This window comes from Rhizobium sp. SVR5-2C, from assembly GCF_056755115.1.
Genome location: NZ_JBNDHT010000015.1, coordinates 1 through 54437, shown reverse-complemented (window position 1 = coordinate 54437; position 54437 = coordinate 1). Strand labels below are relative to the sequence as shown.

Genomic DNA, 54437 nt, shown 5'->3' with positions numbered 1-54437 from the left:
CACAACGCGGCAATGTTTCTCATCAATACGCAACTCGATCCCGAGGTCTCCCTGAGCTGGCTCGATGAGGAGCACGCCGTGATCGCTTGGAAACAGGAGGAGCCGGGCCGCTTCAGTCTCCTTGATGTCGTCGCCAAGAAAATTCCGCCTCTTGGTGTCATCCTCGGCGGGCTCGGCGTGGCCCCTGCGCAGGTCGACGTCTTCTTTGCGCCGGACAAGCTTGATTGGCACGGCGAGGCCCTCTTCCTCGAAAGCGGCACGGTCTTCATGCTGCGCGGCGCGGAGGACCTGGCACCCGCGGCTGCCGCCATGCTGTCGCCGATGGCGGACTTCTAGACAACGCAGAACCGCCGCGACTTACGGGCTATCGGTCTTCCGATTGGCAAGCGGCGGGAGGCGGCGCTTGACCGGCGAGGCCTTGATCATCGAGGTATTCGTCTCCGCCTTCTCGGCCACCTTGTCCAGAATGCCGTCAAGCTCTCCCATCGAGCGAACGACCAGGCGTGCGATGAAGCAATCGTCGCCCGTTACCTTGTCGCATTCGATGAATTCCGGTGTGTCCTGGATAATCCGTTCGACGACGTGGAGTTGCCCCGGCAGCGGCCGGACCCGGACGATGGCCTGCAGCGGATACCCGAGAGCCGCCGGGTCTATATCGATCGTGAAGCCCTTGATGACGCCGCGCTCCTCAAGCCGGCGCAACCGCTCCGCCGCACTTGGCGACGAGAGATTGGCGGCCTGCGCCAGCTCCTTCAGGGAAATGCGTGCGTTCTCAGCCAGCGCATCGAGGAGCCGCTGATCGATGCCGTCCAAGCGAAACACGTCATTAGCCATTTATACCAATTCGCCTTTTATTTTTAGGGAAAACAGCATTCATACACCTTCCATATTATAGAAACAGGCGCGCATAGGCAATAATCTCCAGCAGATCAGAGGAGATGGTGATGCAGAACGACATAGGCAGAGGCGCCGCGGAGATGACGGCAGCCATGGTGATTTCCGGGACAATCGGCTGGTTTGTCGTCATGTCTGGACAGCCGGTGAGCGGTGTCGTCTTCTGGCGCTGCCTCTTCGGCGCGGCGAGCCTGCTTGTCATCTGCGGCGCCTTGGGGTTCCTGAAACCGTGTATTCTCTCGCCGAAAGCCTTTGGCATAGCCGTCCTCGGCGGGATCGCCATCGTGCTGAACTGGCTGCTGCTTTTCGCCTCCTATTCCCACGCATCCATTTCGATCGCGACGACCGTCTACAACACGCAGCCCTTCATGCTGCTGGCGCTTGGTGCCGCGTTTCTCGGAGAGAGGATCACGGCGGCCAAACTGTTCTGGCTGGCGCTTGCCTTTGCCGGCATGTTGGCGATTGTCGAAGCCAAGCCTGAGGCCGGGGCCGTTTCAGGCAGCTATGGTGTGGGTATTGCGCTGGCGCTCGGAGCGGCCTTCTTCTATGCACTCGCCGCACTCGCCGCAAAGTGGCTGAAGGGCACGCCGCCGCATCTGATCGCACTCATTCAGGTATCGACCGGAGTGCTGATGCTGCTGCCGACCATGAATTTCTCTGACCTGCCCACGGATGGCCAGTCATGGTCGATCCTGATCACAATGGGCATCGTGCATACAGGGCTGATGTATGTGCTGCTCTACGGCGCGATCCAGAAGCTGCCGATCCATCTGACCGGGGCGCTGTCATTCATCTATCCGATCGCCGCAATTCTCGTGGATCGACTGGCATTCGGACACGAATTGCAGCCTCTGCAACTGGTCGGCGCAGCCATCATCCTGGTCGCCGCGGCAGGCATGAACCTTGGTTGGACGCCCGCGCAGCTGTTGCGCGCGCGGGCGGGCTGATGATCTGAGAAACGAGCGAGGCTATTTCGGCTGGCGGGTCGTCTCGAACAGGAACCAGGTCCGGCGCTCGGCCTCGTCGATCCACACTTCCAGCAGGCTCGTGGTGGCGAAATCATTGTGCTCGGAGCAGACATCGTGGGTCTCGCGCAACAGCGATACCAGCTGCCTGTTGTCGTCGCGCAGTTCCGCCAGCATATCCTCCGGCGTGACGTACTCCGCGTCATTGTCATTGATGCGCTGCAGGCGACCGATATGGCCGATGGAACGCAGCGTCGTGCCGCCGATCTTGCGGGCGCGTTCGGCAATCGCATCGGTCGTAGCAAAAATCTGCTCAGCCTGCTCGTCCAGCATCAGGTGATAGTCGCGAAAATGCGGCCCTGACATATGCCAATGGAAATTCTTGGTCTTCATGTAAAGCGCAAAGACATCTGCCAGCAGCGCAGCCAGAGCGCCCGAAATATCCTGAATGGCATTGCTTTTCAGGTCCGTGGGGGTGGCAAGCGGGGCGAGTTTGCGCTTTTCGGCGTCTGTGGGGCTCATAAGGTGTCTCCTTTGGCGAGCGTCAGTGTCAGGCAATGGCAAGTGCCGGAACGGCTTGTGGTCCCGGATTTGGCGGCTCCGGCAGTGCCGGCTTCGATCGGCGATCAACCACCGCCTTGGAACTAGAACCGCGCCAGCCAGCGTCAATAGCGGCAAGCGACCGCAGCATGATGACAAAGTGCCGGGTGTTGAAACCAACGGGTTGCAGGCGTAGAAGGCGATGGAAGCAGGAGCCACATCATGTCGTTCACCGCCCTATTCGCCTATGCAGCGGCGCTCTTCATCGCGGCGGCAATCCCCGGGCCGGGCATCACTGCGATCGTCGCCCGCGCGCTCGGCTCGAATTTTCGCGAGACGTTTTTCATGGGGCTAGGCCTTGTTCTTGGCGACATCACTTACCTGACAGCGGTGATCCTCGGCCTTGCCTTCGTGGCGCAGACCTTCACCGGAATTTTCCTCGTCATCAAATTCGCCGGCGTGCTTTATCTCTGCTATATCGCGTACAAGCTATGGACGGCCGGGCTCCTGCCGCAGAATATTGCCGCGCGCAAATCAAGCAGCATTGGCATGAGCTTCCTGTCCGGCCTGCTGGTGACGCTCGGCAACCCGAAGACGATGCTCTTCTATGTCGCCCTCGTCCCGACGTTGATCGACATAAGTCACATCGGGCTCCGCGAATACAGCATCCTCCTGGCAACCACCTTCATCGTGTTGCTGGTTGTTCTGGTGCCCTATATGCTCCTTGCCTCGCGCGCGCGAATGATGCTCAAGCAACCACGCGCGCTACGGGCGCTGAACAAGACGGCCGCCGGCATTCTGGCCGGCACTGCCGCTTTCATCGCCACCCGCGCGGCCTGAAAAATTCGTTCTGCAAAGCAGCTGTTCCAAACGATATTTTCCCTCCAATCATGCTCCCGTGAAGCAAGGCACTCTGGCCTGCTTCAGACTTTGACCCTATTCTCTTCCCCAACCATCATTAAGGGAGCGTATTCATGCTGAGGAAACCGGGCCGTGGCCGCATCTACTCGTCGATCACCGAGACCATCGGCGATACGCCGATTGTTCGCCTCGACAAGCTCGCCAAGGAAAAGGGCGTCAGGGCAAATCTTCTTGCCAAGCTCGAATTCTTCAACCCGATTGCCTCGGTCAAGGATCGCATCGGCGTCGCCATGATCGAGAGTCTCGAAGCTCAGGGCAAAATTACGCCCGGCCGCTCGACGCTCATCGAACCGACCTCGGGCAATACTGGCATCGCGCTCGCCTTCGCAGCCGCGGCCAAGGGCTATAAGCTCATCCTTACCATGCCGGAGACCATGTCGGTCGAGCGCCGCAAGATGCTGGCGCTGCTCGGCGCCGAACTCGTGCTGACCGAAGGGTCGAAGGGCATGAAGGGCGCAATCGCCAAGGCGGAAGAACTTGCCGCGTCGCTTCCCGACGCCATCATCCCCCAGCAGTTCGAGAATCCGGCAAACCCGGAAATCCACCGCAAGACAACGGCCGAGGAAATCTGGAACGATACCGAAGGCACCGTCGACATTCTCGTTTCCGGCATTGGCACGGGCGGCACAATCACAGGGGCCGGCCAGGTTCTGAAGTCGAAGAAGCCGGAAATCAAGGTGATTGCGGTCGAACCGGAAGAGTCTCCTGTTCTATCCGGCGGCCAGCCAGGCCCGCACAAGATCCAGGGCATCGGCGCCGGCTTTGCCCCTGCGATCCTCGATACCAAGATCTATGACGAGATCGTCACCGTCAACAGCGCCCAGTCCATGGAGATAGCCCGCCTCGTCGCCAAGCTCGAGGGTGTTCCCGTCGGCATTTCCTCTGGTGCGGCGCTGGCGGCTGCCATCGAGATCGGTCGCCGCGAGGAGAATGCGGGCAAGAATATCGTCGTTATCATTCCGTCTTTCGCAGAGCGCTATCTTTCGACGGCGCTATTTGAAGGACTAGGGAACTGAATAGCGAGAGGCTACCGCCTTCGAGGCTGCAGGCAAGCCATGTAACTATTCGCTATTTGCGACTTCCTACTCGCTCATCTCACGCAGCCACCGTCAACCGCTCGCCGGCAATCCGGTAGGAAATGGCTTCCGCAAGATGAATACGCCCGACCATGGGCTTGCCGTCGAGATCGGCAAGTGTCCGCGCCACCTTCAGCACGCGGTGATAGCCGCGTGCTGAAAACCGCATTTTCTCGGCGGCGTCGCGCAGTAGCTGCAGGCCGCCGGCATCCGGTTCGGCATATTTTTCGATCGCTGCCGTCGAACAGCGGGCATTCGTGACAATCCCTGCAAGACCCGCCGCAATGAAGCGATCCTGCTGGATCTCCCGGGCGAGCGCGACGCGGGCTGCCACCGCGGCACTTGTCTCGGCTGCCATCGGGCGAATGAGGTCGGCTGCGGACACCGCAGGAACGTCGATGCGGATATCGATGCGGTCCATCAAGGGTCCGGAAATTCGCGCCTGGTAATCCGACTGGCAACGCGGGCCGCGGGCGCAGCTGTGGCCCGGTTCGCCGGCCATGCCGCAGCGGCAGGGGTTCATAGCCGCGACAAGCTGGATGCTCGCCGGATAGGAAACCCGGTGGTTGGCACGGGCGATGATGCACTCACCCGTTTCCAGCGGCTGGCGCAGTGCATCCAGCGCCTGCGGCGAAAATTCGGGAAACTCGTCCAGGAAGAGGACGCCGTGATGCGCCAGCGACGCTTCGCCGGGCCTCGCACGCAGGCCGCCGCCGACCATCGCCGCCATCGTCGCGGAATGATGCGGCGTGCGGAACGGACGGCGATCCGAGAGCTTGCCGCCGGAAAGCTGGCCGGCAATGGAATGGATCATCGAGACTTCGAGAAGCTCGGCCGCCGAAAGCGGTGGCAGGATGGAGGGTAGCCGCGCTGCCAGCATCGACTTGCCGGAGCCGGGCGGACCGACCATCAGGAGATTATGCCCGCCGGCGGCTGCCACTTCGAGCGCGCGCTTGGCGCTCTCCTGCCCCTTGATGTCGGCAAGGTCCGGCAGGTTGGCCGCATTGGCGCGGATAGATGGCTCCGGTCGCGAAAGCACCTGCGTTCCCCGGAAATGATTGGCGAGCGCGATCAGGCTGCGCGGTGCGAGGATGTCGAGGTCGGCGCCTGCCCATGCGGCTTCCGCGCCACTTTCAGCCGGACATATCAGGCCCTTGCCCATAGCGTTGGCGCCGATCGCCGCCGGGAGCGCGCCGGAAACCGGCGCAATCGTGCCGTCGAGATTGAGTTCGCCAAGCACGACGAACTCGGAAAGCGCATCCGCCGGTATGGCCCCAAGCGCCGCCATCAGGCCGAGCGCGATCGGCAGATCGAAGTGGCTGCCTTCCTTCGGCAGATCGGCAGGCGCGAGATTGACCGTTACTCTCTTTGCCGGCAACGCGAGACCGGAAGCATGGAGTGCCGCCTGCACACGATCGCGGCTTTCCGCCACGGCCTTGTCGGGCAACCCGACGATCTGCATTCCCACTTTACCGGGAGCGACCATCACCTGGACCTCCACAGGTACGCCTTCAATGCCTTGAAATGCAACCGTACTGACGCGCGCGACCATGCCCATCCCCTGCCTGCAACTTTTACGCCCGTTTTGCGACTTGTTGTCGCCACAGATTGCAATCTTACATAGAAGAAAGAATAAAACAAGAACAATAAAAGAACGGACTCACGTACTCGTTGCAGCCGGGTTGCAGCGAGTACGCAGAGCGCGAACGAAAGGGAACAGAAGCCGGAACGGTCAGGCGCGCTTGCGCTCGATGGCATCCCAGAGGAGGCTTGCGATATCGGCACCGCCGAACTTGCGGACCTCCCGGAGTCCCGTCGGAGAGGTGACGTTGATCTCGGTCAGGTAGTCGCCAATGACATCGATCCCGACAAGCAGGAAACCGCGTTCTCTCAATGCCGGGCCAATGCGCCTGCAGATTTCCTTTTCGCGGGCCGTCAGTTCGGTGGCCTCCGCGCGGCCGCCGACATGCATATTGGAGCGGCTGTCGTGCTCGGCCGGCACCCGGTTGATGGCGCCGACCGGCTCGCCGTCGACGAGGATGATGCGCTTGTCGCCCTTGCGGACATCCGGCAGATATTGCTGGGCGATGAAGGGCTCGCGGAAAAGCTGGCCGAACATTTCGAGCAGCGAGGAAAGGTTGCGGTCGTCCCTGGTCGAGTGGAAAACGCCGGCACCGCCATTGCCGTAGAGCGGCTTCAGAATGATGTCGCCCATCTCTTCGCGGAAGCGGCGGATCTCCTCCGCATCCTTGGTGATCAGCGTCTTCGGCATGAGATCGGCAAATTCGGTAACGAAAACCTTCTCCGGCGAATTGCGCACCCAGGCCGGATCGTTGACGACGAGCGTCTTCGGATGGATGCGCTCCAGGAGATGTGTGGAGGTGATGTAGGCCATGTCGAAGGGCGGGTCCTGGCGGAGCAGCACGACGTCCATGGTCGAAAGATCGACACGCTCGGGGGCGCCGAGTTCGAAATGGTCGCCCTTCACGTCGCGCAGCAGCATCGGCTCGACGGAGGCGTAGAGCCTGCCGTCACGGAAGCTCAGCCGCTCGGGCGTATAATGGAAAAGCTTGTAGCCGCGCGTTTGCGCCTCGAGGCTCATGGCGAAGGTGGAATCGCCTGCGATATTGATGCCCGCGACATGGTCCATCTGGACCGCTACGTTCTTGATCTTGGCCATTTCCGTCCCTCATTGAATGCCGGACAGATGTAGGTCTCAAGCAGCGCAAACGCAACGCCAATCAATGACGTCAGGCCACTCACGTCTAGGATTTTTCAGGCCGCGAGGCCCTGCTGTTCGCCGTTTCGCAGGAGGTTGCGAAGACGGTAGAGGATCGCAACCGGCTTCGGGAACGGCTTGCGAAGGAACGCGACCTTCCGCACGTAGTTGTCCACCCGCCAGCTTGCCCATGTGCCGCCTGCGAAGAAGGCGACGTCGCCGGCACGCAGCATCCGTTCGGTTCCATCTTCCGCGGTGACATGCACTTCGCCTTCGAGGATCATCACCGTCTCGTCCCAGCCGAAGAACCAGCGGAATTCGCCGGCGGTGCAGTCCCAGATCGCCGTCACTGATGCGTCGTCATGGCCGCGGGAATGCTCCGCGGTACGCGCCTGCGGGTCGCCGGCTACGACCCAATCCGGGTTGATCGGCGTCGATTTCATCGGCAGGCGGTCGCTGGAATGCGCAACGAAGTTCTTGCCGCGCGCCGGCACAATGACCTGCGGTACGGAACGCGCCGCCATCGCGACCGCGCTTGCGAGCATCAACTTCCAGGCCATGCACAACCCCCTAATTGCTATCCCCGGTCATTGCGGAATAGCAGAGAGTCGTAACGGCTCCGTTCAGGCGACTGTTAAAATCTTAACAATGCGTTTCAAGCGATCGCATGAGCCGCGGCGGCCGGACTATCGGCAGCCGTAGCGCCGCCAGCGATGCGCTTGCCGGTGTCATGCGCGAAGAAATGCAGCTTTTCCGGCGCGATCACGAAGCGCAGTTCCGCTGCCATCGCCGTTTCCGGGGAGACGACCGCCGTCAACGGCTGGTCGCCCAGAAGCCCGTGGACGAGGCGTTGCGAGCCGAGTTCTTCGACATATTCCACCGTCAGCGGCATGGCGTATTCGTCCGGCTTGGCTAGGCGCAGGTCTTCCGCGCGCATCCCGATGGTGACGGGGCCGGAGGTTGGGGCATTGCCCGCGAGATCGATCAGGCTCGGGCCAATCGCCAGCTTGTCGCCATGCAGCTCGCCTTTCAGAAGATTCATGGCGGGAGAGCCGATGAAGCTCGCCACGAAAGTGGACGCGGGCGTGTGATAGACGTCGAGCGGCGCGCCGACCTGCTCGATCCTGCCGCCATTCAGCACCACGAGGCGGTCGGCGAGCGTCATCGCCTCCAGCTGGTCATGGGTGACATAGATCGAGGTCGTGGCGAGACGGCGCTGCAAGCGCTTGATCTCGCCGCGCATCGAAACACGCAGCTTGGCATCGAGGTTCGAGAGCGGCTCGTCGAACAGGAAAACGGCAGGCTTGCGGACGATCGCGCGTCCCATCGCAACACGCTGGCGCTGGCCACCGGAGAGCGCCTTCGGCTTGCGCTCCAGATATTGCGCGATCTGCAGCATGCGCGCGGCTTCCGCGACGCGGGCGTCGATTTCATTCCTTGGCGTCTTGCGGTTCTTCAGGCCGTATTCGAGGTTCTGCCGGACAGACATATGCGGATAGAGCGCGTAGTTCTGGAAGACCATGGCAATGTCGCGTTCAGCCGGCTCGACATTGTTGACGACGCGGTTGCCGATTTTCACCTGCCCTTCAGAAATGCTTTCAAGACCGGCGATCATGCGCAGCAGCGTGGACTTGCCGCAGCCCGAAGGCCCGACAAGCACGATGAACTCACCATCCTTGATATTGATGCCGACATCGGAGACGGCCTTGACCCCACCGTGATAGATCTTGCCGACGCCTTCTACATCGATAGAGGCCATTGTCATTTCTCCGTTTCGACCAGGCCTTTGACGAAAAGGCGCTGCATGACGATGATGATGAGGACCGGCGGCAGGGCAGCCAGGATAACGCCCGCCATGACGAGGTTCCACTGCGTGTTGCCGTCGAGGACTGCGGCCAGGCGCTTGATGCCCATCACCGCGGTGTAATAGCCGGGGTCGGTGGTGATCAGCATTGGCCAGAGATACTGGTTCCAGCCGTAGATGAAGAGAATGATGAAGAGAGCGGCGATATTGGTACGCGACAGCGGCAGCAGGATATCGACGAAGAACTTCATCGGTCCGGAGCCATCGACGCGCGCTGCCTCCATCAGTTCCTCCGGGATCGTCAGAAAGAACTGGCGGAACAGAAAGGTTGCGGTCGCCGATGCGATCAGCGGAATGATCAGACCCGGATAGGAATTCAGCATGCCGAGGTCGGCGACCACCTTGTAGGTCGGCAGGATACGCACTTCGACCGGCAGCATGAGCGTCAGGAAGATGACCCAGAACGCGGCCATGCGGAACGGGAAGCGGAAATAGACGATCGCGAAGGCGGAGAGGATCGAGATTGCGATCTTGCCGACGGCAATCATCACCGCCATCAGCAAGCTGTTTGCCAGCATCAGCGCGAAGGGTGGCGCACCGGCCACCGAGTTGCCGTTGCTGAGCAGCTGGCTGAAATTTGAAACGAGCTGATCGCCGGGAAGGAGCGGCACCAGGCCGGTCATGAAATCCGTCGAGCCGTGGGTCGCGGCGATGAAGGCGAGATAGACGGGGAAGATCACCGTTACCACGCCGACGATCAGCACGAGATGCGTGAGGAAGTTCAGAAAGGGACGGTTCTCGATCATCGCGCGGGCCTCAATACTGTACTTTTTTCTCGACCCAGCGGAACTGGATCACGGTCAGGGCGACGACGATAAGCATCAGCACGACCGATTGAGCGGCGGAAGGACCGAGGTTGAGGCCTACGAAACCATCGGCATAGACCTTGTAGACCAGCGTGTTGGTGGATTGCGAGGGGCCGCCGGAGGTGGTCGAGTCCACAACAGGGAATGTGTCGAACAGCGCATAGGTGATGTTGACGACCGCCAGAAAGAAGGTTGTCGGCGAAAGCAGCGGGAAAACCACCGTCCAGAATCGCTTGAACGGACCGGCGCCATCGATGGCGGCAGCTTCCGTCACCGATTGCGGAACGGACTGCAGGCCGGCGACGAAGAAGAGGAAATTGTAGGAAATCTGCTTCCAGGCCGAGGCGACGACGATGAGGATCATCGCATCATTGCCGTTCAGGCGGTGGTTCCAGTCATAGCCGAGATGGCGAAGGATATAGGGCAGGATGCCGATGCTGGGGTTGAACATGAACCACCAGAGAAGGCCGGCCGCGGCGGGTGCGACGGCGTAGGGCCAAACGAGCAGCGTGGTATAGAGCCTTCCGGTCTTCAGCACGCGGTTCACGCAGACGGCGAAGAGCAGCGAAAGCCCCATCGAAAGCACGGTAACGGACACCGAAAAGATCAGCGTCACCCATAGCGCATTCATGTAATCGGCGCTGCCGAAGAGCTTCGTGTAGTTGGCAAACCAAACAAAGGTCGTCTTCATGCCGAAGGGGTCTTCGCGCAGGAACGACTGGCGGAATGCCTGGAACGCAGGCCAAATGAAGAAAACAAGTGTAATCGCGAGCTGCGGCGCCAGAAGGAAATATGGCAGGACGCGGTTCAAGAAGATTGTGCGCTTTGTCTGCATGGCTCGCCCAACATGGAAAGGCCCTCCCCGGCGTGGGGAGGGCTTGGATTCAACCTCGAAGGCTTAGTTCGAGTTTGCGGCTTCGAATTCGCGCAGGATGGCGTTGCCTTCCTTGACGGCTTCATCGAGCGCCTGCTGACCGGTCTGCTTGCCGGAAAGCACGGTTTCGAGTTGCTGGTCGATGATGTCGCGGATCTGCGTCAGGTTGCCGAAGCGAACGCCCTTCGAGTTGTCGGACGGCGTGCCGCGGGTGATCTGCTTGATACCGACGTCGGAGCCCGGGTTCTTTTCGTAGTAACCCTGCGACTTGCCGAGATCGTAGGCAGCGTTGGTGATCGGCAGGTATCCGGAGAACTGGTGCCAATCAGCCTGTACTTCCGGCTGGCTGAGATAGGTGAAGAACTTGGCGGCACCCTTGTAGACTTCCGGCTTCTGGCCGTTCAATACCCAGAGGGTTGCGCCGCCGATGATCGAGTTCTTCGGATCCTTGGTCACGTCGTCGTAGTAGGGGAGCGTCGAGAAACCGACCTGGAAATTCTTGGCGTTGGCGATGACGCCTGCGCGCGAGCCCGAGGAGCCCATATAGATGGCACATTCCTGCGAATAGAACTTCGGAGCCGAGTCGGGACCGCCGCCCGGGCCGCCGTACTGGAAGTAACCGGCGTCCTGCCACTTCTTCAGGTCGTCCCAGAGACGAGCCTGGTTCGGGCCATTAAAACTAAGTTCAGCCTTGGTGCCGCCGAAGCCGTTCTGCAGCGTGCCGTAAGGCAGGTCATGAATGGCCGAGAAGTTTTCGAGACCGAGCCAGGTGGCAGCATAGGTGATGGTGAAGCCGCACTTGGCAGCGCCGGAATCGACGATCTTCTTCGAGAAGTCAGCCAGTTCGGCATAGGTCTTCGGAGCGACTTCCGGATCAAGGCCGGCCTTCTTGAAGACGTCCTTGTTGTAGTAGAGGATCGGCGTCGAGGAGTTGAACGGGAAGGACAGAATGTTGCCTTCCGGATCGGAGTAGTAGCCGACGACCGGCGCGATGAACTTCGACGGATCCCACGGCTCGCCTTCATCAGCCATCAGCTTGTAGACCGGGTAAACGGCGCCCTTGGCAGCCATCATCGTACCGGTGCCGACTTCGAAGACCTGAACGATAGCCGGCTGTTGACCTGCGCGGAACGCTGCGATCGCGGCCGTCAGGGTTTCCGGATAGGTGCCCTTGAAGACCGGCGTGACGTGGTATTCGGTCTGGCTGTCGTTGAACTTCTGGACGATCTGCTCGAGCTTCTGGCCGAGCTCGCCGCCCATGGCATGCCACCAGGTGACTTCAGTCGCGGCGAACGACGTCGACGAAGACAGTACGACCGCAGCAGCGGCCAGCGCAAACTTCTTGAACATGGATAAACCCTCTCACCAACTATTGGTGAGAGACGCAATAGAGGGCTACTGTGACGCCTCCTTAAAAGTTTCATGACAGGACCGTCACAAAATCCGGCATTTTGCACAGCTATGCAAGCCGATCAGAATGCATCTGGAAAATGCCGCGGCAGACGGCCGGGCAATACCGCTACAATATCATATCGTTGAGAGAGGCGGCTGTAATCCGGCTGGCGCGCGAGCCACAGATCACTGGCGTTCCGGATGCGTTTTTGGGCGGCGTACGAAACCGCATCTACGGCGCGTAATTCGTCGCACCGGGCCTTCACCTCGACGAAGACCGCGAGGTCGCGCTTTCGGGCAATGATATCGATCTCGCCGAGCTTCGTGCGGTAGCGGAACGCTACGATGCGATAGCCCTTCAGCATCAAAACGACCGCCGCGATATATTCCGAGATATGGCCGCGGCGTTCAGCCTTTCTCCGGCTAAGGGTTACATCCCTATCGCTCATCCCTGACCTTCATATCGAGCAGACGCTGGTAAAGTTCCTTGCGTGGCAGGCCGGTAAGCCGGGCAGCTTCAGCGGCCGCCTTGGCCGTCGGCATGGAAGTCGCAAGATTGGCGAGAATTGCCTCAACGTCCGCCTCGTCCGCCTGCTTCTCTTCCGGGGGGCCGATCACGAGCACGATCTCGCCCTTCACGTTGTCGTTTTCGGCGTAGTGCGCGGCAAGTTCCGTGAGCGTGCCTCGGCGGAACTCCTCATAGGTCTTCGTCAACTCACGGCAGACGGATGCGTTGCGGGTGGGCCCAAGCACATCGGCAGCGGCAGCCAGCGTCGCGCCGATGCGGTGCGGCGATTCAAAGAAGAGCAGCGTTGCCGGGGTGGCGGCAAGTTCCGCCAGCCGGTCGCGCCGAGCCTTGTCCTTGACGGGGAGGAACCCTGCAAACAAGAAGGCATCGTTCGGCAGACCCGAGCCGACGAGCGCGGCGAGCGGTGCGGATGCCCCTGGAACGGGAATAACACGATAGCCTGCTTCGATCGCCGCCTGCGCGAGGCGATAGCCGGGATCGGAAACGAGCGGCGTTCCGGCGTCGGAGACCAACGCGACGGACTTGCCAGCCGCAAGCGCAGCCAACAATCGCGGACCTGCCTCATCGGCATTATACTCATGATAGGCAAACGGCCGGTTGCGGATACCGTACCGATCCAGAAGAACGCGGGTCACGCGCGTGTCCTCGCAGGCAAGCACATCGGCACCCGCAAGCGTTTCCAGCGCCCGCAACGTGATATCACCGAGATTGCCGATCGGCGTAGCGACGAGATAAAGCGCCGGCTCCAGCGGGCGGGCCGGAATGGCGACGTTGTGCAAGCGATAGCCGCGGTGCCCACCGCTCTCGCTTGGCGTATCCTCATTATTCAAGTTCAAGGCCCCTTTTGCTCTTTAATCTTTATGCGCGAGGGCTTTGTCGGCGGCAAGTGTCGGGAATTCTGTGAGCATCATCGCGGAAAACCGCAATTGGAGCCCCGCTTGGCCTCGCACCCCTTGCATTCGGCCGCAAAGTTCTGCCATTTTGCCTATCCACTCCTCCGGTCCGGAGCCGAAAAGCATCTTCTGGCGCGCCTTTGTACGCCGGGACAGTAACGGTCGAAAAGCGGTAGCATCCCATGCGTATTACAATTGAGCGGTCAAACCTGTTGAAGTCGCTGAACCACGTTCACCGCGTGGTCGAACGTCGCAACACGATCCCGATCCTGTCCAATATCCTGCTGCGCGCCGATGGTCAGAACCTCGACATGAAGGCGACCGACCTCGACCTCGAAGTGACCGAAGCCACGCCCGCCAATGTCGAGCAGCCTGGCGCGACGACAGTCCCGGCGCATCTTCTTTACGACATCGTCCGCAAGCTACCGGACGGCTCGGAAGTTCTGCTTGCGACATCGACGGATGGCGGCTCGATGGCGGTCCAGTCCGGCCGCTCGAAATTTTCGCTGCAGTGCCTGCCGCAATCCGACTTCCCGGATCTGACCGCCGGCACCTTCACGCATTCGTTCAAGCTGAAGGCATCCGATCTCAAGATGCTGATCGATCGCACGCAGTTTGCGATCTCGACCGAAGAGACGCGCTATTACCTGAACGGTATCTTCTTCCACACGATCGAAAGCGGCGGCGACCTGAAGCTACGCGCGGTCGCCACCGACGGCCATCGCCTCGCGCGCGCCGATGTGAAGGCGCCCTCGGGTTCCGAAGGCATGCCGGGCATCATCATTCCTCGCAAGACGGTCGGCGAACTGCAGAAATTGGTCGACAATCCTGATGCGGTCGTCACCGTGGAAGTCTCGGACGCGAAGATCCGCCTCAGCATCGGCTCGATCGTCATGACCTCGAAGCTCATCGACGGCACTTTCCCGGACTACCAGCGCGTTATCCCGACGGGCAACGACAAGGAGATGCGTGTCGATTGCACGACATTTGCCCAAGCTGTCGATCGCGTCTCGACGATTTCCTCCGAGCGTGGCCGCGCCGTGAAGCTGGCGCTCTCCGACGGCCAGCTGCTGCTTACGGTCAACAATCCGGACTCCGGCAGTGCCACGGAAGAGGTGGCGGTGGACTACGACACCGATTCCATGGAAATCGGCTTCAACGCCAAATATCTGCTCGACATCACGGCCCAGCTTTCCGGCGATCAGGCGATCTTCCAGCTTGCCGATGCAGGCTCGCCAACGCTTATTCGCGACACCGCCGGCGACGATGCGCTCTATGTCTTGATGCCGATGCGCGTGTAATCGCGCGTCGCATTTACCGCGTGAAGTTTGCCGATTGCGACATTTGGTCTTGTTTTCGTATCCGAGGACTGCAAATAGAGAACTGACGATTTGTTTGCGTGATCGTGGAGGACGGCATGGCGTTGCGGCTGAAGGAACGGCTCGGCAAAAAGTTCGATGAGGAAATCCGCTTCTTCAAGGGCATGATGCAGGGGCCGAAAACGGTCGGCTCCATCGTTCCGACGTCCTCGATCACCGCCCGCAAGATGGCAAGCGTCGTCAACGTGAACTCCGGTCTCCCGGTTCTGGAACTCGGTCCCGGCACTGGCGCCATTACCAAGGCCATCCTCGGCCGCGGCGTGAAGCCGGAAAACCTCGTCGCTATCGAGTATTCGACCGATTTCTACGAGCATCTCGTCCGCCTCTATCCGGGCGTGCGCTTCATCAACGGCGATGCGTTCAGCCTGGACAAGACGCTGGGCGCGCTCAAGGATCAGACTTTCGATTCCGTCGTTTCGGCCGTGCCGCTTCTAAACTTCCCGATGCAGGCGCGGATCGCCCTTCTCGAAAGCCTCCTCGACCGTATGCCGGCAGGCAGGCCCGTCGTCCAGATTTCCTATGGTCCCGTCTCGCCGATCATCGCCCGGCCGGAGCGATACCATATCAAGCATTTCGATTTCATCGTCCGCAATATCCCGCCGGCCCAGCTTTGGATCTACCGCCGCAGCTGAGATGCACGGGCTTTACATCACCCATCCGCAAGTGAAGATCGACCCAGGTGTCCAGGTGTCCCAATGGGGTCTGTCGGAGACCGGCGAGGCTCGCGTCCGCACCATCGCTAGGAGCGTGTGGGCGAGGCGACTGCGCCGCATCGTTTCCAGCGACGAGACAAAAGCCATACAGACCGCAGCTATCCTTGCGCAAGCGGCGGGCGTGACGATCGAAATTGTCCCCGGCATGCACGAAAACGACCGCTCGGCGACCGGCTTCCTGCCGCCTGCGGAATTCGAGAAGGCAGCTGACTGGTTCTTCGCGCGCCCGGAAGAGAGTTTTCGAGGCTGGGAAAGGGCGATCGACGCCCAGGCCCGGATCGTCTCTGCCGTCGAGACCATTCTTGACGACCACGATCCCTCGGCACCGATCGCCTTCGTCGGCCATGGCGGTGTCGGAACGCTGCTGAAGTGCCATCTCGAGCGCCGCACGATCTCGCGCGATGGCGATCAGCCGGGCGGCGGCGGTAATCTCTACTGTTTCAGCCTTGCAGAGCGGCGCCTGTCGTGCGACTGGACACCCATCGAAGACTGGCAGGGATGGATGTGATATGAGCGCACGCGAGCGGCTGATCGTCGGGCTGGATGTTCCGACACTTGGCGAGGCGGAAAAGATCGTTTCAACGCTCGGCGACGACATTCTTTTCTACAAGATCGGCTATCAGCTCGTCTTTGCCGGCGGTCTGGAATTCGCGCGCGAACTCGCGCAGAGCGGCAAGAAGGTCTTCCTCGACATGAAGTTGCTCGATATCGACAACACGGTCGCTTCCGGCGTGGAGAACATCGTGAAGATGGGCATGTCGATGCTGACACTGCATGCCTATCCGAAGGCGATGAAAGCTGCCGTCGAGGCGGCAAAGGGCTCCGACCTCTGCCTGCTCGGCGTCACGGTTCTGACGTCCATGGACGAGCAGGACCTGATCGCTGCTGGCTATGAATACGACCCGCACACCTTGGTCCTCCGCCGCGCTGAACAGGCCCATCTAGCCGGCATGGGCGGCGTCGTGTGCTCGGCAGAAGAATCGGCTGCCGTTCGCAAGATCGTCGGCCCCGATATGGCGATCGTCACGCCCGGCATCCGCCCGGCCGGCAGCGAAAAGGGCGACCAGAAGCGCGTCATGACGCCCTCCGATGCGCTGAAGGCCGGCTCGAGCCACCTGGTCGTCGCCCGGCCGATCGTCAAAGCGTCCGATCCGCGCGAGGCGGCGCGCGCAATTCTTGCTGAGATGGACGCCGCGCTCTGACGTGTGTTGCGGCCAGCTATTGATCGAACTCATCATTTGACGGGTACACGCAAGGACGCGGTGTATTGACGCCTCCTGCAATTTGGATGAAGACAAATACAACCGTCAACCGGAGGAAAACCATGGCCAAGGGATACTGGATCGCGCGCGTCGATGTTCGCGACCCCGAGCGTTACAAGGACTATGTCGCGGCAGCAAAACCGGCCTTTGAAAAGTACGGTGCCAATTTCCTCGCCCGCGGCGGCGCAATGACTGAACTTGAAGGCAAGTCGCGCGCGCGAAACGTCGTCATCGAATTCCCTTCCATGCAGCATGCGGTCGATTGCTACAACTCGCTGGAATATCAGATCGCCGCCAAGATCCGCCAGGAAGTCGCCGACGCGGAAATGATTGTCGTCGAAGGAATCTGATCCCCTGCGTATCTTGACTTCGGGCGCATGTGGACCTTTCCGCCGCGCCCGGATTCGGCTAAAAGCTTGCCGATGAACGCATCCCATCCAAGCCTTTCGAGGAGCCTGCCATGACCCTTGCCAACCTGCCGCCGCTCGTGACCGTATTCGGAGGTTCCGGCTTCATTGGCAGGCATGTGGTAGGCGCGCTGGCAAAACGCGGCTATCGCATCCGCGTCGCTGTACGCCGGCCCGATCTTGCAGGTTTTCTGCAGCCGCTCGGAAATGTCGGCCAGATCTCTTTTGTTCAGGCGAACCTGCGTTACCGCAACTCGGTCGATCGCGCCGTCGAGGGTGCCGATTTCGTCATCAACTGCGTCGGCGTCCTTTTCGAAGCCGGCCGCAACACCTTCGACGCAGTGCAGGAATTTGGCGCACGCGCCGTGGCCGAAGCTGCCCGTGCGAGTGGCGCGAAACTCATCCATATCTCGGCGATCGGCGCCGATGCGAATTCCGATTCAAGCTATGCCCGCACCAAGGGTCGCGCAGAGGCGGCAATCCTTTCGACCGTAAGAGAAGCGGTGATTTTCCGCCCGTCGATCGTTTTCGGCCCGGAAGACGGCTTCTTCAACAAGTTCGCCGACATGGCTCGCCTTTCGCCGGTTCTTCCGCTCATCGGTGGCGGCAACACGAGGTTTCAGCCGGTTTATGTCGGGGATGTCGCCGAAGCTGTAGCTCGCGCTGTCGATGGCAAGGCTACCCCCGGGACAATCTATGAACTCGGCGGTCCGGAAGTTCTCACCTTCCGCCAGTGCATGGAGACTATGCTGAAGGTCACCATGCGCAAGAACGCGCTGGTCTCCATCCCGTTCAGCATCGCATCGCTCATGGGCAGCGTTGCGTCGCTCATCCCTCTTATCACCCCACCCATTACGGTCGACCAGGTTCGTCTGCTGAAGCGCGACAATGTCGTTTCGAACGCGGCCGAAACGGAAGGCCGCACGCTGAAAGCCCTCGACGTCACACCGACGCTGCTGGTTTCCGTGCTGCCGTCCTACCTCGTGCAATATCGCCCGCATGGCCAGTACACCGGCTCGGGGAAAGCCGCTTAACCCCCCTCCTCCAGCGTTCGAACGTCGCTTGTGCTTGGCCACGGGCGACGTTTTTCATTTGTACCGGGCGGAAAGCCTGACGCACGTTTCGCGTGTTTTCTTCAATCACGTCATGGTTGACGTTGCATAAAAGACGCATCAAAAATTTAGTGAAATTAACGGCGCATTTAGCGGGAACATTTATTGCTATTTCCTATTCCACTGACTACACACCCCGCGCGTCCTGAGACGGACTCAGCGCCTTTGGCGGCGCGCTATTTTGATTTGAGAGGCTTTATCAAATGGGCAAGTCAATCGCGCTTCTTTTTGCGTGTGCGGCACTGGTTATCCTTGCAGGCTCCTTCATTGCGCCCGGTTCGGTCGCCGCAGTGAAAGGTGGTTGCGCGCCGGCCTACGGCGTTGATCCTTGCTCGACTGCCTCCATCAACCGCTGACGGAAGACCGGCGCGTTAGTGCCGGCGTTGTTCTTGCGAGCAGAAGCGAGCAGTTCGATCAGACCTGCCTGAAGCATCTGGCTTCAAGATGCATGTTCGCCGTTTCCGGTTGTGTGTGAAGCTGATGTGATGACCGTATTCGCGCCGCGGGCTGCGCGAATACGGAAAGCGACGGGTGTCTCAGGCAATCGCCCCGGTCGCGGCCATACCGAGCAGAATGACTCCGAGAATGATGCGGTAGATCGCAAACATCGTAAATCGGTTGCTCCGGATATACGACAGCAGCCACTTCACGGCGACGAAAGCGACGACAGTGGAAACGACGAAGGCGATCCCAAGGCCCGTCCAATCCTCGTTTGCCGCTCCGCCATCCTTCAGCGTCTTCAGCAATTCGTAGGCACTCGCGGCATACATGGTCGGGATACCGACGAGAAAAGCGAATTCGGTAGCCGCGGCGCGGTTGCCCGTGCCCGCCAGCATGGCAACGAAAATCGTGGCGCCTGAGCGTGACGTTCCCGGGAAGACGCCGGCGACCACCTGGGCAATGCCGACCAAGATGGCAACGAGCCAGGTAATCTCCTTGTAAGGCGGCCGACGCGCGGCGGCCCATTCGGCAAATATCATCCAGACACCACCGATAATGAGTGCCCAGGCGATTGGCGTCGCAGTCTCAGGCAGTTCGAAGCCGAGCTTCTTGACGATCAGTCCGAGGATAGCGGTAATGAGAAATGCGACAATCAGCTTGGCAGCGTAGGAGCGGTTCCCTGGATCCCGCCAGCCGACCACGAGGCTCGCGAGACGACGCCAGTAAATGATAGTGACGGCGAGGATAGCACCCGCCTGGATAACGATATTGAACATGTCCGACCGGTGGCCGAGCCATTGCTCCGCAATGATGAGATGGCCAGTGCTCGAGATCGGTAGAAACTCGGTGATCCCCTCTATGACGCCTAGAATTATAGAGCTCATGTAGTCCATATATAGTCTCCGGTTTAAAGGTCGGTCGGACGCGAAGCGGTTACGTCGCTCGAGACGGTTCCCGTCTTCTTTAGTCAGTGGCGTGGCGAAAAAAGGCCGGTGTCCATCGGATGGGCATAAAAACTCATGTTTGCCGGCGGGGAAGGGGTAAGCTTGGTCTCCGAACCTTGATACGCGGTTGAACCGATCACGCGTTCCTATATCTTTTTTAAACTCTGATTGTTAGGAGTTTAATAAGGGAGACAATCGCCAAAACGCCAAAAAGGCAGCTGAACGGATAAATGCCAGTACTCTATCATCACCCCATCTCCACAGCCTCCCGGTTCATCCGGCTGGTACTTGCAGAATACGGTTACCAGGTCGAACTCGTGGAAGAGCAGACCTGGGACAAGCGGCGCGACTTTTTGGCGCTCAATCCGGCGGGTACCTTGCCCGTCTACGTGGACGACAGCATGCGGGCGCTGTGCGGCGCCACGGTCATCTCCGAATATCTCGACGAAACGCATGGTGTGCTGAAGCGCGACCGGCGTCTTCTTGCAGAGGACCCTTTCCAGCGAGCGGAGATCCGCCGCCTCGCCGAGTGGTTCATGCAGAAGATGGAGACGGACGTAACCCGGCCCCTGGCGCGGGAGCGGGTCTATAAGCTGCAGATGAGCGCAGATCAGGGCGGCGGCGCACCGGATTCGAAGATCCTGCGTACGGCGCGGGCGAATATACGCCAGCACATGAAATACCTGACCTGGCTTGCAGGTTCGCGGCAGTGGCTGGCAGGCGATCGCATGAGCTATGCCGATCTCGCCGCGGCCGCTTCGATATCGATCCTCGATTATCTCGGCGAGATCGACTGGACGGAATCGCCGATCGCCAAGGATTGGTACCAGCGGATGAAGTCACGGCCGTCCTTCCGTCCGCTTCTGGCCGAGCGGGTGCGCGGACTGACACCGGTCTCCCACTACGCAGACCTGGATTTCTGACGAGGGCTTCCGATGCCCGAACGGATAGCAGACGACAAGGAGCGCAAGCGCCGCGACAATCTGACCGCCTTCGTTCGCGCGGAGGCGGCAGCGTTCGGCTTCGATCTCTGTCGCATCACCCGGCCGGATTCGATTCCGGAAGCGAAAGAGCGGCTTCGCGAATTCATCGATGCCGGGCGTCACGGTACAATGGAATGGATGGCGGAGACGCAGGAGCGCCGCGCTGACCCGTTGACGCTATGGAGCGATGCAAAGTCCATCGTCGTCTTCGGCCTCAACTACGGCCCCGACGAGGATCCGCGCGATGTTCTGGAAAAGCCGGACAAGGCCGCAATCTCTGTCTATGCGCGCAATCGCGACTACCACGATGTCATCAAAGGGCGGCTCAAGGAAATCGCGACGCGCTTTGCGGCGCGGGCGGGAGCTGACGTGAAAGTCTTTGTCGATACCGCGCCGGTAATGGAGAAACCGCTCGCGGCGGCCGCCGGCCTCGGCTGGCAGGGCAAACATACCAATCTGGTCAGCCGCAGCCACGGCTCCTGGCTCTTCCTCGGCTCGATGTTCACGACAGCCGATCTCAACATAGATGAGCCGGAGCACGACCACTGTGGCTCTTGCCGGGCCTGTCTCGACATCTGTCCGACCGCAGCCTTCCCTGCGCCATACCAAATTGATGCTCGACGCTGCATCTCCTACCTGACGATCGAGCACAAAGGTCCGATCGACCCGGAATTCCGGCCGCTGATCGGCAACCGGATCTATGGCTGCGACGACTGTCTTGCGGTCTGTCCATGGAACAAGTTCGCCGCTTCGGCGTCCGAAATGAAGCTGCAGGCGCGCGACGACTTGAAAGAGCCGTCGATTGACTTTCTACTGACGCTCGACGACGCAGCGTTCCGAAGCTTCTTCAGCGGCTCGCCGATCAAGCGCATCGGTCGGGACCGCTTCATACGCAACGTTCTGATCGCGGCCGGCAATTCCGGCGACCGCGATCTTGTCGACCAATGCCGGCGGCTGGCTGTTGACGCTTCGCCTGCTGTTCGCGGCATGGCAATCTGGGCACTTTCGCGACTGATGGCGCGCGACGCGTTCGCAGCCTTTGCGGCCCAAAGGCCGGACGAGTCGGATGCCGACGTGCTTGCGGAGTGGCAATTGGTGGGGGTGGTATGATGCATGTGATGATCTTCGGCTGCGGTTATTCCGGCACAGCAATCGCCAAGGCCTTTGCAGGAGCAGATGTCCGCATTTCAGGCACGACGAGATCGGCCGACAAGGCTGAGACGCTCCGCAGCCAGGGCGTCGAAGCCTTCGTCTTCGACGGTGAAACGATCGGCAAGGAGTTGCTTCATGCCATGCAGGGCGTGACGCATCTCGTACAATCGATCGCGCCGAGAGAAGCCGGAGACCCGCTGATCAATCTTGCCAGTTGTTGGGTCGACGAAATGATGCCCGGGCTGCAGTGGATCGGCTATCTCTCGACCGTCGGCGTCTATGGCGACCACAAAGGCGGGTGGGTCACCGAGGAGACGGTCTGCGTCCCGGTTTCCGGACGATCGAAGGAACGACTTGAGGCCGAGGATGCGTGGCTGAATTTGGGCAAAGACCTCGGCATACCCGCCGCCGTATTGCGCCTCTCGGGCATTTACGGTCCGGGCCGCAATGCTTTCGTCAATTTGGATCGAGGCACTGCTCGACGTCTGATCAAGAAGGATCAGGTTTTCAATCGCATTCGCGTCGAGGATATCGGCGCGTCGGCGCGCTATCTCGCAGACCGCTCCCTCGGCGGCATTTACAATATCACGGATGACCTCCCTGGCCCGCCGCAGGATGTCATCGTCGAGGCGGCGCGCCTCATGGGCGTCGAACCGCCGCCGGAGCAGCCCTTCGAAACCGCCGAACTGACGCCGATGGCGCGCTCCTTCTATGGCGAGAACAAACGCGTTTCGAACGCAAAGTTGAAGGCCGCAGGCTTTGCTTTTGCCTTCCCGAACTATCCCATGTCGCTCGCGCAGCTGTGGCAAGGCGGCATGTGGCGGGGTTAACCTGAGTGAGTTATTCCGGCCACCCCAAAAGAGTAGAAATTTCCTACTTTCGAATTTTAGCAATCAAAATTTCGCTTCCATTTATGGTTAACGGCCTCTGAATTTGCTGAAATGAGGCAGCAAATGCGGCAAAGCCGAAAATTTATTTTTGTTACTGCGACAACATCCCGCCATGCCCGGGATGGCGAAGAAAATTCGTTCGAATTCTAACTGATTTTCTTATCTTTTTTCTACTTTTCGCATAGCCGGACCATTTTTGGGTTGTTTTCAAATAAATACCAAATGTTACAGACTGTAACAGTCCGTGATTAGGCGAGGCCCTTTTTCGCCACTTTTGCCCGGATTTAAGCCCCCACCGCCTGAAAGGGCGCAAGTTCAACAGTTGAGGGGTTATCCGTTTTGAAGAATATCAGCCGTTCTATTATCACCACCGTAGCTATTGCCGCTTCTTCTTTCATGCTTCCTGCTGAGGGATTTGCTGCAGCTGGCTGTGGCGGTGCTTCGTGGTACGCACTGCATTCCAAAACAGCGTCTGGCGAACGTATGAATCCTGCCACTTTAACTGCCGCACACCGTTCGCTCCGCTTCGGCACCAAGCTTAGAGTTACCAACCGCAACAATGGCCGCAGCGTCATCGTTCGCGTCAATGATCGCGGTCCATTCATTAGAGGCCGTGTCCTCGACCTTTCCCGTGCCGCCGCACAGAACATCGGCATGGTAAGCTCGGGCACCGCCAAGGTGTGCTACGAAGTCGTCGCCAGCGCTGGCTAAAGCGTTATAGCTGGCCAAACCGGGCCAGCGCTTGCTCTTCCCGTCAATCGCGGCTACCACGCGGTTGAGACTTGTGAGCTGTCTGCAGCGTCTGTCACGCTTCCCGCGGATCGTTCACAAGCCGAAGGCAACGGGAGACTTGTGAATGCGTTTGGGTGGCCGCCTCGAAGGGGCGATTTCGGTTCTTGCGGAGATCGATCAACGCAAGCGACCTGTCGCCGATGCGCTGAAGGACTGGGGCCTTGCGCATCGTTTCGCCGGTTCCGGCGATCGCGCCGCAATCGGCAACATCGTCTACGACGCGTTGCGCATGCGCCTTTCGCATGCTTTCCTGATGGATGATGACAGCGCGCTGGCAGCTGCCTACGCCGTCATGTTCCGCCAGTGGGGCCTTACGCCGGAAACGCTTGCCGCAGAACTCGCAGACGACAAGTTCGCACCGCCTGCCCTGCCCGATGCTTCTCTCACCGCCTTCGTTAGCCGCTCTCTTTCTTCGGCACCTTCCCATGTCCAAGGTGATATTCCCGAGTGGGTTCAAACCTCCTTCGAAACTGCCTTTGGCGATAGCTGGCTTGCCGAAGCGCAGGCTCTTGCGGCGCGTCCGACACTCGATTTGCGCGCCAATATCTTGAAGGCCAGCCGCGAAAAGGCGGTCAAGGCGCTCGAAAGAGCCGGCGCGCATGAGACGAAGATCGCACGCTACGGTATCCGGATTCCCGCCGGCGAAGGCGCCTCAAGGTTGCCGAACGTCACAGCCGAGCTTTCGTTCCAAAAAGGCTGGTTCGAAATTCAGGACGAGGGCTCGCAGATCGTTGCGGACCTCGTGTTGCCCAAGGATGGCGAGCAGGTGCTCGATTACTGCGCTGGTGGCGGCGGCAAGACGCTCGCCATGGCGGCGGCGATGCACAATAAGGGTCAGGTGCACGCCTATGACGCCGACCGCAAACGCCTTGCTCCCATCATCGAGCGCCTGAAGCGCGCCGGCACACGCAACGTTCAGGTGCATGACGACGCAAAGGCGCTTTCGAGCCTCCGCGCGCGCTGCGACAAGGTGCTCGTCGATGCGCCCTGCACGGGAACCGGAACCTGGCGCCGCCGTCCGGATACCAAGTGGCGGTTGACGGCAAGGAACCTCGACGAGCGCACCCATCAGCAGCAGGACGCGTTGAAACAGGCGAGCGCCTTCGTACGTCCGGGCGGAGAGCTCGTTTACGTGACCTGCTCGGTGCTGCCGCAGGAGAATGAGGAACAGGTGCGCCGTTTTACGGCGGAGAACCCGGAGTTCTCGATTGTCAGTGCGTTGCCCGCTTGGGACAACCTCTTCGGCAAGGATGCACCGCGGCCGCGCTCACCCGACAACGAGACCATCACCCTGACGCCGGCCTTGACCGACACCGATGGTTTCTTTTTCTGCCGGATGCAGCGGAAGGCCTAGGATCGGGGCTTAGGGTGCCTCGGGCGCACGCAGCGGATATTGATGCCGTGGCGGTATGAAGTGGTGGACCACAGCGATCGTGACCAGCAGAATACCGCCAAAAAATACGATCAGGAAAAGCGTCGGCCCGCCCAGATGCGAGCCGAAGGCCACCAGGGGCACAGCGCCGGCGGGCGGATGGGTAATCCGCAGAAGCAGCATGCCCGCGATCGACAGCCCGACAGCGATAGCCGCTGCCCACCACAGGCCGGGGAACAAGAATACTGCCAAGCCGCCGACCAGCGCCGCCAGCAGATAGCCGCCGATGACGTTGGCAGGCTGCGCGAACGCGCTTTTCGGGTGGCCGAAAAGCAGAACGGCACTGGCGCCGAACGGCGCGATCAGGAGCGGGATACCGGTCGCGACTGTAAGCGCACCCACCGAGAGCATGCCGATGACAGCTCCGACACCGGATTTCAGGTGATGGTGGGCGTGGCCCTTGGGTTCATGACGATGGAGATAATGCCGGAGATGGCGGCGCATGCAGGCGAGATCCAGATCAAGAATTAAGCAATTGCCCGTTAATAGACCAGCTCATTGCCTCTTTCCAAGCAAAGTTCTTTCGAAGCAAAGGCTTTTTCAAAAATTCCATACTTAAAACCGTTCTAAACTAGAGTATTTGACACAAGTTTAGTTTTGCGCGAAGAGGCTTTGGCAATTCAGACGGAGTTCCGTCACAGGAGAGGACCATGAAGCTCAACAAGCATTTTTGCGCCGCACTGGCGCTGGCGGCAGTGCCCCTATCCGCCACCCAGGCTTTTGGCACTGACGCTGCAGCTGTCGTCAAACATTACGCCGAAGTCGCCCATGCCAAGTACGAGGACTCGCTCACGACCGCCAAGGCGCTCGACGCGGCGGTCGACGCTTTTCTGAAAGCACCCAGCGACACGACGCTGCAGGCCGCTAAGGATGCCTGGATCAAGGCGCGCGTCCCCTACCAGCAGACGGAAGTCTATCGCTTCGGCAATCCGATCGTTGATGATTGGGAGGGCAAGGTGAACGCCTGGCCCCTGGACGAAGGATTGATCGACTATGTCGATGCGTCCTACGGCACGGAAAGCGATGAGAACTCGCTCTATGTCGCAAACGTCATCGCCAACAAAACGATCAAGATCGATGGCAAGGACGTCGATGCTTCCAAGCTGACCCCGGAATTCCTTTCGGGCACGCTGCAGGAAGCAGGCGGCGTCGAAGCGAACGTTGCCACCGGCTATCATGCCATCGAATTCCTGCTCTGGAGCCAGGACCTGCATGGCACGGGAGCGGGGGCCGGCGAACGCCCGGCAACCGACTACGACCTCAAGAATTGCACCCACGGCAATTGCGATCGCCGCGCCGACTACCTGAAGTCCGCTTCCACACTGCTCGTTTCCGACCTTCAGGAAATGACCAACAACTGGGCTCCTGATGGCGCTGCTACCAAGCATGTCGAAGAAAACCCGACGGCCGGCCTCACCGCCATCCTGACCGGCATGGGTTCGCTCTCCTATGGCGAGCTCGCCGGCGAGCGCATGAAGCTTGGCCTGTTGCTGCATGATCCGGAAGAAGAGCACGATTGCTTCTCGGACAACACCTACAATTCGCATCTCGACGACGCGATCGGCGTCGCTGCCGCCTACACCGGCGAATATACCCGCGTCGACGGCACGAAACTGACCGGCCCGTCGCTGCACGACCTCGTTGCCGCCAACGACAAGGGGCTCGACACGGAGATGACCGGCAAGCTCAACACGACGCTCGATGCCATGCATGCAATGGCAAAGCGCGGCGAGACCGTCGAGAAATACGATCAGATGATCGCCGAGGGCAACAAGGAAGGCAACGCCACCGTCCAGGCGGCCATCGATGGCCTGATTGACCAGACGAAGTCGATCCAGCGCGTGATTGCTGCACTCAACCTCGGTACGGTGCAGCTTGAAGGTTCCGACAGCCTGGACAATCCTAACGCTGTTTTCCAATAAGCAAAGGCGGGCCGTCCTGAAGCAGGGCGGCCCGAACTCCGAAATGCCGCATAACCCGGCTCGCCGTCTCTATTTCAGCGTGGCGCTTCTAGCGACGCTTGCCGGTCTGCCGGTGGCCCTTGCCGCCGGCTTCGATCTGCCGGCAAGACGCGTCGATCTCTCAGATGCCGATCTGAGACGCGTTGAAACCGTAACGCGCCCGACGAGCGATTTTTCCAAGGCTGAACCCTATGAGGCGATGCAGGCGGGAGCTGCGACCTCGATCAATCCTGTCACACAGGACAGCTTTTCGCGTATTTCGGCCAATATCCCCTTCAAAGAGGAACAGAACTTCAAGCTCGGCAACGCGCTCTTCAAGAAACTGTGGGTTTCCGCCCCTTCTTCGACACAGGCCTCCGATGGCCTCGGTCCGCTCTTCAACGCCCGCTCCTGCATGAGCTGCCATGTCAATGACGGACGCGGCAAGCCTCCCGAAGGCGGCGTCAGCGCGACCTCGATGTTCCTTCGCCTTGCGCGGGCACCGACGACGGCCGAGGAAGAAAGAGCCGTCGCCAATGCCGAGACGGTGAACTTTCCCGACCCTGTCTATGGGCACCAGCTGCAGGACCTTGCCGTTCCCGGCCTTGCCGCCGAAGGCAAGATGGCCATGCGCTACACGGAAAAAGCCGTGACTCTTGCCGGCGGCGAGACGATCTCGCTGCGGGCGCCAAGCTACGAAGTCAAGGACCTTGCCTATGGTCCGCTCGATCCGGCAACGACGATATCACCGCGCGTCGCGCCGCCGATGATCGGCCTCGGCCTCATCGAAGCGATTCCGGCTGCCGACATCCTGGTGCATGCCGATCCCGATGATAAAGATAGCAACGGTATCTCGGGAAGGGCGGCCATCGTTCGGGATCATCGCACCGGCAATATCGCCCTTGGCCGCTTTGGCTGGAAGGCACAGAATGCAACGGTGCGCGACCAGAACGCCGACGCTTTCTCGGGCGACATCGGCATTTCCACTCCCGACCGGCCGGACGCTCACGGCGATTGCACGAAGGCGGAGACGAAGTGCCAGGAAATGCCGTCCGGTGTGCAGAAACGGCTTGGCAACGAGGAGGCTCCCGGGCCGATCCTCGACCTCGTCACTTTCTACTCCGCCAACCTTGCGGTGCCTGCCCGGCGAAAGGCAAGCTCCCCGGTGACGCTCAGAGGCAAGGAGCTTTTCTACCGCTCCGGCTGTATTTCCTGCCACGTGCCCAAGTTCGTCACGCGCCGGGACACGGCCGAAAAAGCCCAGTCTTTCCAGCTCATCTGGCCCTATTCGGATTTCCTGCTGCACAACATGGGCGAGGGCCTTGCCGATGGCCAACAAGTCGGCGTTGCAAGCGGACGTGAATGGCGCACGCCGCCGCTATGGGGTATAGGACTGACCCAGACTGTCAGCGGACACAGCTTTTTTCTTCACGACGGCCGCGCCAGGAATCTCACCGAGGCGATCCTATGGCATGGCGGAGAAGCCGAAAACGCCCGCGATGCATTCTCCTCTCTGCCGAAAGACGATAGAGAGGCTCTGATCAGATTCCTGGAGTCCCTGTAATGCGCCTTTGGCAACCTCTCCTGCTTTCGCTTTTTCTCGCGACATCGGCGACGGCACAGACCGCAGCGCCGCCCGCAGGGCTTGCCGACGAAGCAGTCCAAAGCGTCATGGCACGCGCCGTCGACGAGGTGATCCGTCCCGGCTACCGCAACATGCAGCAATCCGCGGCACGCCTGACGACGGCGATGAAGGACCTCTGCGACAGCGGGACGCAGCAGACCCTGGATAAAGCCAAATCCGCTTTCGACGATACGGTTCGCTATTGGTCGATCATAGAGATCGTGCAAACCGGCCCGGTGATGCAGGACAATCTTTTCGAGCACGTTCTTTTCTTTCCCGACCGCAAGGGCCTCGGCCTCAAGCAGGTGCAGGCGCTGATTGCCAAGGCCGATCCAAAGGATGCAACGGTTGATGCGATCGCCGGAAAGAGCGTTGCCGTGCAGGGCCTGACGGCGCTTGAATATGTGCTTTACGGAAATGGCTCCGACGAGCTTATCGGGCAAAAGAACGGCTTCCGTTGCCAATATGGCGCGGCTGTCGCGGGCAATATCCAGCGTGAGGCAGGAGAAGTCGTCGCGGCCTGGGAAAAGCCGGATGGCGTGCAGGCAAGCTGGAAGCATCCCGGCCCGCAAAGTGAAGACTTCATGGACAACAAAGAGGCGGTGACGGCGCTGCTCGGCATTCTCGTTCACGGCGCGGAGACTGTCCGTGATCAGCGGCTCGAGCAATTCTACAAGGGCAAGGAGACGACGCCGCGTCCGCGCATGGCCATTTACTGGCGCTCGAAAAACACCTGGAAGTCGATGGCGGCAAACCTCGAGGGCCTTCGTACGCTCTGGCAAAAGGCCGGAATGGCCGAGCTTCTGCCAGCAGACAACAAGCCCGTTGCCGATGCCATCGAGGCGGATTTCAAGACGCTGCTGGACACGGTGCCGAAGCTCAATCCTGACATCGAAGTTGCAACCGGCGAGCCCGAAAAGGCCAAGCTCGATGCGCTTCTCGCGACAAGCCGCGAGCTGATCACGGCTATCAGCGACCAGTATGGCGGCGCGATCGGCCTTTCGGCCGGCTTCTCGTTCTCCGACGGAGACTGAGCATGTGGTGGAGCGGCCAGATCGACCGGCGCGCCTTCGTCAAGGCGGCCGGGCTCGGTTTTCTCGCTGCCTTGCAGCCGCGCGGGCTTCTGGCGCTTGGGCGTGCCGATGCTGTCTACGCTTCGGGCATCCGGACAGCGAAGGGCTCTTTTGCGGTCGCCACCGTGACCGAGCGCGGTGAGATCGTCGACCAGGTCGAGCTTCCCGCGCGCGCCCACGGCATGGCATTCAGCCCCGTCACCGGCAAGACGGTCGCATTCGCCCGCCGCCCCGGCACTTTTGCCATGATCTTCGATCCCCGGAACAAGGCCGAGCCGATCGTCATCACCTCGGTCGAAGGCCGCCACTTCTACGGACACGGCACCTTTTCGCCGGACGGCCGGCTGCTCTATGCCAGCGAAAACGATTTCGATGGCAATCGCGGCATGATCGGTGTCTACGATGCGACGAACCGGTTCAGCCGGATCGGCGAGTTCGAAACTTACGGCATCGGCCCCCACGATATGACGGTCTCCGATGACGGGCGCTGGCTCATCGTCGCCAATGGCGGTATCGAGACCCATCCGGATTTCGGCCGTACGAAGCTCAATCTCGGCAATATGCAGCCCTCGCTGACACTGGTCGATGCTGCGACCGGCACGCTGATCGAAAAGCACGTGCTGCCTAAGCAACTGTCAGCACTTTCAACCCGTCATGTCGATATCGATGCCGACGGTCGTGTCTGGTTCGCATGCCAATATGAAGGTCATCGCAACGACCTGCCGCCGCTTGTCGGCCACTTCGCCAAAGGCGAAGAACTGACTTTCGTCGACATGCCGGAAGAAACGACCCGACGGCTTGGCAACTACATCGGCGCGATCGCGGTCAACCGAAACGATGGCCTTGTCGGCGTGACTTCGCCGAAGGGCGCTTTCGTGACGATCGACGCCCGTTCCGGTAGCGTACTGGCCGAGGAAATCATCTCCGACGCTGCGGGCATCGCGCCAGCGCAGCATGGATTTGCGGTTTCCTCCTACGACGGGAACTTCCTTGCGACACATAGCGACGTTGCCTGGGATCAACACATCGCCATGATTGCGCCCTAACGCGCGTGAGCGAGCCGCTGCATCCTTGTCGAATCCGGCACGGCGTGCCACTTTCGCCATCGCAAGGAGGCAGGTGCATGAGCATTAGGGACAGCGGCGATTTTCGCGAGCGCATCCGTCAAAACTTTGCCCGCCAGCGGGCGATGGAAACGATCGGTGCAGAGCTGACGCGGGTCGAGCACGGCGTGGTCGAAATCGAGCTACCCTTCGACGTGAAGCTCACACAGCAGCATGGTATACTCCACGCCGGCATCATTTCAGCGGCGCTGGACAGTGCGTGCGGCTTTGCGGCCTATAGTGTCATCGACCCCGATGCGTCGATCCTGACCATCGAATTCAAGGTCAATCTGATGTCACCTGGGCGCGGCGAGCGCTTTCTGTTTCGCGGCGAGATAACGAAACCCGGCTCCAACATCATCGTGGCCGACGGTCGCGGTTACGCAATCGGCGATGGCCCGGCAAAACTGATCGCATCCATGACCGGGACGATGATGGTCGTCCGCGGCAGAGAGGGAATTACAGGATGAAATTCGAATTGAAGTCGGTCGCCGGCAAGTCCATCCTCTTCGTCATGGCGGCGGAAGCGGAATACGGTCCCTTCCTGCGCTCCCGCTTCGAACCGCTGATGACCGGCGTCGGCCCCGTCGAGGCTGCTGTCGCGATGACGAAGACGCTTAGCCGGCTCGATGCTAGCGACGACCTGCCGCAGCTTGTCGTCTCGTTGGGCTCGGCAGGTTCCGCGACGCTGGAGCAGACGGAAATTTACCAGGTTTCCTCGGTTTCCTACCGCGATATGGATGCGTCGCCGCTCGGCTTCGAGAAGGGCCGTACGCCGTTCCTCGACCTTCCGGCGGTCCTCGATCTGCCGCTTCGCATTCCCGGCATTCCCGAGGCGAGCCTTTCGACAGGCGCCAATGTTGTCTCAGGCCCCGCTTACAAGAATATTGCCGCCGATATGGTCGACATGGAGACCTTCGCGATTCTGCGCGCCTGCCAAGGCTACAAGCTACCGCTGATCGGGCTTCGGGGGATTTCCGACGGCGTCGAGGAGCTGCAGCATATCTCCGGATGGACGGAATATCTGCATGTTATCGACCGCAAGCTCTCCTATGCCGTCGACGGCCTGTTCACGGCTCTGGAGGACGGTGTCTTCTGGTTCTGAAACCCTTTAAAGCAGGGACAATCGGGACAATAAAATCCCGGCTCGGCGGATTTCGTGCATTGCAAGAACGGGTGCTTTTCATTAAAGGCTCGCCATGACCCAGACAGCACATCCCGACAGTGTTCTCATCGTCGATTTCGGCAGCCAGGTAACCCAGCTGATCGCACGCCGCGTGCGCGAAGCGGGCGTCTATTGCGAGATCGTTCCCTTCCAGTCCGCCGAAGAGGGCTTCAAGCGCCTCCAGCCGAAAGCCGTGATCCTGTCCGGCAGCCCGGCTTCGACGGTGGACGAAGGTTCGCCGCGCGCGCCTGATATCATCTTCGACAGCGGCCTGCCGGTTTTCGGCATCTGCTATGGCCAGCAGACGATGTGCATGCAGCTCGGCGGCAAGGTCGAGAGCGGCCATCACCGCGAATTCGGCCGCGCCTTCCTGGAAGTCGATGAAGACAGCAAGCTGTTCGAAGGGCTCTGGTCAAAGGGTTCGCGCCATCAGGTCTGGATGAGCCACGGTGACCGCGTCACGGCGCTGCCGGCCGGCTTCGAAGTCGTGGCGACATCGCCGAACGCTCCTTACGCTTTCATCGCCGACGAGAAGCGCAAGTATTACGGCGTGCAGTTCCACCCTGAGGTCGTGCACACGCCAGATGGTGCCAAGCTGATCGGCAACTTCATTCACAATATCGCCGGCATCAACGGCGACTGGTCGATGTCGGCCTATCGCCAGAAGGCGGTGGACGAGATCCGCAAGCAGGTCGGCGACAAGCGCGTCATCTGTGCTCTTTCCGGCGGCGTCGACAGCTCGGTTGCCGCGCTGCTGATCCACGAGGCCGTCGGTGACCAGCTGACCTGCATCCTCGTCGACCACGGCCTGATGCGGAAGGACGAGGCGGCGAACGTCGTCGCCATGTTCCGCGAACACTACAATTTGCACCTCCTGCACGTCGATGCGTCCGACAAGTTCATCGGCGAGCTTGAAGGCGTCAGCGATCCAGAAACCAAACGAAAGATTATCGGCCGCCTCTTCATCGAGACCTTCGAGGAAGAGGCCAAGAAGCTCGGCGGCGCCGACTTCCTCGGCCAAGGCACGCTCTATCCTGACGTGATCGAGTCCGTTTCCTTCACCGGCGGCCCGTCGGTCACCATCAAGTCGCACCACAATGTCGGCGGCCTGCCGGAGCGCATGAAGATGCAGCTCGTCGAGCCGCTGCGCGAACTCTTCAAGGACGAAGTGCGCGTGCTCGGCAAGGAACTCGGCCTGCCGGACTCGTTCATCGGCCGCCATCCCTTCCCCGGCCCGGGCCTCGCGATCCGCTGCCCGGGCGGCATCAGCCGCGAAAAGCTCGACATCCTGCGCGAAGCCGACGCCATCTATCTCGACGAAATCCGCAAGGCCGGGCTCTACGATGCCATCTGGCAGGCTTTTGCCGTGCTGCTGCCGGTACAGACCGTCGGCGTCATGGGCGACGGTCGCACCTACGAATTCGTCTGCGCGCTGCGCGCCGTCACCTCGGTCGACGGCATGACGGCCGATTTCTATCACTACGACATGGAATTCCTCGGCCGCGCCGCGACCCGCATCATCAACGAAGTCCGCGGCATCAACCGCGTTGTCTACGACGTGACGTCGAAGCCTCCCGGCACGATCGAGTGGGAGTGAGAGTGTAGCTTCAGGAGCTAATGATCGCCACCTTGAATAGCATGGCGATCATTAGTATCTTACCATCGTCTTACCGCGTGGATACAGATCGATGGCCCAGTCTGAGAAGCTCATCACCACCGTCTCTACCAAGGGACAGGTCATTCTTCCCAAAGCTGTGCGCCAGCGGCGCGAGTGGGAGGCAGGTACTCGTCTAATTGTCGAGGAAACTCCCGAGGGCGTGCTGTTAAGGCAGGCATCGGCCTTCTCTCCCACCCAGCCGGAGGAAGTGTTTGGCATGCTTCCTTTCAGTGGTGAGCCGAAAACCTTGGAAGAAATGGAAGCCGGCGTATTGGCCGAAGCCCGCCGCCGCTATGATCGCGATTGATACCAATCTCATCGTCCGGTACCTCACCGGCGATCATCCGGCGCAGTCTTCGCGCGCTCGCGAGATCGTCGACGGACAAGCCGTCTTCATCACCGTAACGGTGATGCTGGAAGTCGAATGGGTACTGCGCAGCACCTACAACTACGCTCGATCGGATGTCATTCGTGCGCTCCGCGCCTTTTGCGGCCTGCCCACGGTGACGATCGAGGAAGCCAGCATCGTCGCGGCCGCGTTCGGTCTCACCGAACAAGGCATGGATTTTGCCGATGCCCTACACCTTACCAAAGCGGCCCATTGCGAAGAGTTCATTACCTTCGACCGCAAATTCGTAAAGGCGGCCCAAGCCGCCGGCTATGAGACTGTCCGGGAAGCCTGAAGATAACCGGTTGAGACGCATCTGCTTTCATTGGCGCTCCTACGCTTTATTCGTGGGAGTGATGGTCCTCCCACCTAAAATCCCAAGGATTGTTGCGCCGGTTCCGGATGCGAAAGACGGACGCCTTCAAGCTCGAGCATCTTCGCCTTCGAATTCGAGCCGCCTGGTGCCGAAAAGCCGCCGATCTTGCCGCCCGCGGCGAGCACACGGTGGCAGGGAATGATCAGCGCCACCGGATTCTTGGCCATGGCCTGACCGACGTCGCGCGCCGCTTCCGGTCCGCGGCCTAGGTCCTTGGCGAGCGTTCCATAGGTCGTGGTCTTGCCCCAGCCGACACGGCGGGCGGCGGCATAGATTTCCCGGAAGAATTCATCCTGGTTGGACAAATCCACCGTCACATCTGAAAAATCGACGGTCTCGCCGGCGAAGTAGCGTTTCACGGCCTCGATCGTCTCCGCCACCGGCGCCGGCGGATGAGCGCTTGCGGCCGAAGGCAGGCGCTTCAACAACAGGTGCTCGGTGGAATTTGCGGCCTTCGTCGGAAGCTGAAACCGGGTGATGCCGTCCGCGCTCCATGCAATGCCGCAATAGCCACCGGCCGTCTCGAAAATGCAGTAGTGATGCGTTGCCTCGCTCATGACGCAACCTCCATAATTGCCTACCCTGAAGATCGTATGGCGGCATCCAAGGTTCAACCCGATTCTTGCGCTCGCCGTTATTGGCAGCGCCATTTATAACAGTTTTCGGATTATTTGTTCTCTTTTTGTTCTTGTCAAGCCACGACGCCCTTGTTAGGTTTCGTGCCTTCAAGGGAGACGGCAGATGCCGGTTGCCAATGGAACTCCAAAGTCAGAGCGAATTCGGTTTCAAGCCACCATCCAGGGGAGGACGGCCTGATCGCAGCCCGCCGCCCAGAAAGCCGTTCAATGTCTATTTCGCGCTGCGCCCGGATGAGCGCGCTGCCGAACAGGCGCGCCGGACGGCCGGAGAGTTGCGGCGGCGTTTCGGGCTGCGCGAAGAGCCCAGAGCCAAGCGGTTGCTCCATGTCTCGCTGTGTCACCTCGGTCAATGGGACGAGATTCCGCGCAGCATGCTGTTCGACGGGCTGGCTGCCGCCGCGTCCGTTCGGATGCGTCCCTTCAAGCTGGCGTTCCGCCGTGCCGTGAGTTTCCGGCAGGGCAAGCCCGCGCTTGTGCTCCGCGCCGATGAAGGACACCAGGAAGTGCTTTCCCTGCATGCCCAGTTGGCGCTATCGCTGCTCAATCGCGGCGTGGATGTGCATGTGCGGCCCAAGCTCGAACCGCACATGACGTTGCTCTACGACTACCGCCGGGTGCCGGAGACGGTTCTGCCGGAGCCGATCGTCTGGACCGCGAAATCATTCGTGCTCATCAACAGCCTCACGGGTGAAGGCAGACACGAGGAGATCGACGAATGGCCGCTGCTCGGTTAGCCGCCAGCCGCGTAGTCGAGCCAAAAATCTTGCGCCGGTGCAGCGGACTCGCATAAAGCTCGGTTGAGCAGATTTTTGCGGAGTGAAACAGCGTGGATATTTCCGAGATCATCATCCCCGGCGATACGCCGGGCATCGAGTGGCGCGTGCCGGTGTTGCGATTCAAGGGCAGTGAGCCGAAAAGCCCGAAGACCTATATCCAGGCGGCTCTTCATGCGAATGAATTGCCGGGCACGGCACTTCTGCATTTCCTATGCGAGAAGCTGCGCGAAGCGGAAAGTGCCGGTCGTATCGCGGGCGACATTACGATTGTTCCCCAGGCCAATCCGATCGGCGCGGCGCAATCGCACTTCGGGGAATTGCAGGGCCGCTTCGACCTCGGCTCGCGGACCAATTTCAACCGCGATTTCCCGCTGATTTCGCTCGGGGATCGGGATGAGCTGATCGAGGACCTCGACCACTATCCCTCGACCGATCGGCTGAAACGGCAGCTGATGCATATGGCGCTCGGCGCCGACCTCGTGCTCGACCTGCACTGCGACGACGAATCCCTGCAGTATGCCTATATCGACGAGGCGTTCTGGCCCGAGGCGAGCGACCTTGCTTCCGCTCTGGCGATGGACGCCGTACTGCTTTCCGATGGCGAAAGCTCGGCCTTCGAGGAGGCGATCGGGTTTGCCTGGAAATATGAAGTACCGGGGGAGAAGCGGGCGCGCCTTCCCGGCAAGCTCTCCGTCACGGTGGAGCTTCGCGGTAGACGCGATGTCTATCCGGAGATGGCCAGGAGGGATGCAGAGGGTCTTTGGCGGTTCCTCGCTGCCCGTGGCATCGTCAGAGACGCCGGAGTTTCTCTAGGTGCGTTCTCCGGCCCAGCAGTGCCGCTGGATAATATCGAGATGATCCGCTCGCCGGAATCCGGCGCGCTTCTGTTTCACCGCAATATCGGCGAAAGAGTTGCAGAGGGCGACCTGCTGGCAACGATCGTCACGCGGCCTGGCCTGGCGGATGGCGGCATCGAAATTCGAGCGCCGCAAGCCGGCCTCATCGTCACACGTGTTTCCGATCGTCTGGTGCGCCGGCGTGCGGACCTGATGAAGATTGCCTGCGACCAGCCCAGTAAGGGGTTGCGCAAGGCCGGAACGCTCGAGGATTAAGATGACTGCCACCATTTATGGGATCAAGAACTGCGACACGATGAAGAAGGCGCGCGGCTGGCTGGAAGACCATGGCGTCGCCTATGATTTTCACGATTACAAAGCCGTGGGTATCGATCGCTCCCGATTGGAGCAATGGGTCGAAAAAGCCGGATGGGAAACGGTTCTCAACCGCGCCGGAACGACCTTCCGCAAACTGCCGGAGGCCGACCGCGAAAACCTCACAAAGGAAAAAGCAATCGGGCTGATGCTCGAGCAGCCCTCGATGATCAAGCGGCCGGTTCTGGAAACGGACGGCAAGCTGCTGGTCGGCTTCAAGCCCGAAAGCTACGCGGCGGAACTCGAAAAGTAACAATGTCGAAGACGACGCGCGCTACACAGTTTCTCACAAAAGCGGGCGTCAGCTTCACCGTGCATAGCTATGATTATGATCCGAATGCAGAACGCGTCGGCTTGCAGGCCGCCGAAGCGCTCGGCGAAGAGCCGCGTCGGGTGCTGAAAACGTTGATGGCGGAAGTGGATGGCAGGCCCGTCTGCGTCGTGGTCCCCTCCGATCACGAGGTCAGCATGAAGAAGCTTGCGGGCGCCTTCGGCGGCAAGTCTGCAAACATGATGAAGCCTGCCGACGCCGAGAGGCTGACCGGCTATCACGTCGGCGGCATCAGTCCTTTCGGACAGAAAAAGCTGGTTCCAACGGCGATCGAGGAGGCAGCATTAGCCGAGCCCTTGGTCTACATGAATGGCGGTCAGCGGGGATTGCAGGTGCGCCTTGCGCCGCGTGATGCCCTAAAAACCCTGAATGCCAAGGCAGCGCCGCTGATCGCTTAGGCAAATCGAACGCCCAGCTTCATTTCCGCCGCAAAGCGGTCTAAGTCTGGCATCTTGAGAGTTGATTGCAGGAGATAGTCGACCATGACCTTTATGCCCCAGAGCCAGAATTCCGTCGATCCCGTCAAGCTGAAGAAGCTCGCGGAAGTCGCGGTCAAGGTGGGCCTCAATCTTCAGCAAGGTCAGGACTTGGTGATAACCGCGCCGGTTGTCGCCTTGCCTCTAGTCCGGCTGATCACCGAGCAAGCCTATATGGCCGGCGCCGGTCTCGTGACCGCCTTCTATTCCGACGAAGAGACGACGCTTGCCCGTTACCGGTACGGCAGCGATGAAGGGTTCGACCGCGCCTCCGGCTGGCTGTACGAGGGCATGGCGAAAGCCTATCAGAACGGTGCTGCGCGACTGGCAATTGCCGGCGACAACCCGATGCTGCTTTCCGAACAGGATCCGAACAAGGTCGGCCGCGCCAACCGGGCGAATTCCGCCGCGTACAAACCCGCGCTCGAAAAGATTTCGAACTTCGACATCAACTGGAACATCGTTTCCTACCCGAACCCATCCTGGGCAAAGGTCGTGTTTCCCGACGATCCGGAATCCATCGCGGTTGCCAAGCTCGCGAAGGCGATTTTCGCCGCGTCGCGCGTCGATCTCGGTAATCCGATCGCGGCCTGGAACGAGCACAATGCCGACCTTGCCAAGCGCTCATCCTGGCTGAATGACCAGCGCTTCGCCGCCCTGCATTTCAGGGGACCTGGCACGGACTTGACCGTTGGCCTTGCCGATGGCCATGAGTGGCATGGCGGCTCTTCGGTCGCCAAGAACGGCGTCGCCTGCAACCCGAACATTCCGACGGAAGAAGTCTTCACGACGCCGCATGCGCTGCGCGTCGAGGGCCATGTGTCAAGCACCAAGCCGCTGTCGCACCAGGGCACGCTGATTGACAATATCCAGGTCCGCTTTGAAGGCGGCCGAATTGTCGAGGCCAAGGCTTCGCGCGGCGCGGAAGTCTTGAACAATGTGCTGGATACGGATGAAGGCGCGCGCCGTCTTGGTGAAGTGGCGCTCGTGCCGCATTCGTCGCCGATCTCGGCAAGCGGGATTCTGTTCTACAATACGCTTTTCGACGAAAACGCCTCGTGCCATATTGCGCTTGGCCAGTGCTATTCGAAATGCTTCCTCGACGGCGCAAGCCTCAGCCAAGACCAGATCAAGGCGCAGGGGGGCAACTCCAGCCTCATCCATATCGACTGGATGATCGGCTCCGACAAGGTCGATATCGATGGCATCAGGCAGGACGGCTCGCGGGTTCCGGTGATGCGCCAGGGTGAATGGGCCTGACAGGCACCATCGCCCTTTGACTGATCCAGACGCTCGCGAGCACGAGCGCAAAGCCGAGAGCCTGCGCGGGCGTCAAGCCCTGGCCAAGCGCCAGCCAGCCGAGAAGCGTCGCCACAATCGGGCTCAAGAACCCGAGCGACGCGGCCGCCGACGGCTCGATCCGCGATAATCCTCGAAACCACAAGGCATAGGTGACGGCCGCGCCGATCAATCCCAGATATACCATGCCGAGCACATTTGCCGTGGTCGGCATCGGAAGCGCCGGTTCGAAAAGCAAGGCGACCGGCAGCAGCAGAAGACCACCTGCCGTCAATTGCCATGACGTGAAGGTGAGGTTCGAAACCGGCGGCGCCCAACGGCGTGTCAGCACCGTTCCGAACGCCATGGAGACTGCGCCTGCAAGGCCTGCGGCAACACCGATCGGATCGAGCGAAGCCTTGGGTGTCAGCACCAAGAGCGCCACGCCGGCCATGCCCACCAGCCCTGCACCGACTGCCAGCAGCCGTACCGGCCGTCCAAGAAGAAGGCGAGAGAGCGCAATGACGATCAACGGCTGCACAGCACCGACCGTCGCTGCCACGCCGCCGGGCAAGCGGTAGGCCGAAACGAAAAGCATCGCCCAGAAGAACGAGAAGTTCAGCGCGCCGAGAATGAAGGCCCTGCCCCACCAGATGCCGGATGGCAGGCGGCGGACGATGGCAAGCAGCAGAAGACCGGCAGGCAAAGCGCGGAGCATTGCGACAGTCAGCGGATAACCGGCAGGCAGGAATTCGGTCGTCACGAAGTACGTGCTTCCCCAGATTGCCGGTGCAAGGGCGGTCGCCAGGACATCGGCCGCATACAGGCTGCTTTTCTTCATCTCAAGAATCTCTACGTCAAGATAAATATAGAATAGCGTCATTTATCTTGACGTCAAGAGATGTCGTGCTATCGCTTTTCCATGAATGAAAAAGCAACAGACCGCGTCGATAAAATCCTGTCGCAATGGCGTCACGAGCGGCCGGACCTGAATGTCGAGGCCATGGGCATACTGGGACGGCTGAATCGGCTGACGACGCATCTTGGCCGCGAGGTCGAGCAAGTCCTGCTGCAGTATGGGCTCTCATCGTCCGCCTTCGACGTGCTGGCGACGCTTCGGCGTTCCGGCGAGCCTTATCGCCTTTCGCCAGGCGATCTGCTGGCGATGACGATGGTGAGCTCCGGAACGATGACCAACCGCATCGATCAGCTCGAGAAAGCGGGTTTCGCCGAACGCATTCTCAATCCGGACGACCGGCGAAGCGTGCTGATTGCATTGACGGATAAGGGTTTCGCAGCGGTCGAGGCCGCGGTTGGCGCGCATGTCGCCAATCAGCAGCGGCTCACGGAAAACCTGAGCGATGAAGAAAAAGCGGCGCTCGACGCCCTGCTCCGCAAATTTCTGGCGAAATTCGAATAGTCAGGCGGCGTGCAGCCCCTTGCGAACAGGGTCCTGACGCTAGAAAAGGCTGCCCTGCTTCGGCGGAGCGGATGGCTCTTCCGATTTCGGAGAACGCTTCCGCGCTGCGGGTGGCGCGCCGCCTTCGGTCGTGACGGCACCGACGCTCCCGTCGGCGAACTCGATCGCAATGGCGGCCCCGGGCGAAAGCGCTGCGGCCTGGGAGACCGGCCGGTTTTCATCGTCCCGGATGACGGCATAGCCGCGTTTCAGGACATTCTTATAGGACAGCGACTGCAGCACGCGATCGTGTGCCGCAAGCTCTCCCTTCGCCCGCACCAGCTGATGGCGGACGGCGGTGTCAGCGTGACGGGAAAGATTTGCGAGGTGGTCGCGCACCCGCGCCGTCTGAGTCCGCAGGCGCCCCGGTAGCGAAACAAAGACGGCATCGGCGCGGGCAACGCGGGATTTCGAACGATCGATCAGCCTCTCGACCATGCGCTCGGCTCGCGTCATCCGCTCTGCAAGCACCTGGCGGCGCTCAACGATGCGGCTGGAAAGAACCTCCGGCCTCAAATGCGACCCGATCCGCTCGAAGCTGCGGCGCTTGTTGATGGTATTCAATTCCAGCCCGCGGCCAAGGCCTGCGGCCGCCTCGTCAAAACGACGGCGCGGCAGCGCAAGCAGCTGGTCAAGCGATGGAAACGCCCGCATAAGCGCGCGAACGGACTGACGCCGGTGGTCCATCTGCCGGCTTGTGCAGACCTGCAGACGGGCTGAAAGCGCCGAAACCTGCGCTTCGAGTTCAGCCCTGACGGGAACGGCCATTTCCGCGGCCCCGGTCGGCGTAGGCGCCCGTACATCCGCGGCATAATCGATCAGCGTCCAGTCCGTTTCATGCCCGACCGCGGAGATAAGCGGAATGTCGCTTTCTGCCGCTGCGCGTACGACGATTTCGTCGTTGAAGGACCACAGATCTTCAAGGCTTCCCCCGCCGCGGGCAACGATCAACACGTCCGGCCTCGGCATCTCGCCACCCGACTGAAAACCATTGAAGCCGCGGATGGCGTTCGCCACTTCCGCGCCGGAACCGTCGCCCTGCACCTTGACCGGCCAGACGATGACATGGACCGGGAAGCGATCGGAGATGCGATGTAGGATATCGCGAATGACGGCGCCGGTGGGCGAGGTCACGACGCCGATGACCTGCGGCATGAATGGCAAACGCTTCTTGCGCGTTGCGTCGAAGAGACCTTCGGCGCCGAGCTTGCGCTTGCGCTCCTCGAGCAATGCCATCAGTGCGCCGGCACCCGCGGGCTCCAGCGTTTCGATGACGATCTGATACTTCGATGAGCCCGAAAAGGTCGTGACCTTGCCGGTGGCAATCACTTCCATGCCCTCTTCCGGACGGAACCTCAGCCGCGAGAACGTGCCCTTCCAGACGACGGCATCGATGCGCGCGCGGTCATCTTTCAGCGAAAAATACGCGTGACCGGATGAATGCGGCCCACGGTAACCGGAGATTTCGCCCCGTACCCGCACCTGATCGAAAGCAGTTTCGACGGTGCGCTTGATCGATCCCGAAAGTTCGGAGACCGAATATTCGGTCAGGTTCGTGGGCGAATCGGTATCAAAGACGTTGCTCATCCCTTCTTTCTAGCGAAAGCGAAGGGAAAGATCAGCAAGCATCGGATTGCCGATCAATTTTCCGGTTTAAAAAGGAAGAACTGCACACCGGAACCCTCGGCCTTGGGAACCGGCTGAAGGTACGATGGCACATTCCCCTTCGCCAATTGCGAATAGAGGCCCTCCGGCTTCAGTTTCGCAAACTGCATGGTCGGAATGTCGCTCGGGCAGAAAGCCAATACACTGACACCTGCCCCTTTCAAAAAGGCCTCCGCATCGTGCGGCTCGGAGAGGCCGATATGCATCTCCGTCAGCATGCCTTGCGGATTGCGATGGTACGGAGCGGTCAGAACGTGCTGGCCGGTGAAGCGAAGAATCGGCACGCCGAGTTCAGATGAGGCCGCCACCATGCCGACAGGCATTGCATTGAGCGGCGCAAGAGCCTCTCTCGATCTGCATGAAGGCTTGTTTTCGTCCTCTTTCGCCTCCTGCGTTTGCCTCTGCATTTCGATGAGGGCTCCGCCGACGGCCCAGACGGCCGGCACGCTCGCAAGTACCAGCGTGATGTAGCAAAACGCGACCACGACATTTTCGCGGTCGTTGTTCGAAATGCGGCGGATATCGATGACGAGCAGCGCGAGCGGCAGAATCGCGATCAGGTTTGCAAAAGGGACCCCCCGCACCTGCACGAGACCGATGCCCCAGCAGACGGCAAGCAGGAAAAGCAGAATGGCGTGGACTCGCACCCTGTCGCGATAGAGAATCCTGAACGCGCAAACAGCAATGCCCAGGAGGCCGACCGCATAAAGGGCGCCGACGCCAAACGGCTCGGCGCGGATCATGGCAACAACAGAGCGCGCCTCGGAGATATTGTTCAGCCAGAGCTTGACCAGCATCGGGTCAAGATCATCCAGCGGATTATGCAGGCACTGGGGTGCAATCACGACGGCGGAGGCCGCGACCGCGATGCCGATGCCGCCGAGCGCAACGAAACGGCTCGTTCGTGATGACCGGCTTGCCAAGGTTGCGGCAACCGCAAGGAGGCCGCCCCCGATTGCCGCAAGGCTATAGAATCCAAGCGAAAAATTGTCGCAAGTCACGGTCGAGTACAGATGCGGCGCTACTGTTGAAAAGAACAGGACGCTGATGGCCAGCGCAAGCGTCAGTCCGAAAGCGCTGGCCGCATTGCGGAAGGCTTGTCCTTCTACGGCCCAATGAAGAGCGACGACGATGCAGACCGCAGCGACGAAAGGCGTTGTCTCGACCCCGATGGCGATCGCCAGCGCCGCAGTCAGGCCGGCGATGACATAGCTCCGGATGCGATGCCTCTCATCGAGAAGCATTGCCGTCATCATCGCAACGAGCCCGATCTGCGCGTTGTGATGGTCGATCGCGCCTGGCATGAAGCGGCTGGTGGTCCAGACCCCCAACGCTGTCATCCCCAGCGAAATGTGCATGGCAGGCGCACCGCCAATCCGGCGGCCCGCAATTGCCATTGCAAGCATGAGCGGGATGATGAGCGACACGGGCCAGATCGCAAGTGCGACAGCTTCTGCCTGCTCGCCAGCCAAAAACAACCCGAAGAATTTGATGAGTGCCGCGATCGGCAGATCGATGAGCCGCGACCAGTGCATCGGCGTCCCGTCGACACCCAGGCGGTATTGCATCAAATCAAACCAGCCTTGGCCGGAAAGAAAATCCCGCACTTCGACGAGCCGCATGCCATCGTCATTGTCCGGTCCAACATAGTCCTTCGCGCCGATCAGCTTCACCGGCAAAATGCTTGCGATCAGCACGGCACTGTAGATGAACACTGACGGGCACAGGCGCGTGAGCAGCTTGCGCGCAGTTGCAAGCCACCCGACGGACGGCGGAGTTCTGGAAGTTGAATTGCCGGTCATTCCTGCGACGTTCGCCATTCAAGCTCATCCCGCCCTAAGCCGCGCGAAACTTAGCTCTTGCAGATCAAGAAAGTGTAAAGCGTGCGGTCTGGCAGCCGACTTCTTTCTGGACCGTAGGGTCTTATTAACGCCGTGTGTTTTAGACTATGTGCCAACCAATAGTGGCGAGCACGACAATGACGCGATCGCAGACCCTGAACATTGCCGTACTGCTGCCTTGCTACAATGAAGCGGCGACGATCGGCGCGGTCGTTCGCGGTTTTAAGGCAGCACTGCCCCATGCGCAGATCCACGTCTACGACAACAATTCGACTGATGGAACCGCGCTCCACGCCATGCTGGCCGGTGCTTCCGTCGTGCGCGAACGGCGGCAGGGGAAGGGTCATGTCGTGCGCCGCATGTTCGCCGATATCGACGCAGACGTCTATCTGATGGCCGATGGCGACGGCACCTATGCGCCGGAGGACGGCGAAGAACTGATCCGCACACTGGTGACAGAACGCGCCGATATGGTGATCGGAACGCGACGCGGCGTTCACTCGGATGCAGGACGCAACGGGCATGCTTTCGGCAACCGCATCTTCAACATTCTCTACCGCACGATCTTCGGGCCGGATTTCACCGATATTTTCTCAGGTTACCGGGCTTTCTCGCGTCGTTTTGTCAAAAGCTTCCCGGCCGTTTCCGGTGGTTTCGAGATCGAGACCGAAATGTCCGTGCATGCATCCCGGCTCAAACTGCCGGTCGCTGAATTGGAACTCGATTACGGCCGACGTCCCGATGGCTCGCACTCGAAACTATCGACCTTCAAGGACGGCGGCAAAATCCTCTGGATGTTCGCCATGCTGATGAAGGAAACGCGGCCCTTTGCGTTCTTCGGCCTCATCAGCGCGTTCTCCATGTTGTCGAGCCTTGGCTTCATGGCGCCGGTGCTGGCGGAGTATTTCGAAACGGGCCTTGTCAACCGCATGCCGACATGGGTTCTTTCCATGGCGCTGATGATGATCTCTTTCATGGTTTTCACGGCAGGCCTGATCCTTGATTCAGTCGCGCGCTCGCGTGCCGAGCAGCTGCGGATCCACTACCTCGACATTACCGCGCCGAGCCAGAGTACAAAGCCAGAAAAGCCCATTGATGCTGCGCAAGGCGGCCGGGCCGCCCGTATCGCATAGTTGATTCCGCTTAAAGGTGACGCCGTTTCCATGAACAGAGAAACCACAAACCGCATTCGTTTCGTGCTGGAAGACATTCTGCCGCCGTTTGCGCGCGATTCCGGAGCTTTCCGCTGGGCCGCGCAGCGTGTCTGGGGCGACCACATCAAGCATCTGGCGAGGTTTCGCGAGCGTGCGCCGTTCCTTTCGGCAGAGGAATATGCTGAGCTTTACCGCAACCACCCTCGCGTTCACGAAGGCACCGACAATTCGGCGGCGTGTATCAGCCGCATTCTCGGATCTATCGCGGGAGAGAGTGTCTGCGACATCGGCTGCGGCACGGGCGCACTGCTCAGCCGCATTCAATCGGCGCATTCGAAGCTCCGCCGGCTCACGGGCGTCGATTTCGTGATAGACGACGCATCCCGCCTGTCCGGCATCGAGTATGTTGCGGCCAAGGTCGAAACCCTCCCCTTCGCCGACGCGGAGTTCGACACGGTTATCTGCACGCATGTCATCGAACATATTCTCGACTACCGGCAGGCAGTCGCAGAACTACGACGGATCGCAAGACGCCGCCTCATCATCGTCGTGCCGCGGGAACGCGAGTACCGCTATACGTTCAATCCACACTTCAACTTCTTCCCCTATACGCATTCGTTCCTGAGAGCGGTTCAGCCCGTGCCGCCAGTTTACGTCTGCGAGGATATCGGCCGTGACATCTTCTATTTGGAAGAGAGGGACACAGCCGATTGAAGGACGGTTCGATGCTTTCCACATTTTCAGCGGGTACCTGGATTGGGCTCGTCGGCACACCGCTTCTGATCGCTTCGGGTCAGGTGCTGTTCAAACTGACGAGCGCCACTGCAGGTGAGCTCAGTGCCCGTAATATCCTCGCGCTGCTTCTCAATCCCGTGCTGCTCGCAGCACTGCTCCTCTATGGGCTTGGGACAGTTATCTGGATTTACGTTCTGAAAGCCGTCCCGCTGACGATCGCCTATTCCTTCATGGGATTGACATTCTGCTTCGTGCCTCTGCTGGCGCAAGTTTTTCTTGGGGAAGCCCTCACTGTGCGTTACGTCATTGGCGCGGCTTTCATTGTTGCCGGCATGCTGGCGATCAATGGCTGATGATATCTCTGCCAACCGAAGTGAGTTGCTTCTGCGCTTTGCCGCATTGTTGCTGCTCGGACTGACGGCAGATGCGCTATTCTTCCATTTATTACTGAATGCTGCGTTCGGCCCGCTCCTGACGCGGACAGTGAGCCTTCTTGCGAGCCTTTGCATTATGCTTGCGATGCTGCAACGCATCGATCTCACGCTTGGAAAGCGGCTGTCGATCGGACGCCCCGGCATCTTCGCGATCCTGCTGATTGCGGCTGTCTTGAACTATGGCCTCTACGCCGCCCTGCTGCTCTTGCTTCCGGCCCTGCAGCCGCTGGCGGCGATGGTGCTAGCCACCGCCGCATCGATGGTCTTCAGCTTTTTCGGTTATTCGCGCTTCGTCTTTCGCAGCGAATAATCAGACGGGTTCCCAGCCGTCCTTCTCGCTGGCGCGGTAGATCGCGTCGATCACCTTCTGGTTCAGCTTCGAGCTTTCGAGCGTTACAACCTCTTCCTTTTCGCCTTTTGCAGCGCGGGCGAAAGCTTCGGCCTCACACTTGTACTGGCGGCTATCGGGGAAACGGAAAATCTGCGACTCCGAATGGTTGCGGTTGGTGAGTTCGATTTCCTCGGCGCCATAGCGGTCCGCATTGAAGGGCGACTTGACCTCGATGAAGCCATCCGTGCCGTGGAAGACCATGACCTGACGCGCTGCCATCTGGGTGGAAATATAGAAGCTCTGCTCGAAATCGCCGAAATCGGCCTTCACGCTCGAATAGATATCGGTACCGAAGTCCGGATCGCGTTCGGTCACGGCCTGGATGCGCAGCGGCTCCTTGCCGGTGACGAAGCGCGTGCTGATCGTCGGGTACACGCCGATATCGGGCAGTCCGCCGCCACCGAGCTCGGGAATGTTGCGCATGTTGCCGGCATCGCGGTTGAAATAGGTGAATGCGCCCTGGACATGGCGCAGGCGGCCGATGGCGCCGTCGGCCAGCAGAGCACGAACCTTCCGCCAGACCGGCGTGTAGGTGACCATATAGGCCTCGGTGATCAGGACCTTGTTGCGATCGCGGGCGGCGATCAGGCTGTCGATCTCATCGGCCTTGAGTGCGATCGGTTTTTCGCAAAGCACGTGCTTACCGGCGTCGGCCGCCTTGATCGTCCATTCGACATGCTGCGACGTCGGCAGCGGAATATAGACGGCATCGATCGCGTCGGAAGCGAGCATCTCTTCATAAGAGCCGAAGGCGTGCGGTACGGAAAAACGATCGGCCATTTCCCGCGCCTTTTTAAGGTCGCGGCTGGCAATGGCGGTGACAACACAGTTTTCCGCATCCTGAATGGCGGGAACGACAAGTTCGCGGCCGATCTTTGCCGTCGAGATGATACCGAAACGTAGCATGGCTTGAGCCTCCCTGAGCTTGAATGAGGGCAACCTTATTCAGCGGGTTGAGTTCACGCAATGGCGCTGGCGCAATTCACGGAAGTTTGGTTTCGCGCGCTTCGAAACTGCGCTAGTTTACTCCCGGCGGCGTTCTGTCGCGTCTGCACTTTCAGTTAAATCAGTAATTTAGGAGCGCGCCATGGAAATGCGCCGGCTTGGAAAAACAGGTCTTTCAATCTCCCCGATCGTCTTCGGCGGCAATGTCTTCGGATGGACGGCGGACGAGAAGACCTCCTTCGATATTCTCGATGCCTTTTTCGACGCGGGTCTCAACACCATCGATACGGCCGATGTCTATTCCTCCTGGGTGCCCGGAAACAAGGGCGGCGATTCAGAGGAGATCATTGGCAAATGGCTGAAAGAGAAAAAGGGCTCGCGTGACACAGCGATCATCGTCACCAAGGTCGGCTCCGACATGGGGCAAGGCAGGACGCTCAAGGAACAATATATCCTTAAGGCCGTCGAGGATTCTCTCCGCCGCCTGCAGACGGATTATATCGACCTCTATCTGTCCCATTGGCCCGACGAGAATACGCCTTATGAAGAGACGCTTGGCGCCTTTGCCAAGCTGAAGCAACAGGGCAAGATTCGCGCGATCGGTTCTTCAAACCTCGATGCCAGCCAGCTTCGAGCCTCTCTTGATGCCGCCGAGAAGGCCGGTGTTCCGCGCTACGATGTGCTGCAACCTGAATACAATCTCTATGAGCGCTCAAGCTTCGAGGGTCCGCTTGCCGATCTCTGTGTCAAGGAGGACATCGGCGTCATCACCTATTTCAGCCTGGCAGCCGGGTTCCTCTCCGGTAAATATCGCAGCAAGGCCGACACGGAAGGCAAGGCGCGCGAAAACCGCGTCTCGCAATATCTCGATGACAAGGGCGTGCGCATCCTGGCCGCCCTCGATCAGATCTCCGCTGAGACCGGCGCCAAGCCTGCGGAAATCTCGATCGCCTGGCTTCTCAACAAGAAAGGCGTGACGGCGCCGATCGCCAGTGCTACGAGCCTTGCGCAGCTTGAGAGCCTTGTGAAGGCGGCAACGCTTCAGCTTTCAGAGGAAGCGATGAGGGTGCTCGACAAGGCGGGAGCCTGAGGAGTGACGCGATGACCGTGACGATCCGTGATGCGAGGAGAGACGATGAAGCGCGCTGGCGCGAACTCTGGAAGGACTACCTCGCGTTCTACGAAGTCGCGGTCGACGAGGCCATCACCGATTCGACATGGCGCCGGGTTTTCGATCCGGCGTCGGCAATCTTCATGCGCGTTGCGGAAGTCGACGGCAAGGTGATGGGCTTCACATTGTCACTGACGCATGAGGGCACATGGATTCACGGCAAGGACTGCTATCTCGAAGATCTCTTCGTCGATCCCGCCGCCCGCGGCAGAGGGGCGGGCCGGGCTTTGATGGATGACCTCGTTTCGCTTTCCAAGAAGAACGGCTGGTCGCGGCTTTACTGGCATACGAGCGAAGAGAACAAGACGGCGCGCGCGCTCTACGACAGCTACGTCGAGAACGACGGGCACATTCGCTACCGCATCAATTTCTGACCGTCGGAAAGCCCTCGTAGAATTCTGAATGGTCGCCTTCCCAGTTCGCCATGCCGGGCTTGGTCAGGATGCCTCGCGGCCGGACGTAGCTTTGGATCACACGCTTCGGCCGTTCATGCCACTGAATGTTGAAGGCCCATAGCTTCGGAAAGAAGCAGAGCGCGGCATAAGGCAGGTGGTCGTGGATCCACCACGCAAGCTTCTGCCAGTCCTCCTCATTGCTGTAGTTATCGACCATCCACGGCACGACAATACAGGCTGTCGCACCCATACAGCCATCGAAGTCGCGCAGGTCCCAGATATGGTCCGCGGCTGTCGAGGCATTGGTCGAGCAATTGAGCTTGTTTTTGTTTCCGAACGCATTGACGGCGGCAGCGCGGTAGCCGGAGCGGATATGCAGCCGGCCGAAGGTCGCCTGTAACGGCTCCAGCAGTTCCTCGCACAGCCGTTTTCCTGCCTCGACCGCAAGCTCCGGCTCGTCCGGAATGTTCGGGATGCGATAGAAATCCGCGATCTCCGAATGCAGAAAATCGCGGAAGAAAAAATTCTTTGAGAGCCGCACTCGCCCCATGTCCTCGAGAGATTTCATCGATCCCGGCTTCTTCATCCGACTCTCCTCATCGCCGGCACGAGCCTACCTCGCCGCTCGGCCGGAGCCACCCGGAAATTGCGCACTTTACGGAACAATTTCGAAGCCGATCGCTTCTTTTAGGGTTCCTCAAACCCCACACAGCAAGGATCGAAGAAATGGCCAAGGAAAAAACACTCGAAGATCTCTTTCACGATACCCTGAAGGATATCTACTATGCCGAGCGGCAGATCCTGCGCGCCTTGCCGAAGATGGCACGAGCCGCCCAATCCGCCGAGTTGAAGGCGGGCTTTGAAAAGCACAAAGAACAAACCGAGGGCCACGTCGAGCGCCTGCAGCAGGTGTTCGAGATGGCTGGCAAGCGTGCCCAGGGCAAGACCTGCGAGGCGATCCAGGGCATCATCGCCGAAGGCGAAGAGATCATGGACGAATTCAAGGGGACGGCCGCCGTCGATGCGGGGCTCATCTCTGCGGCACAGGCCGTCGAACATTACGAAATCGCCCGCTACGGCACGCTGAAGACCTGGGCGCAGACCCTCGGCTACAAAGACGCCGTCGCCCTGCTCGACCAGACGCTGCAGGAAGAGACGGCAACCGACAAGACGCTCACGAAACTCGCCGTCACCGCCGCGAACCAGAAGGCCAATCGCGCGGCGTGATGCAAATGGAAGAGCGCTCTTTTTCCGGAGCGACAATTGTAAAAAGCCGGCAATCGCCGGCTTTTCTTTTTATGGGAGCAATCAGCTTCGCAGCACGCCACCGGTGAATTTCGTGACATTCGCCACGATCTTCTCAGTCAGGGCTTCGAAATCCTCGTCCGTCAGCGTCCGCTCGACCGGCTGGATCTGCACTTCGACAGCGACCGATTTCTTGCCTTCGCCAAGCGAAGCACCCTCGAATATGTCGAAGACGTTGACTGCCGTCACCAGCTTGCGGTCGGCGCCGGAAGCGGCCTTGATGATGGAACCGGCTTCCACCGACTTGTCGACGACGAACGCGAAGTCGCGCTTGACTGCCTGGAAGGGCGAAAGCTCCAGCGCCGGCTTGGTCCGCGTCGCCTTCTGCTTCGGCTCGGACATCGCGTCGATATAAACTTCGAAGCCGCAGAGAGCGCCGGACACATCGAGCGCTTCGAGCGTCGACGGGTGGAACTCGCCGAAATAGCCGAGGATGACCTTGGGTCCCATCTTGATCGTGCCGGAGCGTCCGGGGTGGTACCATTCCGGTCCACCTTGCTCGATCTGGATATTGCTCATCGGCAGGCCGCAGGCTTCTATGACAGCCAGCGCATCCGCCTTGGCGTCGAAGACATCGACGGGCTTGCCGCCGCCCTTGCCATTGTTCGACCACATGCGGCCTGCGCCTGAAAGCGAGGCGGTTCCACGGCGGACACCGCCGGCGACGCGGCGCTGGCCTTCGAGACGGTCGCTCTCATAAGCGCCGGAGACTTCGAAAATCGCGACGTCGCCATAACCCTTGTCGGCATTGCGCTGAGCGGCCGTCAGCAGACCCGGCAGCAGCGACGGGCGCATGTCGGACATTTCAGCCGCAATCGGGTTCGCAAGCTTCAGCGCCGACGATCCGCCGCCGAAGAGCTTCGCCTGCTCTTCGGAAATGAAGGACCAGGTGACTGCCTCCAGCATGCCGCGCGAGGCAAGCGCACGCTTGGCAGTGCGGGTGCGGATCTGCAGCGTCGTCAGGATCTTGCCGTTGACGGCGGCATGGCTCTCCAGCGGCGCAGGCTTGATGTTGTCGACCCCGTGGATGCGCATGATTTCCTCAACGAGGTCGGCCTTGCCATCCACATCCGGGCGCCAGGAAGGAACGGCGACAGAAACGCGCTCGCCCGAACCGGACACCTTAAAGCCGAGACGCGTCAGGATCTCGGTGCTCTCTTCAGTGGAAACCTCAAGACCTGTCAGGCGTTTGACCTCGGAGAAGGGGAAGTCGACGATCTTGGGCTCATAGCCCTTATAACCGACGACATCGGCCTTGGCGGCCGTACCGCCGCAGAGTTCGAGCACCAGTTCCGTCGTGCGCTCCAGACCAGGTCGCATGTATTCCGGATCGACGCCGCGCTCGAAGCGGTAGCGGGCATCGGTGATGATGCCGAGCCCACGGCCGGATTTCGCAATGTTCATCGGATCCCAAAGCGCGGACTCGATCAGCACGTCCGTTGTGGCCTCGTCGCAGCCCGAATGCTCGCCGCCCATGATGCCGCCGATCGACTCGATACCATCCGCATCGGCGATGACGACATTGTTCGGTCCAAGCTTGTATTCACGCTGGTCGAGCGCCAGCACGGTCTCGCCTTCCTTCGCGCGGCGGACGGTGAGATTACCGCTGACCTTGGCGGCGTCGAAGACGTGCATCGGCCGGCCTTGGTCGAAGGTCATGTAGTTGGTGATGTCGACCAGCGCATTGATCGGGCGCAAGCCGATCGCCAGCAGACGCTGCTGCATCCAGCGGGGGCTCGGACCATTCTTGACGCCGCGCACGAGGCGAAGCGCAAAGCCCGGGCAAAGCTTTTCGTCATCGAGATCGAGCTTGACCCTGACAGGCGTCTCGCCGTCGACGGCAAAAGAGGGGGCTGCCCGCGTCTTCAGCGTGCCGAGGCCGGAAGCGGCCAGATCGCGCGCGATGCCGTAGATGCTCGTGCAGTCCGGACGGTTCGGCGTCAGGTTGATCTCGATGACCGGGTCGTCGAGATGGGCGTATGCGGCGTAGCTCGTGCCGACCGGCGCATCTTCTGGCAGGTCGATGATCCCATCGTGGTTGTCGGAGATCATCAGCTCCTTCTCGGAACACATCATGCCATGGCTTTCGACGCCGCGGATGTTGCCAACCGAGAGTGTAACATCGATGCCGGGAACGTAGGTCCCGGGAGCCGCAAACGCGCCGACGAGCCCCGCGCGCGCATTCGGCGCCCCGCAGACGACCTGGATCGGCGCGCCCTTGCCGGTATCGACCGAAAGAACCTTCAGGCGATCGGCCTGCGGATGCTTTTCCGCCGACAGGACCCTTGCAATGACAAATGGCTTGAAGGCCGCCTTGTCATCGACGTCCTCGACCTCCAACCCGATCGCCGTAAGGCGCTCGCAGATCTCGTCGAGTGTGGCGTCGGTTTCCAGATGATCCTTCAGCCAGGAAAGCGTGAATTTCATGATCTCAATCCTCCCTTAAGCGCTCAGGCCGCCGAACAGCGTCGGCATGTCGAGCGGGCGGAAGCCGTAATGGGTCATCCAACGGATATCGGCGTTGAAGAAGTCGCGCAGGTCGGGCATGCCGTATTTCAGCATGGCGATGCGGTCGAGCCCCATGCCCCAGGCAAAGCCCTGATATTCGTCGGGATCGAGACCGCCATAGCGGAGCACGTTCGGGTGAACCATGCCGCAGCCGAGGATTTCCATCCAATCGGTGCCCTCGCCAAACTTGACGATCGGACCGGAGCGGTCGCACTGGATGTCGACTTCGAAGGACGGCTCGGTGAACGGGAAGAACGACGGGCGGAAGCGCATCGTCACGCTGTCGACCTCGAAGAACGCCTTGCAGAACTCCTCGAGGACCCAGCGCATATTGGCGACATTCGCCTTCTTGTCGATCACGAGGCCCTCGACCTGGTGGAACATCGGCGAATGCGTCGCATCCGAATCCTGGCGGTAGGTCTTGCCGGGGATGATGATGCGGATCGGCGGTTTTTGCGCCTCCATGGTGCGCACCTGCACCGGCGAGGTATGCGTACGCAGCACCCTGCGCTCGCCGTTCTCATCCGGATTGAAGAAGAAGGTGTCGTGCATCTCGCGGGCGGGGTGGCCCTCGGGGAAATTCAGCGCCGTGAAATTGTAGTAGTCGGTTTCGATGTCCGGGCCTTCGGCAATGGAGAAGCCCATATCGCCGAAGATCGCGGTAATCTCGTCCACGATCTGGCTGATCGGGTGAATGCGTCCGCGCTCCGCCGGAGAGGACCGGACCGGCAGGCTGATATCGACCGTCTCGGCCTTCAGACGGGCATTGACGGCCGCTTCCTTGAGCGTCGCCTTGCGGGCGGCGATCGCATCCGTCACCTCGTTCTTGAGGCTGTTGATCGCAACGCCTTTGGTCTGGCGCTCTTCGGGGGTCATCGCACCAAGCGTCTTCAGGAGCTCGGAAACAGAGCCCTTTTTGCCGAGGGCGGCGACGCGTACGGCCTCGAGCGCTGCTTCGTCATTGGCGGCAGCAATTTCCGCAAGCAGCGATGATTTGAGCTGGTCGATATCTGACATCGTCAATTCTTTCCGTCCAGGATCAGGCGGGCAATTGGAGGCTGGCGGACGCCGGCCGGGCAAAGGAGTACAGAGAAAGAAAAACCCGCGCCAGCCCAAACCAGCGCGGGTTTCCCAAAATCATTGAAGCATAAAGCCTGGGAAGCGCTGGTTACTTGACCGCGCCTTCAAACTCGTTCTTCGTACCGGCTTCCTTAAGGTATTCGAGAGCCTTCTTGGAGGCTGCGACGAGCGCGCCGAATGCTTCCGGCTCATGGATCGCCATGTCGGAGAGAACCTTACGGTCAACTTCGATGCCAGCCTTGTTCAGGCCGTCGATGAAGCGGCCGTAGGTCAGGCCGAATTCGCGGACGGCAGCGTTGATGCGCTGGATCCAGAGAGCGCGGAAGTTGCGCTTGTTA

The 54437-nt window shown here is 60.3% G+C and carries 59 protein-coding genes (1 of these 59 running past the window's edge); 37 read left to right on the top strand and 22 right to left on the bottom strand.

Annotated features, from left to right (window positions below; translation table 11 throughout):
- Positions 1–336, top strand: the final stretch of a protein-coding gene (locus ACPYOI_RS06805) for a GNAT family N-acetyltransferase (RefSeq protein ID WP_481422687.1). The gene continues 564 nt to the left of window position 1, outside the view; 336 of the gene's 900 nt are visible here — the last part of the coding sequence; the start codon falls outside the window, past its left edge; the stop codon is at positions 334–336.
- Between the two features lie 21 nt (positions 337–357).
- Here the strand turns inward: ACPYOI_RS06805 and ACPYOI_RS06800 are convergent, their stop codons facing one another.
- On the bottom strand, positions 358–834 hold the full coding sequence (locus ACPYOI_RS06800; RefSeq protein WP_481416862.1) for an Lrp/AsnC family transcriptional regulator: 477 nt from the start codon (positions 832–834) through the stop codon (positions 358–360).
- Positions 835–944: 110 nt separating this feature from the next.
- On the opposite strand from ACPYOI_RS06800, the gene ACPYOI_RS06795 reads away from it, so the two are divergent.
- Complete coding sequence (locus ACPYOI_RS06795; protein ID WP_481422686.1) at positions 945–1841, top strand: DMT family transporter; 897 nt, start codon at positions 945–947, stop codon at positions 1839–1841.
- Positions 1842–1862: 21 nt separating this feature from the next.
- On the opposite strand, the gene ACPYOI_RS06790 is transcribed toward ACPYOI_RS06795, so the two are convergent.
- Positions 1863–2381, bottom strand: a complete 519-nt coding sequence (locus ACPYOI_RS06790; RefSeq protein ID WP_168828036.1) for a Dps family protein — start codon at positions 2379–2381, stop codon at positions 1863–1865.
- A 240-nt stretch (positions 2382–2621) separates the two neighbouring features.
- Between ACPYOI_RS06790 and ACPYOI_RS06785 the strand changes: the two genes are divergently transcribed.
- Positions 2622–3239, top strand: a complete 618-nt coding sequence (locus ACPYOI_RS06785; RefSeq protein WP_481416864.1) for a LysE family translocator — start codon at positions 2622–2624, stop codon at positions 3237–3239.
- 134 nt (positions 3240–3373) lie between these two features.
- Positions 3374–4336 carry a cysteine synthase A gene (gene cysK / locus ACPYOI_RS06780; RefSeq protein ID WP_481416865.1) on the top strand — a complete coding sequence of 321 codons (963 nt, stop codon included), beginning with the start codon at positions 3374–3376 and terminating at the stop codon, positions 4334–4336.
- 79 nt (positions 4337–4415) lie between these two features.
- Here the strand turns inward: cysK and ACPYOI_RS06775 are convergent, their stop codons facing one another.
- The 9 genes from ACPYOI_RS06775 to rsmI form a co-directional block, all read right to left on the bottom strand.
- Positions 4416–5948 carry a YifB family Mg chelatase-like AAA ATPase gene (locus ACPYOI_RS06775; protein WP_481416866.1) on the bottom strand — a complete coding sequence of 511 codons (1533 nt, stop codon included), beginning with the start codon at positions 5946–5948 and terminating at the stop codon, positions 4416–4418.
- Between the two features lie 180 nt (positions 5949–6128).
- On the bottom strand, positions 6129–7076 hold the full coding sequence (gene gshB / locus ACPYOI_RS06770; protein ID WP_481416867.1) for a glutathione synthase: 948 nt from the start codon (positions 7074–7076) through the stop codon (positions 6129–6131).
- Positions 7077–7171: 95 nt separating this feature from the next.
- The gene (locus ACPYOI_RS06765; protein ID WP_481416868.1) at positions 7172–7675 is read right to left on the bottom strand and encodes a cupin domain-containing protein; all 504 of its coding nucleotides are present in this window, start codon (positions 7673–7675) and stop codon (positions 7172–7174) included.
- A gap of 95 nt (positions 7676–7770) precedes the next feature.
- The gene (gene ugpC, locus ACPYOI_RS06760; protein ID WP_481416869.1) at positions 7771–8874 is read right to left on the bottom strand and encodes a sn-glycerol-3-phosphate ABC transporter ATP-binding protein UgpC; all 1104 of its coding nucleotides are present in this window, start codon (positions 8872–8874) and stop codon (positions 7771–7773) included.
- A gap of 2 nt (positions 8875–8876) precedes the next feature.
- Positions 8877–9725 carry a sn-glycerol-3-phosphate ABC transporter permease UgpE gene (gene ugpE / locus ACPYOI_RS06755; protein ID WP_168828019.1) on the bottom strand — a complete coding sequence of 283 codons (849 nt, stop codon included), beginning with the start codon at positions 9723–9725 and terminating at the stop codon, positions 8877–8879.
- Positions 9726–9735: 10 nt separating this feature from the next.
- Positions 9736–10620 (bottom strand): sn-glycerol-3-phosphate ABC transporter permease UgpA, encoded by an 885-nt coding sequence (ugpA, locus tag ACPYOI_RS06750; RefSeq protein WP_481416870.1) that lies wholly within the window; start codon positions 10618–10620, stop codon positions 9736–9738.
- Between the two features lie 63 nt (positions 10621–10683).
- A complete protein-coding gene (gene ugpB, locus ACPYOI_RS06745; protein WP_168828017.1) occupies positions 10684–12009 on the bottom strand; it encodes a sn-glycerol-3-phosphate ABC transporter substrate-binding protein UgpB in 1326 nt (441 codons plus the stop codon).
- Between the two features lie 122 nt (positions 12010–12131).
- Positions 12132–12500, bottom strand: a complete 369-nt coding sequence (locus tag ACPYOI_RS06740; protein WP_481416871.1) for a YraN family protein — start codon at positions 12498–12500, stop codon at positions 12132–12134.
- Positions 12490–13410 (bottom strand): 16S rRNA (cytidine(1402)-2'-O)-methyltransferase, encoded by a 921-nt coding sequence (gene rsmI / locus ACPYOI_RS06735; protein WP_481416900.1) that lies wholly within the window; start codon positions 13408–13410, stop codon positions 12490–12492. The genes ACPYOI_RS06740 and rsmI overlap by 11 nt, the downstream gene beginning before the upstream one ends.
- A gap of 245 nt (positions 13411–13655) precedes the next feature.
- Between rsmI and dnaN the strand changes: the two genes are divergently transcribed.
- The 6 genes from dnaN to ACPYOI_RS06705 all read left to right on the top strand — a co-directional run bounded on the left by dnaN (position 13656) and on the right by ACPYOI_RS06705 (position 18268).
- The gene (gene dnaN / locus ACPYOI_RS06730; protein ID WP_481416872.1) at positions 13656–14774 is read left to right on the top strand and encodes a DNA polymerase III subunit beta; all 1119 of its coding nucleotides are present in this window, start codon (positions 13656–13658) and stop codon (positions 14772–14774) included.
- A 116-nt stretch (positions 14775–14890) separates the two neighbouring features.
- Positions 14891–15484 (top strand): phospholipid N-methyltransferase PmtA, encoded by a 594-nt coding sequence (pmtA, locus tag ACPYOI_RS06725; protein WP_481416873.1) that lies wholly within the window; start codon positions 14891–14893, stop codon positions 15482–15484.
- Between the two features lies 1 nt (position 15485).
- Positions 15486–16073: a histidine phosphatase family protein gene (locus tag ACPYOI_RS06720; protein WP_481416874.1), complete on the top strand. Its 588-nt coding sequence runs from the start codon at positions 15486–15488 to the stop codon at positions 16071–16073.
- Between the two features lies 1 nt (position 16074).
- Positions 16075–16767, top strand: a complete 693-nt coding sequence (gene pyrF, locus ACPYOI_RS06715; RefSeq protein WP_481416875.1) for an orotidine-5'-phosphate decarboxylase — start codon at positions 16075–16077, stop codon at positions 16765–16767.
- 122 nt (positions 16768–16889) lie between these two features.
- Positions 16890–17177: a DUF1330 domain-containing protein gene (locus ACPYOI_RS06710; RefSeq protein ID WP_481416876.1), complete on the top strand. Its 288-nt coding sequence runs from the start codon at positions 16890–16892 to the stop codon at positions 17175–17177.
- Between the two features lie 110 nt (positions 17178–17287).
- A complete protein-coding gene (locus tag ACPYOI_RS06705; protein WP_481416877.1) occupies positions 17288–18268 on the top strand; it encodes a complex I NDUFA9 subunit family protein in 981 nt (326 codons plus the stop codon).
- Positions 18269–18882: 614 nt separating this feature from the next.
- Here ACPYOI_RS06705 and ACPYOI_RS06700 read toward each other — a convergent pair.
- Entirely contained in the window at positions 18883–19680 is a 798-nt protein-coding gene (locus tag ACPYOI_RS06700; protein ID WP_168828008.1) for an undecaprenyl-diphosphate phosphatase, read from the bottom strand.
- A 281-nt stretch (positions 19681–19961) separates the two neighbouring features.
- Between ACPYOI_RS06700 and ACPYOI_RS06695 the strand changes: the two genes are divergently transcribed.
- The 5 genes from ACPYOI_RS06695 (at position 19962) to ACPYOI_RS06675 (ending at position 24902) form a co-directional block, all read left to right on the top strand.
- Entirely contained in the window at positions 19962–20654 is a 693-nt protein-coding gene (locus ACPYOI_RS06695; RefSeq protein WP_168828007.1) for a glutathione S-transferase family protein, read from the top strand.
- Positions 20655–20666: 12 nt separating this feature from the next.
- Positions 20667–21824 carry a tRNA epoxyqueuosine(34) reductase QueG gene (gene queG / locus ACPYOI_RS06690; protein ID WP_481416878.1) on the top strand — a complete coding sequence of 386 codons (1158 nt, stop codon included), beginning with the start codon at positions 20667–20669 and terminating at the stop codon, positions 21822–21824.
- On the top strand, positions 21824–22696 hold the full coding sequence (locus ACPYOI_RS06685; RefSeq protein WP_481416879.1) for an SDR family oxidoreductase: 873 nt from the start codon (positions 21824–21826) through the stop codon (positions 22694–22696). Before queG ends, ACPYOI_RS06685 begins: the two co-directional genes overlap by 1 nt.
- Positions 22697–23095: 399 nt before the next feature.
- A complete protein-coding gene (locus ACPYOI_RS06680; protein ID WP_168828004.1) occupies positions 23096–23467 on the top strand; it encodes a septal ring lytic transglycosylase RlpA family protein in 372 nt (123 codons plus the stop codon).
- A gap of 145 nt (positions 23468–23612) precedes the next feature.
- A complete protein-coding gene (locus ACPYOI_RS06675) occupies positions 23613–24902 on the top strand; it encodes an RsmB/NOP family class I SAM-dependent RNA methyltransferase (protein ID WP_481422685.1) in 1290 nt (429 codons plus the stop codon).
- Positions 24903–24911: 9 nt separating this feature from the next.
- Here ACPYOI_RS06675 and ACPYOI_RS06670 read toward each other — a convergent pair whose 3' ends face one another.
- On the bottom strand, positions 24912–25424 hold the full coding sequence (locus ACPYOI_RS06670) for an HPP family protein (protein ID WP_481416881.1): 513 nt from the start codon (positions 25422–25424) through the stop codon (positions 24912–24914).
- A gap of 206 nt (positions 25425–25630) precedes the next feature.
- Between ACPYOI_RS06670 and ACPYOI_RS06665 the strand changes: the two genes are divergently transcribed.
- From ACPYOI_RS06665 to ACPYOI_RS06625, 9 genes are all read left to right on the top strand, one after another.
- Positions 25631–26902, top strand: coding sequence for an imelysin family protein (locus ACPYOI_RS06665; RefSeq protein WP_481416882.1), 1272 nt, complete (start codon positions 25631–25633; stop codon positions 26900–26902).
- A 43-nt stretch (positions 26903–26945) separates the two neighbouring features.
- A complete protein-coding gene (locus ACPYOI_RS06660; RefSeq protein ID WP_481422684.1) occupies positions 26946–28484 on the top strand; it encodes a di-heme oxidoreductase family protein in 1539 nt (512 codons plus the stop codon).
- Complete coding sequence (locus tag ACPYOI_RS06655) at positions 28484–29578, top strand: imelysin family protein (protein WP_481416884.1); 1095 nt, start codon at positions 28484–28486, stop codon at positions 29576–29578. The genes ACPYOI_RS06660 and ACPYOI_RS06655 overlap by 1 nt, the downstream gene beginning before the upstream one ends.
- Before the next feature lie 2 nt (positions 29579–29580).
- Positions 29581–30663, top strand: a complete 1083-nt coding sequence (locus tag ACPYOI_RS06650; RefSeq protein WP_481416885.1) for a DUF1513 domain-containing protein — start codon at positions 29581–29583, stop codon at positions 30661–30663.
- Between the two features lie 77 nt (positions 30664–30740).
- Positions 30741–31190: a PaaI family thioesterase gene (locus tag ACPYOI_RS06645; RefSeq protein WP_168827997.1), complete on the top strand. Its 450-nt coding sequence runs from the start codon at positions 30741–30743 to the stop codon at positions 31188–31190.
- Positions 31187–31825 carry a 5'-methylthioadenosine/S-adenosylhomocysteine nucleosidase gene (locus ACPYOI_RS06640; RefSeq protein ID WP_481416886.1) on the top strand — a complete coding sequence of 213 codons (639 nt, stop codon included), beginning with the start codon at positions 31187–31189 and terminating at the stop codon, positions 31823–31825. The genes ACPYOI_RS06645 and ACPYOI_RS06640 overlap by 4 nt, the downstream gene beginning before the upstream one ends.
- Before the next feature lie 94 nt (positions 31826–31919).
- Positions 31920–33482 (top strand): glutamine-hydrolyzing GMP synthase, encoded by a 1563-nt coding sequence (gene guaA / locus ACPYOI_RS06635; protein ID WP_481416887.1) that lies wholly within the window; start codon positions 31920–31922, stop codon positions 33480–33482.
- A gap of 91 nt (positions 33483–33573) precedes the next feature.
- On the top strand, positions 33574–33849 hold the full coding sequence (locus tag ACPYOI_RS06630; protein WP_481416888.1) for an AbrB/MazE/SpoVT family DNA-binding domain-containing protein: 276 nt from the start codon (positions 33574–33576) through the stop codon (positions 33847–33849).
- Positions 33836–34225, top strand: a complete 390-nt coding sequence (locus ACPYOI_RS06625; RefSeq protein WP_481416889.1) for a type II toxin-antitoxin system VapC family toxin — start codon at positions 33836–33838, stop codon at positions 34223–34225. The genes ACPYOI_RS06630 and ACPYOI_RS06625 overlap by 14 nt, the downstream gene beginning before the upstream one ends.
- A gap of 74 nt (positions 34226–34299) precedes the next feature.
- On the opposite strand, the gene ACPYOI_RS06620 is transcribed toward ACPYOI_RS06625, so the two are convergent.
- Positions 34300–34863 (bottom strand): methylated-DNA--[protein]-cysteine S-methyltransferase, encoded by a 564-nt coding sequence (locus tag ACPYOI_RS06620; RefSeq protein WP_481416890.1) that lies wholly within the window; start codon positions 34861–34863, stop codon positions 34300–34302.
- Positions 34864–35060: 197 nt separating this feature from the next.
- Here ACPYOI_RS06620 and ACPYOI_RS06615 point away from each other — a divergent pair, with 197 nt between their 5' ends.
- The 5 genes from ACPYOI_RS06615 to ACPYOI_RS06595 all read left to right on the top strand — a co-directional run bounded on the left by ACPYOI_RS06615 (position 35061) and on the right by ACPYOI_RS06595 (position 38998).
- A complete protein-coding gene (locus tag ACPYOI_RS06615) occupies positions 35061–35678 on the top strand; it encodes a 2'-5' RNA ligase family protein (RefSeq protein ID WP_481416891.1) in 618 nt (205 codons plus the stop codon).
- Between the two features lie 92 nt (positions 35679–35770).
- Positions 35771–36832 carry a succinylglutamate desuccinylase/aspartoacylase family protein gene (locus ACPYOI_RS06610; RefSeq protein ID WP_481416892.1) on the top strand — a complete coding sequence of 354 codons (1062 nt, stop codon included), beginning with the start codon at positions 35771–35773 and terminating at the stop codon, positions 36830–36832.
- Between the two features lies 1 nt (position 36833).
- Positions 36834–37184: an ArsC family reductase gene (locus ACPYOI_RS06605; protein ID WP_481416893.1), complete on the top strand. Its 351-nt coding sequence runs from the start codon at positions 36834–36836 to the stop codon at positions 37182–37184.
- 2 nt (positions 37185–37186) lie between these two features.
- Positions 37187–37660: a Cys-tRNA(Pro) deacylase gene (gene ybaK, locus ACPYOI_RS06600; RefSeq protein WP_481416894.1), complete on the top strand. Its 474-nt coding sequence runs from the start codon at positions 37187–37189 to the stop codon at positions 37658–37660.
- A gap of 84 nt (positions 37661–37744) precedes the next feature.
- Positions 37745–38998: an aminopeptidase gene (locus ACPYOI_RS06595; protein WP_481416895.1), complete on the top strand. Its 1254-nt coding sequence runs from the start codon at positions 37745–37747 to the stop codon at positions 38996–38998.
- On the opposite strand, the gene ACPYOI_RS06590 is transcribed toward ACPYOI_RS06595, so the two are convergent.
- Positions 38946–39857, bottom strand: coding sequence for an EamA family transporter (locus tag ACPYOI_RS06590; RefSeq protein WP_481422683.1), 912 nt, complete (start codon positions 39855–39857; stop codon positions 38946–38948). The two genes, ACPYOI_RS06595 and ACPYOI_RS06590, sit on opposite strands and share 53 nt — an antisense overlap.
- 81 nt (positions 39858–39938) lie before the next feature.
- Here ACPYOI_RS06590 and ACPYOI_RS06585 point away from each other — a divergent pair, with 81 nt between their 5' ends.
- The gene (locus ACPYOI_RS06585; RefSeq protein ID WP_481418090.1) at positions 39939–40436 is read left to right on the top strand and encodes a MarR family winged helix-turn-helix transcriptional regulator; all 498 of its coding nucleotides are present in this window, start codon (positions 39939–39941) and stop codon (positions 40434–40436) included.
- Positions 40437–40475: 39 nt separating this feature from the next.
- Here ACPYOI_RS06585 and xseA read toward each other — a convergent pair whose 3' ends face one another.
- Both xseA and ACPYOI_RS06575 read right to left on the bottom strand, forming a co-directional pair.
- The gene (gene xseA, locus ACPYOI_RS06580; protein ID WP_481418091.1) at positions 40476–42062 is read right to left on the bottom strand and encodes an exodeoxyribonuclease VII large subunit; all 1587 of its coding nucleotides are present in this window, start codon (positions 42060–42062) and stop codon (positions 40476–40478) included.
- A 53-nt stretch (positions 42063–42115) separates the two neighbouring features.
- Positions 42116–43942: a hypothetical protein gene (locus ACPYOI_RS06575; RefSeq protein WP_481422689.1), complete on the bottom strand. Its 1827-nt coding sequence runs from the start codon at positions 43940–43942 to the stop codon at positions 42116–42118.
- A gap of 176 nt (positions 43943–44118) precedes the next feature.
- Here ACPYOI_RS06575 and ACPYOI_RS06570 point away from each other — a divergent pair, with 176 nt between their 5' ends.
- The 4 genes from ACPYOI_RS06570 to ACPYOI_RS06555 are packed head-to-tail and all read left to right on the top strand — an operon-like array spanning position 44119 to position 46614.
- Positions 44119–45114 carry a glycosyltransferase gene (locus ACPYOI_RS06570; protein ID WP_481418092.1) on the top strand — a complete coding sequence of 332 codons (996 nt, stop codon included), beginning with the start codon at positions 44119–44121 and terminating at the stop codon, positions 45112–45114.
- A gap of 30 nt (positions 45115–45144) precedes the next feature.
- A complete protein-coding gene (locus ACPYOI_RS06565; protein ID WP_481418093.1) occupies positions 45145–45849 on the top strand; it encodes a class I SAM-dependent methyltransferase in 705 nt (234 codons plus the stop codon).
- Between the two features lie 11 nt (positions 45850–45860).
- Positions 45861–46223, top strand: a complete 363-nt coding sequence (locus ACPYOI_RS06560) for a DMT family transporter (protein WP_168827981.1) — start codon at positions 45861–45863, stop codon at positions 46221–46223.
- Positions 46216–46614 (top strand): GtrA family protein, encoded by a 399-nt coding sequence (locus ACPYOI_RS06555; protein WP_481418094.1) that lies wholly within the window; start codon positions 46216–46218, stop codon positions 46612–46614. Before ACPYOI_RS06560 ends, ACPYOI_RS06555 begins: the two co-directional genes overlap by 8 nt.
- Here ACPYOI_RS06555 and ACPYOI_RS06550 read toward each other — a convergent pair whose 3' ends face one another.
- On the bottom strand, positions 46615–47601 hold the full coding sequence (locus tag ACPYOI_RS06550; RefSeq protein ID WP_481418095.1) for a Gfo/Idh/MocA family protein: 987 nt from the start codon (positions 47599–47601) through the stop codon (positions 46615–46617).
- Positions 47602–47782: 181 nt separating this feature from the next.
- Between ACPYOI_RS06550 and ACPYOI_RS06545 the strand changes: the two genes are divergently transcribed.
- Both ACPYOI_RS06545 and ACPYOI_RS06540 read left to right on the top strand, forming a co-directional pair.
- Entirely contained in the window at positions 47783–48730 is a 948-nt protein-coding gene (locus tag ACPYOI_RS06545) for an aldo/keto reductase (protein WP_481418096.1), read from the top strand.
- An 11-nt stretch (positions 48731–48741) separates the two neighbouring features.
- Positions 48742–49185 (top strand): N-acetyltransferase family protein, encoded by a 444-nt coding sequence (locus ACPYOI_RS06540; protein ID WP_481418097.1) that lies wholly within the window; start codon positions 48742–48744, stop codon positions 49183–49185.
- On the opposite strand, the gene ACPYOI_RS06535 is transcribed toward ACPYOI_RS06540, so the two are convergent.
- Entirely contained in the window at positions 49175–49792 is a 618-nt protein-coding gene (locus ACPYOI_RS06535; protein ID WP_481418098.1) for a hypothetical protein, read from the bottom strand. The genes ACPYOI_RS06540 and ACPYOI_RS06535 overlap by 11 nt on opposite strands.
- Before the next feature lie 140 nt (positions 49793–49932).
- Between ACPYOI_RS06535 and ACPYOI_RS06530 the strand changes: the two genes are divergently transcribed.
- A complete protein-coding gene (locus ACPYOI_RS06530; RefSeq protein ID WP_481418099.1) occupies positions 49933–50433 on the top strand; it encodes a YciE/YciF ferroxidase family protein in 501 nt (166 codons plus the stop codon).
- An 81-nt stretch (positions 50434–50514) separates the two neighbouring features.
- On the opposite strand, the gene pheT is transcribed toward ACPYOI_RS06530, so the two are convergent.
- The 3 genes from pheT to rplT all read right to left on the bottom strand — a co-directional run.
- The gene (gene pheT / locus ACPYOI_RS06525; RefSeq protein ID WP_481418100.1) at positions 50515–52938 is read right to left on the bottom strand and encodes a phenylalanine--tRNA ligase subunit beta; all 2424 of its coding nucleotides are present in this window, start codon (positions 52936–52938) and stop codon (positions 50515–50517) included.
- A 15-nt stretch (positions 52939–52953) separates the two neighbouring features.
- Complete coding sequence (gene pheS / locus ACPYOI_RS06520) at positions 52954–54036, bottom strand: phenylalanine--tRNA ligase subunit alpha (protein WP_481418101.1); 1083 nt, start codon at positions 54034–54036, stop codon at positions 52954–52956.
- A 151-nt stretch (positions 54037–54187) separates the two neighbouring features.
- On the bottom strand, positions 54188–54437 hold a 250-nt coding region (gene rplT / locus ACPYOI_RS06515), incomplete at its 5' end, for a 50S ribosomal protein L20 (RefSeq protein ID WP_481422682.1).

What these genes read in the sequence shown, in the direction of transcription:
- queG (WP_481416878.1), top strand. Translation starts at nt 20,667, where the DNA reads ATGCCCGAACGGATAGCAGACGACAAGGAGCGCAAGCGCCGCGACAAT.
- ACPYOI_RS06775 (WP_481416866.1), bottom strand. Translation starts at nt 5,948, where the DNA reads ATGGTCGCGCGCGTCAGTACGGTTGCATTTCAAGGCATTGAAGGCGTA.
- ACPYOI_RS06615 (WP_481416891.1), top strand. Translation starts at nt 35,061, where the DNA reads ATGGAACTCCAAAGTCAGAGCGAATTCGGTTTCAAGCCACCATCCAGG.
- ACPYOI_RS06720 (WP_481416874.1), top strand. Translation starts at nt 15,486, where the DNA reads ATGCACGGGCTTTACATCACCCATCCGCAAGTGAAGATCGACCCAGGT.
- ugpC (WP_481416869.1), bottom strand. Translation starts at nt 8,874, where the DNA reads ATGGCCTCTATCGATGTAGAAGGCGTCGGCAAGATCTATCACGGTGGG.
- ACPYOI_RS06660 (WP_481422684.1), top strand. Translation starts at nt 26,946, where the DNA reads ATGCCGCATAACCCGGCTCGCCGTCTCTATTTCAGCGTGGCGCTTCTA.
- ACPYOI_RS06650 (WP_481416885.1), top strand. Translation starts at nt 29,581, where the DNA reads ATGTGGTGGAGCGGCCAGATCGACCGGCGCGCCTTCGTCAAGGCGGCC.
- ACPYOI_RS06560 (WP_168827981.1), top strand. Translation starts at nt 45,861, where the DNA reads ATGCTTTCCACATTTTCAGCGGGTACCTGGATTGGGCTCGTCGGCACA.
- ACPYOI_RS06625 (WP_481416889.1), top strand. Translation starts at nt 33,836, where the DNA reads ATGATCGCGATTGATACCAATCTCATCGTCCGGTACCTCACCGGCGAT.
- ACPYOI_RS06710 (WP_481416876.1), top strand. Translation starts at nt 16,890, where the DNA reads ATGGCCAAGGGATACTGGATCGCGCGCGTCGATGTTCGCGACCCCGAG.
- xseA (WP_481418091.1), bottom strand. Translation starts at nt 42,062, where the DNA reads ATGAGCAACGTCTTTGATACCGATTCGCCCACGAACCTGACCGAATAT.
- ACPYOI_RS06555 (WP_481418094.1), top strand. Translation starts at nt 46,216, where the DNA reads ATGGCTGATGATATCTCTGCCAACCGAAGTGAGTTGCTTCTGCGCTTT.
- ACPYOI_RS06545 (WP_481418096.1), top strand. Translation starts at nt 47,783, where the DNA reads ATGGAAATGCGCCGGCTTGGAAAAACAGGTCTTTCAATCTCCCCGATC.
- pheT (WP_481418100.1), bottom strand. Translation starts at nt 52,938, where the DNA reads ATGAAATTCACGCTTTCCTGGCTGAAGGATCATCTGGAAACCGACGCC.
- ugpE (WP_168828019.1), bottom strand. Translation starts at nt 9,725, where the DNA reads ATGATCGAGAACCGTCCCTTTCTGAACTTCCTCACGCATCTCGTGCTG.
- ACPYOI_RS06795 (WP_481422686.1), top strand. Translation starts at nt 945, where the DNA reads ATGCAGAACGACATAGGCAGAGGCGCCGCGGAGATGACGGCAGCCATG.
- ACPYOI_RS06800 (WP_481416862.1), bottom strand. Translation starts at nt 834, where the DNA reads ATGGCTAATGACGTGTTTCGCTTGGACGGCATCGATCAGCGGCTCCTC.
- dnaN (WP_481416872.1), top strand. Translation starts at nt 13,656, where the DNA reads ATGCGTATTACAATTGAGCGGTCAAACCTGTTGAAGTCGCTGAACCAC.
- pheS (WP_481418101.1), bottom strand. Translation starts at nt 54,036, where the DNA reads ATGTCAGATATCGACCAGCTCAAATCATCGCTGCTTGCGGAAATTGCT.
- ACPYOI_RS06620 (WP_481416890.1), bottom strand. Translation starts at nt 34,863, where the DNA reads ATGAGCGAGGCAACGCATCACTACTGCATTTTCGAGACGGCCGGTGGC.
- ugpA (WP_481416870.1), bottom strand. Translation starts at nt 10,620, where the DNA reads ATGCAGACAAAGCGCACAATCTTCTTGAACCGCGTCCTGCCATATTTC.
- ybaK (WP_481416894.1), top strand. Translation starts at nt 37,187, where the DNA reads ATGTCGAAGACGACGCGCGCTACACAGTTTCTCACAAAAGCGGGCGTC.
- ACPYOI_RS06705 (WP_481416877.1), top strand. Translation starts at nt 17,288, where the DNA reads ATGACCCTTGCCAACCTGCCGCCGCTCGTGACCGTATTCGGAGGTTCC.
- ugpB (WP_168828017.1), bottom strand. Translation starts at nt 12,009, where the DNA reads ATGTTCAAGAAGTTTGCGCTGGCCGCTGCTGCGGTCGTACTGTCTTCG.
- ACPYOI_RS06570 (WP_481418092.1), top strand. Translation starts at nt 44,119, where the DNA reads ATGACGCGATCGCAGACCCTGAACATTGCCGTACTGCTGCCTTGCTAC.
- ACPYOI_RS06740 (WP_481416871.1), bottom strand. Translation starts at nt 12,500, where the DNA reads ATGAGCGATAGGGATGTAACCCTTAGCCGGAGAAAGGCTGAACGCCGC.
- ACPYOI_RS06640 (WP_481416886.1), top strand. Translation starts at nt 31,187, where the DNA reads ATGAAATTCGAATTGAAGTCGGTCGCCGGCAAGTCCATCCTCTTCGTC.
- ACPYOI_RS06695 (WP_168828007.1), top strand. Translation starts at nt 19,962, where the DNA reads ATGCCAGTACTCTATCATCACCCCATCTCCACAGCCTCCCGGTTCATC.
- ACPYOI_RS06645 (WP_168827997.1), top strand. Translation starts at nt 30,741, where the DNA reads ATGAGCATTAGGGACAGCGGCGATTTTCGCGAGCGCATCCGTCAAAAC.
- ACPYOI_RS06675 (WP_481422685.1), top strand. Translation starts at nt 23,613, where the DNA reads ATGCGTTTGGGTGGCCGCCTCGAAGGGGCGATTTCGGTTCTTGCGGAG.
- ACPYOI_RS06700 (WP_168828008.1), bottom strand. Translation starts at nt 19,680, where the DNA reads ATGGACTACATGAGCTCTATAATTCTAGGCGTCATAGAGGGGATCACC.
- ACPYOI_RS06550 (WP_481418095.1), bottom strand. Translation starts at nt 47,601, where the DNA reads ATGCTACGTTTCGGTATCATCTCGACGGCAAAGATCGGCCGCGAACTT.
- ACPYOI_RS06630 (WP_481416888.1), top strand. Translation starts at nt 33,574, where the DNA reads ATGGCCCAGTCTGAGAAGCTCATCACCACCGTCTCTACCAAGGGACAG.
- ACPYOI_RS06540 (WP_481418097.1), top strand. Translation starts at nt 48,742, where the DNA reads ATGACCGTGACGATCCGTGATGCGAGGAGAGACGATGAAGCGCGCTGG.
- ACPYOI_RS06765 (WP_481416868.1), bottom strand. Translation starts at nt 7,675, where the DNA reads ATGGCCTGGAAGTTGATGCTCGCAAGCGCGGTCGCGATGGCGGCGCGT.
- cysK (WP_481416865.1), top strand. Translation starts at nt 3,374, where the DNA reads ATGCTGAGGAAACCGGGCCGTGGCCGCATCTACTCGTCGATCACCGAG.
- ACPYOI_RS06565 (WP_481418093.1), top strand. Translation starts at nt 45,145, where the DNA reads ATGAACAGAGAAACCACAAACCGCATTCGTTTCGTGCTGGAAGACATT.
- ACPYOI_RS06605 (WP_481416893.1), top strand. Translation starts at nt 36,834, where the DNA reads ATGACTGCCACCATTTATGGGATCAAGAACTGCGACACGATGAAGAAG.
- ACPYOI_RS06595 (WP_481416895.1), top strand. Translation starts at nt 37,745, where the DNA reads ATGACCTTTATGCCCCAGAGCCAGAATTCCGTCGATCCCGTCAAGCTG.
- guaA (WP_481416887.1), top strand. Translation starts at nt 31,920, where the DNA reads ATGACCCAGACAGCACATCCCGACAGTGTTCTCATCGTCGATTTCGGC.
- ACPYOI_RS06535 (WP_481418098.1), bottom strand. Translation starts at nt 49,792, where the DNA reads ATGAAGAAGCCGGGATCGATGAAATCTCTCGAGGACATGGGGCGAGTG.
- ACPYOI_RS06685 (WP_481416879.1), top strand. Translation starts at nt 21,824, where the DNA reads ATGCATGTGATGATCTTCGGCTGCGGTTATTCCGGCACAGCAATCGCC.
- ACPYOI_RS06790 (WP_168828036.1), bottom strand. Translation starts at nt 2,381, where the DNA reads ATGAGCCCCACAGACGCCGAAAAGCGCAAACTCGCCCCGCTTGCCACC.
- gshB (WP_481416867.1), bottom strand. Translation starts at nt 7,076, where the DNA reads ATGGCCAAGATCAAGAACGTAGCGGTCCAGATGGACCATGTCGCGGGC.
- ACPYOI_RS06575 (WP_481422689.1), bottom strand. Translation starts at nt 43,942, where the DNA reads ATGACCGGCAATTCAACTTCCAGAACTCCGCCGTCCGTCGGGTGGCTT.
- ACPYOI_RS06585 (WP_481418090.1), top strand. Translation starts at nt 39,939, where the DNA reads ATGAATGAAAAAGCAACAGACCGCGTCGATAAAATCCTGTCGCAATGG.
- pyrF (WP_481416875.1), top strand. Translation starts at nt 16,075, where the DNA reads ATGAGCGCACGCGAGCGGCTGATCGTCGGGCTGGATGTTCCGACACTT.
- pmtA (WP_481416873.1), top strand. Translation starts at nt 14,891, where the DNA reads ATGGCGTTGCGGCTGAAGGAACGGCTCGGCAAAAAGTTCGATGAGGAA.
- ACPYOI_RS06665 (WP_481416882.1), top strand. Translation starts at nt 25,631, where the DNA reads ATGAAGCTCAACAAGCATTTTTGCGCCGCACTGGCGCTGGCGGCAGTG.
- ACPYOI_RS06785 (WP_481416864.1), top strand. Translation starts at nt 2,622, where the DNA reads ATGTCGTTCACCGCCCTATTCGCCTATGCAGCGGCGCTCTTCATCGCG.
- ACPYOI_RS06655 (WP_481416884.1), top strand. Translation starts at nt 28,484, where the DNA reads ATGCGCCTTTGGCAACCTCTCCTGCTTTCGCTTTTTCTCGCGACATCG.
- ACPYOI_RS06590 (WP_481422683.1), bottom strand. Translation starts at nt 39,857, where the DNA reads ATGAAGAAAAGCAGCCTGTATGCGGCCGATGTCCTGGCGACCGCCCTT.
- ACPYOI_RS06530 (WP_481418099.1), top strand. Translation starts at nt 49,933, where the DNA reads ATGGCCAAGGAAAAAACACTCGAAGATCTCTTTCACGATACCCTGAAG.
- ACPYOI_RS06670 (WP_481416881.1), bottom strand. Translation starts at nt 25,424, where the DNA reads ATGCGCCGCCATCTCCGGCATTATCTCCATCGTCATGAACCCAAGGGC.